At 43.1% G+C, this 57671-nt stretch carries 51 protein-coding genes, 1 tRNA gene and 1 pseudogene (1 of these 53 running past the window's edge); 34 read left to right on the forward strand and 19 right to left on the reverse strand.

What is annotated here, in order from left to right; translation table 11 throughout:
* Positions 1 to 113: 113 nt before the first annotated feature.
* The 13 genes from LJE11_RS09435 (at position 114) to LJE11_RS09490 (ending at position 12239) form a co-directional block, all read left to right on the forward strand.
* Positions 114 to 1421 carry an adenylyltransferase/cytidyltransferase family protein gene (locus LJE11_RS09435; protein WP_008705390.1) on the forward strand — a complete coding sequence of 436 codons (1308 nt, stop codon included), beginning with the start codon at positions 114 to 116 and terminating at the stop codon, positions 1419 to 1421.
* Complete coding sequence (locus tag LJE11_RS09440; RefSeq protein WP_008705388.1) at positions 1418 to 3844, forward strand: LicD family protein; 2427 nt, start codon at positions 1418 to 1420, stop codon at positions 3842 to 3844. The genes LJE11_RS09435 and LJE11_RS09440 overlap by 4 nt, the downstream gene beginning before the upstream one ends.
* 24 nt (positions 3845 to 3868) lie before the next feature.
* Positions 3869 to 5029 (forward strand): LicD family protein, encoded by a 1161-nt coding sequence (locus LJE11_RS09445; protein WP_008705386.1) that lies wholly within the window; start codon positions 3869 to 3871, stop codon positions 5027 to 5029.
* Positions 5030 to 5040: 11 nt separating this feature from the next.
* On the forward strand, positions 5041 to 6783 hold the full coding sequence (locus tag LJE11_RS09450; RefSeq protein WP_008705384.1) for a thiamine pyrophosphate-binding protein: 1743 nt from the start codon (positions 5041 to 5043) through the stop codon (positions 6781 to 6783).
* 149 nt (positions 6784 to 6932) lie between these two features.
* Positions 6933 to 7670, forward strand: a complete 738-nt coding sequence (locus LJE11_RS09455; protein ID WP_008705382.1) for an SDR family NAD(P)-dependent oxidoreductase — start codon at positions 6933 to 6935, stop codon at positions 7668 to 7670.
* A 262-nt stretch (positions 7671 to 7932) separates the two neighbouring features.
* On the forward strand, positions 7933 to 8082 hold the full coding sequence (gene rpmG / locus LJE11_RS09460) for a 50S ribosomal protein L33 (protein ID WP_025578252.1): 150 nt from the start codon (positions 7933 to 7935) through the stop codon (positions 8080 to 8082).
* A gap of 52 nt (positions 8083 to 8134) precedes the next feature.
* Positions 8135 to 8344: a preprotein translocase subunit SecE gene (gene secE / locus LJE11_RS09465; protein ID WP_008705380.1), complete on the forward strand. Its 210-nt coding sequence runs from the start codon at positions 8135 to 8137 to the stop codon at positions 8342 to 8344.
* A gap of 15 nt (positions 8345 to 8359) precedes the next feature.
* Positions 8360 to 8875, forward strand: a complete 516-nt coding sequence (gene nusG, locus LJE11_RS09470) for a transcription termination/antitermination protein NusG (RefSeq protein WP_008705379.1) — start codon at positions 8360 to 8362, stop codon at positions 8873 to 8875.
* 70 nt (positions 8876 to 8945) lie between these two features.
* Positions 8946 to 9371, forward strand: a complete 426-nt coding sequence (gene rplK / locus LJE11_RS09475; RefSeq protein ID WP_008705378.1) for a 50S ribosomal protein L11 — start codon at positions 8946 to 8948, stop codon at positions 9369 to 9371.
* Positions 9372 to 9432: 61 nt separating this feature from the next.
* Positions 9433 to 10125, forward strand: coding sequence for a 50S ribosomal protein L1 (rplA, locus tag LJE11_RS09480; protein WP_008705377.1), 693 nt, complete (start codon positions 9433 to 9435; stop codon positions 10123 to 10125).
* A gap of 470 nt (positions 10126 to 10595) precedes the next feature.
* Positions 10596 to 11591, forward strand: a complete 996-nt coding sequence (locus tag LJE11_RS09485) for a D-alanyl-D-alanine carboxypeptidase family protein (protein ID WP_020993231.1) — start codon at positions 10596 to 10598, stop codon at positions 11589 to 11591.
* Positions 11588 to 11653, forward strand: coding sequence for a DUF6783 domain-containing protein (locus LJE11_RS20790; RefSeq protein ID WP_349826297.1), 66 nt, complete (start codon positions 11588 to 11590; stop codon positions 11651 to 11653). The genes LJE11_RS09485 and LJE11_RS20790 overlap by 4 nt, the downstream gene beginning before the upstream one ends.
* A 241-nt stretch (positions 11654 to 11894) precedes the next feature.
* Positions 11895 to 12239: a hypothetical protein gene (locus LJE11_RS09490; RefSeq protein ID WP_227295887.1), complete on the forward strand. Its 345-nt coding sequence runs from the start codon at positions 11895 to 11897 to the stop codon at positions 12237 to 12239.
* 92 nt (positions 12240 to 12331) lie between these two features.
* On the opposite strand, the gene LJE11_RS09495 is transcribed toward LJE11_RS09490, so the two are convergent.
* The gene (locus LJE11_RS09495) at positions 12332 to 12877 is read right to left on the reverse strand and encodes an NADH peroxidase (protein ID WP_008705373.1); all 546 of its coding nucleotides are present in this window, start codon (positions 12875 to 12877) and stop codon (positions 12332 to 12334) included.
* Positions 12878 to 13137: 260 nt separating this feature from the next.
* Positions 13138 to 13551 (reverse strand): Fur family transcriptional regulator, encoded by a 414-nt coding sequence (locus tag LJE11_RS09500; RefSeq protein WP_008705371.1) that lies wholly within the window; start codon positions 13549 to 13551, stop codon positions 13138 to 13140.
* 903 nt (positions 13552 to 14454) lie between these two features.
* Between LJE11_RS09500 and metG the strand changes: the two genes are divergently transcribed.
* The 5 genes from metG (at position 14455) to LJE11_RS09525 (ending at position 19453) form a co-directional block, all read left to right on the forward strand.
* Positions 14455 to 16521 (forward strand): methionine--tRNA ligase, encoded by a 2067-nt coding sequence (gene metG, locus LJE11_RS09505; protein ID WP_330595391.1) that lies wholly within the window; start codon positions 14455 to 14457, stop codon positions 16519 to 16521.
* A 262-nt stretch (positions 16522 to 16783) separates the two neighbouring features.
* Positions 16784 to 17260: a cyclic pyranopterin monophosphate synthase MoaC gene (gene moaC, locus LJE11_RS09510; RefSeq protein WP_118633406.1), complete on the forward strand. Its 477-nt coding sequence runs from the start codon at positions 16784 to 16786 to the stop codon at positions 17258 to 17260.
* Positions 17261 to 17386: 126 nt separating this feature from the next.
* Complete coding sequence (locus LJE11_RS09515) at positions 17387 to 17875, forward strand: MogA/MoaB family molybdenum cofactor biosynthesis protein (protein ID WP_022379966.1); 489 nt, start codon at positions 17387 to 17389, stop codon at positions 17873 to 17875.
* Positions 17876 to 18041: 166 nt separating this feature from the next.
* Positions 18042 to 18470 (forward strand): MOSC domain-containing protein, encoded by a 429-nt coding sequence (locus tag LJE11_RS09520; RefSeq protein WP_008705366.1) that lies wholly within the window; start codon positions 18042 to 18044, stop codon positions 18468 to 18470.
* Positions 18471 to 18673: 203 nt separating this feature from the next.
* Positions 18674 to 19453, forward strand: coding sequence for a TatD family hydrolase (locus LJE11_RS09525; RefSeq protein ID WP_055054135.1), 780 nt, complete (start codon positions 18674 to 18676; stop codon positions 19451 to 19453).
* Here the strand turns inward: LJE11_RS09525 and LJE11_RS09530 are convergent.
* The gene (locus LJE11_RS09530) at positions 19447 to 20949 is read right to left on the reverse strand and encodes a CapA family protein (protein ID WP_227295889.1); all 1503 of its coding nucleotides are present in this window, start codon (positions 20947 to 20949) and stop codon (positions 19447 to 19449) included. The genes LJE11_RS09525 and LJE11_RS09530 overlap by 7 nt on opposite strands.
* A gap of 343 nt (positions 20950 to 21292) precedes the next feature.
* Between LJE11_RS09530 and LJE11_RS09535 the strand changes: the two genes are divergently transcribed.
* The 3 genes from LJE11_RS09535 to LJE11_RS09545 are packed head-to-tail and all read left to right on the forward strand — an operon-like array spanning position 21293 to position 23902.
* Positions 21293 to 21730, forward strand: a complete 438-nt coding sequence (locus tag LJE11_RS09535) for a MarR family winged helix-turn-helix transcriptional regulator (RefSeq protein ID WP_022380519.1) — start codon at positions 21293 to 21295, stop codon at positions 21728 to 21730.
* Between the two features lie 11 nt (positions 21731 to 21741).
* A complete protein-coding gene (locus LJE11_RS09540; RefSeq protein ID WP_055057767.1) occupies positions 21742 to 22848 on the forward strand; it encodes a phosphoribosyltransferase domain-containing protein in 1107 nt (368 codons plus the stop codon).
* Position 22849: 1 nt separating this feature from the next.
* Positions 22850 to 23902: a cysteine protease StiP family protein gene (locus LJE11_RS09545; RefSeq protein WP_008705360.1), complete on the forward strand. Its 1053-nt coding sequence runs from the start codon at positions 22850 to 22852 to the stop codon at positions 23900 to 23902.
* 12 nt (positions 23903 to 23914) lie between these two features.
* Here LJE11_RS09545 and LJE11_RS09550 read toward each other — a convergent pair whose 3' ends face one another.
* Positions 23915 to 24877: an HpcH/HpaI aldolase/citrate lyase family protein gene (locus LJE11_RS09550; RefSeq protein WP_022380521.1), complete on the reverse strand. Its 963-nt coding sequence runs from the start codon at positions 24875 to 24877 to the stop codon at positions 23915 to 23917.
* Positions 24878 to 25198: 321 nt separating this feature from the next.
* Here LJE11_RS09550 and LJE11_RS09555 point away from each other — a divergent pair, with 321 nt between their 5' ends.
* From LJE11_RS09555 to LJE11_RS09585, 7 genes are all read left to right on the forward strand, one after another.
* Positions 25199 to 27472, forward strand: a complete 2274-nt coding sequence (locus LJE11_RS09555; RefSeq protein ID WP_227295891.1) for a YceG family protein — start codon at positions 25199 to 25201, stop codon at positions 27470 to 27472.
* A 6-nt stretch (positions 27473 to 27478) separates the two neighbouring features.
* Positions 27479 to 28633, forward strand: coding sequence for a toxic anion resistance protein (locus LJE11_RS09560; protein WP_020993224.1), 1155 nt, complete (start codon positions 27479 to 27481; stop codon positions 28631 to 28633).
* Between the two features lie 29 nt (positions 28634 to 28662).
* Entirely contained in the window at positions 28663 to 29244 is a 582-nt protein-coding gene (locus LJE11_RS09565) for a TerD family protein (RefSeq protein WP_055057770.1), read from the forward strand.
* Positions 29245 to 29341: 97 nt separating this feature from the next.
* The gene (locus LJE11_RS09570) at positions 29342 to 29923 is read left to right on the forward strand and encodes a TerD family protein (protein ID WP_025578294.1); all 582 of its coding nucleotides are present in this window, start codon (positions 29342 to 29344) and stop codon (positions 29921 to 29923) included.
* Between the two features lie 27 nt (positions 29924 to 29950).
* Positions 29951 to 30559 carry a TerD family protein gene (locus tag LJE11_RS09575; protein ID WP_008705352.1) on the forward strand — a complete coding sequence of 203 codons (609 nt, stop codon included), beginning with the start codon at positions 29951 to 29953 and terminating at the stop codon, positions 30557 to 30559.
* Between the two features lie 104 nt (positions 30560 to 30663).
* Complete coding sequence (locus LJE11_RS09580) at positions 30664 to 33300, forward strand: cation-translocating P-type ATPase (RefSeq protein ID WP_118610403.1); 2637 nt, start codon at positions 30664 to 30666, stop codon at positions 33298 to 33300.
* A gap of 77 nt (positions 33301 to 33377) precedes the next feature.
* Entirely contained in the window at positions 33378 to 34163 is a 786-nt protein-coding gene (locus LJE11_RS09585; protein ID WP_227295893.1) for an HAD hydrolase family protein, read from the forward strand.
* A 53-nt stretch (positions 34164 to 34216) separates the two neighbouring features.
* Here the strand turns inward: LJE11_RS09585 and LJE11_RS20350 are convergent.
* Positions 34217 to 34342 (reverse strand): annotated as a pseudogene (locus LJE11_RS20350) (AIM24 family protein); the annotation flags it as partial.
* A 9-nt stretch (positions 34343 to 34351) separates the two neighbouring features.
* On the reverse strand, positions 34352 to 36112 hold the full coding sequence (locus LJE11_RS09595) for a DUF885 domain-containing protein (RefSeq protein WP_227295895.1): 1761 nt from the start codon (positions 36110 to 36112) through the stop codon (positions 34352 to 34354).
* Between the two features lie 280 nt (positions 36113 to 36392).
* On the opposite strand from LJE11_RS09595, the gene LJE11_RS09600 reads away from it, so the two are divergent.
* Positions 36393 to 37106 (forward strand): C40 family peptidase, encoded by a 714-nt coding sequence (locus LJE11_RS09600; RefSeq protein WP_062808247.1) that lies wholly within the window; start codon positions 36393 to 36395, stop codon positions 37104 to 37106.
* Between the two features lie 688 nt (positions 37107 to 37794).
* Here the strand turns inward: LJE11_RS09600 and LJE11_RS09605 are convergent.
* The 9 genes from LJE11_RS09605 to LJE11_RS09645 form a co-directional block, all read right to left on the reverse strand.
* On the reverse strand, positions 37795 to 38412 hold the full coding sequence (locus LJE11_RS09605; protein WP_008705345.1) for a V-type ATP synthase subunit D: 618 nt from the start codon (positions 38410 to 38412) through the stop codon (positions 37795 to 37797).
* A gap of 18 nt (positions 38413 to 38430) precedes the next feature.
* Complete coding sequence (locus LJE11_RS09610; RefSeq protein ID WP_008705343.1) at positions 38431 to 39813, reverse strand: V-type ATP synthase subunit B; 1383 nt, start codon at positions 39811 to 39813, stop codon at positions 38431 to 38433.
* Positions 39814 to 39875: 62 nt separating this feature from the next.
* On the reverse strand, positions 39876 to 41648 hold the full coding sequence (locus LJE11_RS09615; protein WP_008705342.1) for a V-type ATP synthase subunit A: 1773 nt from the start codon (positions 41646 to 41648) through the stop codon (positions 39876 to 39878).
* Positions 41641 to 42228 (reverse strand): V-type ATP synthase subunit E, encoded by a 588-nt coding sequence (locus tag LJE11_RS09620; protein WP_227295897.1) that lies wholly within the window; start codon positions 42226 to 42228, stop codon positions 41641 to 41643. Before LJE11_RS09620 ends, LJE11_RS09615 begins: the two co-directional genes overlap by 8 nt.
* 162 nt (positions 42229 to 42390) lie before the next feature.
* The gene (locus tag LJE11_RS09625) at positions 42391 to 42699 is read right to left on the reverse strand and encodes a V-type ATP synthase subunit F (RefSeq protein ID WP_008705340.1); all 309 of its coding nucleotides are present in this window, start codon (positions 42697 to 42699) and stop codon (positions 42391 to 42393) included.
* A gap of 1 nt (position 42700) precedes the next feature.
* Positions 42701 to 43132, reverse strand: coding sequence for an ATP synthase subunit C (locus LJE11_RS09630; protein ID WP_008705339.1), 432 nt, complete (start codon positions 43130 to 43132; stop codon positions 42701 to 42703).
* 144 nt (positions 43133 to 43276) lie between these two features.
* Entirely contained in the window at positions 43277 to 45217 is a 1941-nt protein-coding gene (locus LJE11_RS09635; RefSeq protein ID WP_173697789.1) for a V-type ATP synthase subunit I, read from the reverse strand.
* A gap of 67 nt (positions 45218 to 45284) precedes the next feature.
* Positions 45285 to 46328: a V0D/AC39 family V-type ATPase subunit gene (locus LJE11_RS09640; RefSeq protein ID WP_022380359.1), complete on the reverse strand. Its 1044-nt coding sequence runs from the start codon at positions 46326 to 46328 to the stop codon at positions 45285 to 45287.
* Positions 46329 to 46376: 48 nt separating this feature from the next.
* Complete coding sequence (locus LJE11_RS09645) at positions 46377 to 46688, reverse strand: hypothetical protein (protein WP_227295899.1); 312 nt, start codon at positions 46686 to 46688, stop codon at positions 46377 to 46379.
* Between the two features lie 306 nt (positions 46689 to 46994).
* Between LJE11_RS09645 and trmB the strand changes: the two genes are divergently transcribed.
* The 5 genes from trmB to guaA all read left to right on the forward strand — a co-directional run bounded on the left by trmB (position 46995) and on the right by guaA (position 54970).
* Positions 46995 to 47660, forward strand: coding sequence for a tRNA (guanosine(46)-N7)-methyltransferase TrmB (trmB, locus tag LJE11_RS09650; protein ID WP_055054321.1), 666 nt, complete (start codon positions 46995 to 46997; stop codon positions 47658 to 47660).
* 426 nt (positions 47661 to 48086) lie between these two features.
* Positions 48087 to 48159: transfer RNA gene (locus LJE11_RS09655), tRNA-Lys, on the forward strand.
* A gap of 455 nt (positions 48160 to 48614) precedes the next feature.
* On the forward strand, positions 48615 to 50015 hold the full coding sequence (locus tag LJE11_RS09660) for a phospholipase D-like domain-containing protein (RefSeq protein WP_227295901.1): 1401 nt from the start codon (positions 48615 to 48617) through the stop codon (positions 50013 to 50015).
* A gap of 220 nt (positions 50016 to 50235) precedes the next feature.
* Positions 50236 to 52629 (forward strand): glycoside hydrolase family 31 protein, encoded by a 2394-nt coding sequence (locus LJE11_RS09665; protein ID WP_177968092.1) that lies wholly within the window; start codon positions 50236 to 50238, stop codon positions 52627 to 52629.
* Between the two features lie 763 nt (positions 52630 to 53392).
* Positions 53393 to 54970, forward strand: a complete 1578-nt coding sequence (gene guaA, locus LJE11_RS09670; protein WP_055060345.1) for a glutamine-hydrolyzing GMP synthase — start codon at positions 53393 to 53395, stop codon at positions 54968 to 54970.
* Positions 54971 to 55050: 80 nt separating this feature from the next.
* Here guaA and LJE11_RS09675 read toward each other — a convergent pair whose 3' ends face one another.
* The 4 genes from LJE11_RS09675 to LJE11_RS09690 form a co-directional block, all read right to left on the reverse strand.
* The gene (locus LJE11_RS09675; protein WP_227295903.1) at positions 55051 to 56235 is read right to left on the reverse strand and encodes a site-specific integrase; all 1185 of its coding nucleotides are present in this window, start codon (positions 56233 to 56235) and stop codon (positions 55051 to 55053) included.
* Positions 56236 to 56271: 36 nt separating this feature from the next.
* On the reverse strand, positions 56272 to 56466 hold the full coding sequence (locus LJE11_RS09680; protein ID WP_011861908.1) for a DUF3173 domain-containing protein: 195 nt from the start codon (positions 56464 to 56466) through the stop codon (positions 56272 to 56274).
* A gap of 574 nt (positions 56467 to 57040) precedes the next feature.
* Positions 57041 to 57280 carry a helix-turn-helix domain-containing protein gene (locus LJE11_RS09685; RefSeq protein ID WP_117761128.1) on the reverse strand — a complete coding sequence of 80 codons (240 nt, stop codon included), beginning with the start codon at positions 57278 to 57280 and terminating at the stop codon, positions 57041 to 57043.
* Positions 57277 to 57671, reverse strand: partial view of an RNA polymerase sigma factor gene (locus LJE11_RS09690; protein ID WP_119245854.1) — the 3' portion only. It continues 28 nt past the right edge of the window; 395 of the gene's 423 nt are visible here — the last part of the coding sequence; its start codon lies off the right edge, out of view; it ends in the stop codon at positions 57277 to 57279. The genes LJE11_RS09685 and LJE11_RS09690 overlap by 4 nt, the downstream gene beginning before the upstream one ends.

Genomic DNA, 57671 nt, shown 5'->3' on the forward strand with positions numbered 1-57671 from the left:
TCTGGAATGAATTTTGGCTACGTTACTGTGAACGGAGTGAACAGTAACGTATGGAGCAGGAAAACTGTTCGGCAAAATAAGAATATTTTTTTCAGGGGAGTTATGACGAAAGAATGAAGAGAGTAATCACATATGGCACTTTTGATCTTTTTCATAAAGGCCACTACAATATTATCAAAAGAGCAAAAGCACTTGGTGATTATCTGATCGTAGGTGTCACAAGTGAGAGCTTTGACATTGAGCGGGGCAAACTCAATGTGCGGGACAGCCTCATTAAGAGAATCGAGAATGTGCGAAGGACGGGGCTGGCAGATGAGATCATCATTGAAGAATATCAGGGACAGAAGGTCAATGACATCATTAAGTATGATATTGATGTCCTGGTGGTAGGATCTGACTGGAGAGGGAAATTCGATTACCTTAAGAACTACTGTGATGTAGTTTATCTGGAAAGGACCAAGAATATTTCCAGTACAAAGCTTCGCAGTGAAGGTGTTATCTTTAATATGGGAATCGTGACGGATGACATCCGGGATAATGATTTTGTGGAGGAATCCAAATATGTCAGCGGAGTTCATGTGGAACGTGTATTCAGCGAGGATCACGAGACTGCACAGAGATTCTGTGATAAATATGAGTTAGGTTCCTGCTGGAGCAGCTATGATGAATTTCTGGCAGATGTAGATATTGTTTATATCAAGACATCGCTGAACCGGAGAGCAGAATATATTGAGCGAGCGCTGAAAAAAGGAAAATATGTGATCAGTGATTCGCCCATGACACTTTCCTCAGAGAAACTGCGCTACCTGTTTCAGGTGGCAAGGGAGAACAATGTGGTTCTCATTGAACGGACCACACTGGTCTACCTACGGGCGTTTAATCAGCTGGTATGGCTGGTACACAGTAACCTGGTGGGAGATCTGGTAAGTGTCAAATGTGCAATCTCCCAGGATGATTTCGAGGGCGGCAGGACTTTTAATGAGACGGTCTGCACAGCTATCTGCGCAGTACTGAAACTGCTGGGAAAAAAATGCCAGGATATCAACACCAATGCGGTCCGCAATCAGGAAGGCCGTTTTGTATATGATATGATTTCCATGAAATACGCCGGTGCACTGGCGACTATTGAGATCGGAACAACGGTTGACATTGAGAATGAACTTGTGATCATCGGAAGCAACGGCAGGGTAACTATCCCTAATGACTGGTGGAACACCGGATACTTTGAAGCCAATATTTCAGGAAAAGAATTTCTGAAAAGGTACAGCTTTAACTTCGAGGGAAATGGTTTCCGCTATCTGCTGCAGGAGCTGATGATTATGATCAGAGACAAACGGACAGAATGTACCCGGCTTTTCTATGATGAGTCGGTAAGAATAATAGAAATTTTGGAAACAATCAACAGAAAGGACAATTCATGACGGAGAAACAGAAATACCTCCTGAAGCTTTTCAGGGAGGTTGATGAAATCTGCAGAGAACATAACCTCAGATACGTGCTGGCAGGAGGCTCCCTGATCGGAGCTCTCAGACATGAGGGATTTGTTCCCTGGGATGATGATGTAGACCTTTATATGCCACGTCCGGACTGGGAGAAATTCATAGAGATATGCAAAACAGAACTCCCGCCTGACAGAGAGATACAGTGTTCGGAGGTGGACAGAAACTATACAAATTCATTTCCGCGCTACGCATCCACCAATACCTGTGCCATCCATAAGAGCCAGATTATCGGGAAGGACTGTGGCGGAGAAATCATAGACATTCTTACACTGGATCCTGTTCCGGCTGACGACAAAGAATACGAGAAATATAGAACACACATGATGATCTACTCAGATCTTATCAATATTTCCGTAGGTTACAGTGACCGCTGGGAGATACCTGCATCCATGTATCTGAAGTATCTTCTTTCTTATATTTTTCTTGGTAAAAAAAGAACACTGGCAAAGCTTGAGAAGATCATGTTCTCTTATAAAGAAGAGGAATGTGACCGTTATGCCATGCGTTGGGGCGGCTGCCCATTTCTTTTTGATAAGGATATGATGTTCCCTGTAAAGGATGGCATCTTTGAGGGAAAAAAGGCAATGATCCCAAATAAGTGCAGTGACTATCTGATCTGGCATTATGGAGACGAGTGGTCATATATGCCTCCTCATGATAAGAGGGAGGGTCATGTAGCAGTGTGTGTAGATGATCTTCCTTATCAGGAGCTACGTGAAGAATACATGCCGAAGATCAATAAGGAAAGATTGCGCTGGGACAGTGTGTTCCGAAAGTTCTATAATATGTGCATTGCGAAAAAAAGCCATAAGGTCCGCCAGGATGGGCTTGCAATGAAAGCCCGCGCTGTTGCACTGGACCTGCAGAGAGCAATCGATGAATCAGGACTTAAGATCAGTGAGCTGGTGGAAAGCAGATCTTTCCGTAAGCTGAGTGCACTTTTTGGCTCTTATTATAAGAATCAGCTTAGTGCTGACTTTATCGGAAGAGAAGACTATACCAACATTTATGCTTTTTATCATCCAACACTTGTGGAGATACCTGACGATGTATTCTATGCGGCAATGCTTACTCTGTTTTATACAGAACGTGTGTCAAAGGCATATCGGATGATGCAGGTCCGTCAGCAGCTTGACCATCTGAGTCCTGAGATGGAGGGACTGAAAGAAGATATTGAGTTTTTCAGGAAAGCTGCGGATCATTATGAATTCCATCGGATAAAGGAGGCAGAACAGATCGTCAATGAGCTTCTGAAGAAATATCCGGGACATCCGGGATTTATGAAATTTAAGTGCAGGTTCCTGATGGAGGATGCGGGAGAGAACCGGATCGAAGCAGAACGTTTTCTTGATAAGGCTCTTAAGATGTTTCCTGAGGATGGTTATTTCCTGAAATATAAGGCAGATATCCTCTGGATGGATGGCGAGATGCAGAAAGCGGCAGAGCTTTATCTTCAGGTAAAGAATAAGACAACTAACGGAATTGTATGGATGGAGATGGACAGATTCTTCAGAGGATACAAATCTGAAATCCTGAAAAGCTGTGAAGAGCTTATTGCAAACCACAACAAGAAGGAGGCTCTCGCATTGATGGAGCTGTGGAGTCGTCTGATACCTGAGGATGATGATATCCAGGGAGCATTATATCTGGCAAAAACAGTGTGTGCACGTACGCAGAGCGAGATAGAGAAAGAAATCGGTGAAATCCGGGCTGTGATCGGCACACAGATGATCACGCCAGTCAGTGTGGAGAAAAATCCGGGAAAAAGCAGAAAACAGATAAAATCAGATAGAACATCAGATGAAACATCGGCTGATGATGTGAATAAAAAAGTATCAGATCCGTCAGCAGAAACTGAAGAAGTTAAAGCGTCGGCGGATATACAGGTTAAAGTTTCAGAAGAACATAAGATGTACAGGAAAGCTCTTACAAGAGCATGGAAGCGGCTGGGGTATTCCGATGAGCTTGCAGAACTGCGCACCCAGATCATCTGTACAGGTGAGGAGAGCGAACTGGAGTGGCTTGCAGAACAGGTACGAAACCGTCAGTTCCGCAGAGAAGAGAAAGCCTGCGCTTATAAGCTGGTGGGTGATGTCAGGATGAAACAGGGACAGACCAGGGAGGCTTTTGCAAATTATAGGAAAGCACTGGAATATGAGATGCCTTCTTATGTAAGAACAGAGCTGTACCGTATTTTTATCAATGATCTGAACGATGGCAGCAGACAGGCGAAAAGCTTTGGAAAGAAGACGGATATTACAGTTGTGCTTGATAAATGGCTTGATAAATATGAAAGTATTGAAGATATTAAGAAGATCGTGCAGACTGTAACTGTTAAGTGACATCAATAGAAATGGAGTAAAGAGTTGAACAAAAAACAAAAGGTGATTTTATCATTATTACAGGAAATCGATGAAATATGCCGCCGGAATAAAATAGAATATTACCTCTCTCCACGACTGACACTCTGCGCAGTGGAAGGGCATCCTTTCCCACAGAATCCCATGTTTGGAGTTGTGCTGATGAAAACAGCGGATATGGAACGGTTCCGTCTGGCTGTGGATGAAGATCCAAGGGAAAAGAGAGCGCTGGAATCCATGAAGAGCCACAAATGGTTCTCAGGATTTTATCTGAGATACACCAATACAGATACTCTGTGCCTGAATCTGGACAACACCAGAGACTACGCATTCCCGGGAATAGGAGTCAATATTTTTCCGCTCAGAACGCCGGCAGCTTCTGTAAAAGCAGAACGCAGATTATCCAGAGATGAGAATGCATGGACAGAGCTCTGTCATATCAACTATGCAGATAGAAATTTCAGGAGCAGGGTGAACCGTACAATTATGCGGCTGCAGTGCATGATAACCGGGCGCCAGGGACAGGCTGCACATTTGTATGACAGACTTGTCAGATCCTGCCAGCAGCCCGGAGCAAATAAATATATCCTCAAAAGAAGAAAACAGACTACCGTTTTCCCTGCAGAAATTTTTGCGCAGAGTAAACGTGTCACTCTAGAAGGTGCAGAACTCCAGGTTCCGGCAAAAACCGCAGAGTATCTTACCATAAGCTATGGAAAGAATTATAAAGATGCAAAGGAACCCCGCTATGTGACACCCATTGCGTTGGTGGTCAGTGCGAGAGTAAGCTATACACAGTTCTGGAAAGAATCCGGAAACTTTGAGAAATACTGTAAAGAGCGAATGAAAAATGCCCGCAAACTTGCCAGAAGCAGGCGGCACAAAGACTACTTCAATGAATGCTGGGATTATGTAGAGTTCTGTGGGGAGCGCATGAATCTGAGTGTTTCCTATGAGAAGCAGAAAGACTACATTAAGAACTTGTATAAGAATGAAGATTATATGACACTTGAGAGGGTATTTCGTCCCTATTTCAAGATGATGCAGAAGAGTCTGCAGAAGAATGAACTCTTTGCAGAGGACGAAGAGATTTTTGACATTTATGTAGACGTACTGGAGAAAACAGGAAAGACAGTACAGAGAAGTAAGATCGGCACGCTGATCTGACGGGAGGGAACATGAAACTTTCAGATTATATTGTTACGTTTTTGCAGAAAAAAGGAATCCGCCATTTCTTCGGCTATCAGGGAACCATGATCGCACATCTGGTAGACTCCATTGAGAGAAATCCGGAGACAGAGAATCATTCCGGTTACAATGAACAGGGGGCAGCTTTCGCAGCCTGCGGATACGCACAGGCGAAGGAAGAATGTGCCTGCGCCTATGCTACCAGCGGACCGGGAGCCATCAACCTTCTGAGTGGTGTGGCAGATGCCTATTATGATTCCCTGCCTGTGATCTTTCTCACAGGACAGCTGAACACTTATGAGTATTCAGGGATTAAGGGGCTGCGTCAGCAGGGATTCCAGGAGACAGATATTGTGGCAATGGCGAAACCGATTACCAAATATGCTGTTCAGATACGAAACCCTGAGGACATTGTGGAGGAATTAAATAAAGCATACCATATTGCAACCACAGGACGCAGAGGACCGGTGCTCATCGATCTTCCCATGAATATCCAGAGAAGTGAAGTGGAGAATCCGGTCTATGACATGACTTTTGAGGACAAACATACAGATGCAGCTGCAGCACAGCAGGCGGCAGATACGATTCTGGAAGCACTGGAACAGGCAAAACGTCCGGTGATCATGCTGGGCCATGGCGTGGACAGCAGCTTCAGCCAGCAGAAACTGATCCGCTTTGCACAGAAGAGACAGATTCCGATCATCACCAGCGTTCTGGCGAAATCAGTTCTGGGATACGACCATCCGCTGAATTTCGGGTGCATCGGCGGTGCCTATGGACACCGTTATGCAAATATGATCGCCAATGCAAAAAGCGATCTGCTTCTCTGCTTTGGCATTTCTCTGTGTACCAGGCAGATCGGAACCAAAGTACATGAATTTGCCAGAGGTGCAAAGATCATACGTATAGATATTGATCCATACAATCTTCAGAGAGATATCCATGAGAATGGTATCAATGAAGTGAAGCTGCAGGCAGAGACAGGTGCAGTAATCGATTGTCTTGCAAAAGCAGCAGCTCCGGATACAGAGGGGATCAGTGACTGGCTGAATGTCTGCACAGAGATTAAGGAAAATCTTCAGGCAGTTGATGATGCCACGCCGGAAAGATATCCGAACCGTATGATCGCAGACCTCAGTGATATGCTGGAGGATACCTCCGCGATCGCAGTGGATGTAGGACAGCATATGGTGTGGAGTTACCAGTCATTCAAGAATCATGAAGGACAGAAACTTCTCTTCTCCGGCGGACATGGAGCTATGGGCTACGGGCTTCCGGCAGCTATCGGAGCGTATTATGCAACCGGAAAACCGACCGCCTGCATCTGCGGAGACGGTGCACTCCAAATGAATATCCAGGAACTGGAGTGGGTGAAGAGAGAGAATCTTCCTGTTAAGATCATGGTTATGAATAATGAAGCACTTGGCATGATCCGTCACCTGCAGAGAGATTATTTTGACTGTCTGTTCGCAGGAACCACAGACGGCTGCGGTTTTGCTTCCTGTAATTTCGCAGAGGTGGCAAAGGCTTACGGCATTCCCGCACTGAGAATGCTCTGCGATGCAGTCAGAGAAGAAGCACCGGAATTTCTGGAAGGGGAAGGTCCGAAACTTCTGGAAGTTATGCTGGAGCATGGAACTTTTGCATATCCCAAGACCTGTCTGGGTGAACCGATCCATAATCAGCAGCCATATGCACCGAAGGAAGTTTATGACAGACTGATGGAATTGTAGGAGTGAAGAATATATTTCGGTAATGTGGAATATATAATTATAGAAGGAATTTTTTTGCAGGCAGTCCGTTTTATGGAAGTGGGGAGACTCCCGCATGACAGAGAACAGATCTGTCTGTATTATAGATGAATAAAAAGAGGGAATATAAAATGAGCAAGGTAACAGTGATCACAGGCGGCACCTCCGGAATCGGACGCGGTATTGTGGAGAAGATACTAGCAAACTCAGCAGAAGATGATCTGATCTTTGCCACTTACGCTCACAATGCATATAAAGCCAATGAATTCTGGGACAGCCTGAAACCGGAAGACCAGGAGAAGCTTATTATTCTGAAAGCGGACATGTCTTCCTATGACGATATGATGAATTTCGTCGGAGAAGTAAAAGAGAAAGCAGGACACGTAGACTGGCTGATCAGCAATGCGGGAATCAGCACTTACGATAAATTTCAGGATTACACTTTCGAGGAATGGAATAAGATCGTAAATACCAACCTGTCTGTACCTGTATTTATGGTCAAAGAATTTATGCCTGTTATGACAGAGGGCGGAAGAGTACTCTTCATGGGTTCCTATGCAGGGCAGCAGGCATACTCCTCCTCTTTGGTATACGGCGTGACCAAGGCTGCCATCCACTTCCTTACCAAATCGCTGGTAAAGGAATTTGAGCCAAAAGGCATCACAGTCAATGCCATTGCCCCCGGTTTCATCCAGACGCCCTGGCATGAGAACCGCACACCGGAAAGCTACGAACGCATCAACCGCAAGATCGCACTGCACAGATTCGGTGAGATCAAAGACGTGGCAGATATGGCGTACAGTATACTTACCAATAACTACATGAATGGAAGTATTGTAGATATCCATGGAGGATATGATTACTTCTGATAAAGTTCAACAGAAGAAAAGGATATGGGTATTTTCAGAAGAAATACCATACGGCGTCGGATAGCTGCGTTTCCTGTAAAAAATATGCGATGAAATATAGGCATAAATAATAAGAAAAGACTTGACTTAGGCATGCCATGTGTGATAAACTTGACAAGCGACATGGAAGTTAGGTCTTTTTTTTATGCCCGAAAAGATGACGGATACATCGTCCGGCATGAGGAAAATGACCATGCAAATGAAAACACTGGAGGTGGAAGTTGTGCGCGTTAAGATTACATTAGCATGTACCGAGTGCAAGCAGCGTAACTACAATATGACTAAGGAGAAAAAGAACCATCCTGAGAGAATGGAAACTCAGAAATATTGTAAGTTCTGCCGCAAACACACTCTGCATAAGGAAACAAAGTAATCCAAGGTAACTGGACGAAACAGTTACTCACAGAGAATTGTGAGGTCAGGCTATGCAAGGAAATGAAAAATCTGCTGGCAAGAGCCAGAAGAAGAGTTGGTTTCAGGGACTTCAGTCAGAATTCAGGAAGATTGTCTGGACAGACCGCAATGAACTGATTAAGCAGACTATCGTGGTAGTTTGCGTGTCGATCGTGCTTTGCGTACTGATCAGCGTCATGGATTCATTTATTCTCGAAGGCATTAATCTTTTAATGAAATAAGGATAAGGTGATTGTATGTCAGAAGCGAAATGGTATGTTGTTCATACTTATTCCGGGTATGAGAACAAAGTAAAAGTCGATATTGAAAAAACCATCGAAAACAGACACCTGGAAGACCAGATCCTTGAAGTTCGTGTTCCGCTGCAGGAAGTGGCTGAGCTGAAAAACGGGGCTCTGAAACAGGTTCAGAAGAAAATGTTTCCTGGCTATGTACTTCTCAACATGGTTATGAATGACGATACATGGTATGTTGTCCGTAACACCAGAGGTGTGACAGGCTTCGTTGGACCAGGGTCCAAGCCGGTACCGTTGACCGAGGAAGAGATGCTTCCTCTTGGTATCAAGAAAGAGGAAATTCAGGTCGATTTCGCAGAGGGTGATACAGTTGTTGTCACAGGCGGTGCCTGGAAAGATACCGTTGGTGTTATCACTGCCCTTAATGTGCAGAAACAGACAGCAACGATCAATGTTGAACTTTTCGGCCGCGAAACGCCGGTAGAAATTAGTTTCGCAGAAATCAAACAGATGTAACAAGCAAAGGTAACAATATCGTGGGAGGGACCATAAACCCCCGCCAATACCACATAGGAGGTGCCGAAAAATGGCAAAGAAAGTAACAGGATATATCAAATTACAGATTCCGGCTGGTAAAGCAACTCCAGCACCACCTGTAGGTCCAGCTCTTGGACAGCACGGTGTAAATATCGTTCAGTTCACAAAAGAGTTCAATGCAAGAACAGCAGATCAGGGAGACTTAATCATTCCTGTAGTTATCACTGTTTATGCAGACAGAAGTTTCAGCTTCATAACCAAAACTCCGCCGGCTGCAGTTCTTCTTAAGAAAGCTGCTAAGATCAAATCCGGTTCCGGCGTACCGAACAAGACAAAAGTTGCTAAGGTTACTAAAGCTCAGGTTCAGGAAATCGCTGAACTTAAGATGAAAGACTTAAATGCAGCATCCCTTGAAGCAGCTATGAGCATGATCGCTGGTACTGCAAGAAGTATGGGAATCGAAGTAGTTGATTAATTTTAATATTAAATAGTAAGTGGGAGGGCGTTCCCCGCAAATACCACAGGAGGTTATAGAAATGAAACGAGGAAAGAAATACGTGGAAGCTGCTAAAGCAGTAGACCGCGCTACATTATATGATACCGCAGAAGCTATCAGCTTAGTTAAAAAAGCTGCAGTTGCTAAATTTGACGAAACTATCGAAGTTCATATCCGTACAGGCTGCGATGGACGTCATGCAGACCAGCAGATCCGTGGTGCAGTAGTTCTGCCACATGGTACTGGTAAAAAAGTTCGTGTTTTAGTATTCGCTAAAGATGCTAAAGCTGAAGAAGCAAAAGCAGCAGGTGCTGAATTCGTAGGAGCTGAGGATCTTATTCCGAAGATCCAGAACGAAGGATGGTTAGACTTTGACGTTGTTGTTGCAACTCCAGATATGATGGGTGTTGTAGGTCGTCTTGGTCGTGTACTTGGACCGAAAGGTTTAATGCCAAACCCGAAAGCTGGTACAGTAACAATGGACGTTACTAAAGCAGTTCACGATATCAAAGCAGGTAAGATTGAGTACCGTCTTGATAAAACCAACATCATTCATGTTCCGGTTGGTAAAGCATCCTTTACAGAGGAACAGTTAAGCGACAACTTCCAGACGCTGATCGATGCTATCGTTAAGGCTAGACCAAGCACACTGAAAGGTCAGTATTTAAAGAGCGTTGTTATTGCTCCGACAATGGGACCTGGTGTGAAGATCAACCCGATGAAATTAGCATAATAGATTTTAGCAATTTAAGACTCCCGGGGATTCTCTGGGGGTCTTTTTGCGTTTCTTTTTTGGGGGTGGCGGGTATGGGGACGCACAGGAAAATATTTGTTTTCTGATACGGCTGCGGAGGCAGGAATACTAAGCTTCCGGAAATTTGCTAAAACCATGCCGGAAAAATTCAAACTCGCTTCGCTCAGACAGTGAATTTTTCCGGCATAACGCAAATTCCCGGAAGCTAAGTATTGCTACACCTCCTGTAGATGTATCAGAAAACAAATATTTTCCTGCGCTGAATGGTTTCGCGGGCGGGGGAAAACGGAAAGGTATTGGATATAGGGAGAAAGATACAATGTATGGGTGTGCAGGAATGGAAGATTACAGGATTTGGTAAGGGTGTGTTATAGTAGGGGGATGAATTAGAGATTTGTTAGATATATTTTTTCTGAGCAATGTTATAGAGGCAGACAGGAGGCGTTATTGTGGCTGGCAGGAGACGGAAAAAGAGCGGTGGAAGAAGTTATGCGTGGAGATACCGGGGCAGGATTGTGGCTTGTGTGTTTGTTGAGGTGATCATTATCTGTGCGCTGGTTATCATGATCGGATGGAATAAGGGCGTGAAGGAGTGGTTTGAGCAGTTTGAGCAGCCGGTTCTGAAGGAAGTGGATATCAGTGGTATCAACAGTCCGAATGCGATCCTGATGCAGGCCAGGGGAGGTAAGATTCTGGGTGAGATTAACGGGGAGGCTCAGATTTATCCGGCTTCTATGACGAAGATTATGACTGTGATACTGGGGATTGAGAATTTTGATGATCTGGATGAGAAGATTACTCTGACGAATGAGATGTTCTCCGGATTGTATGAGCAGGATGCTACACAGGCAGGTTTTCAGCCGGGGGAAGAGGTCCGGGTGATTGATCTTCTCTATGGTGCGATGTTGCCTTCGGGGGCAGAGTGCTGTATTGCGCTGGCAGATACGATCAGTGGTTCAGAGGCGGATTTTGCGGAGCTGATGAATAAGAAAGCAAGGAAGCTTGGAATGGAGAATACCCATTTCTGTGACTCTACAGGACTGCATAACCCGGATCATTACAGTACGGTTAAGGATATTGCTGTTTTGATGAAGTATTGCATTAAGAATGATACGTTTCGTGAGATTGTGGAGACCTCCAGACATTCTACCGGAGTTACAAATATCCACCCGGATGGAATTACTTACTACAGTACAATGTTTAAAAATCTGTCTGATCCGACAGTCACAGGTGGAAAAATCCTCGGTGGCAAGACCGGCTATACCAGTGAGGCAGGGCACTGTCTGGTGAGTTTTGCGGAGATTGAGGGCAGGGAATATATCTTTGTTTCCGCAGGTGCTTCAGGAGCAGATGGAAATACGATTCCGCATATTCAGGATGCTGTGACTGTTTATAACAGGGTTGGTGCGGCGGTTGAGGCGAAGATGAATGATAATAATAAATAAAATCTCCCACAAATTGTGACGCACATCTTGTGGGGAGCATTTTCGTTACTGTTCACTGGTAATATCCCGCGAGGTGTTTTTTGTGAGCAAAGATCACAGAAAACCCGAGACATACCGCGCGAATTTATGCGATCAGCATAAATTCTGTGCATCGCGAAGCGTGTTACTGCGAACGGAGTGAACAGTAACGCATTTTCCAAATACACTCTAATGTTTATAGATTTTTATAGACATATTTTTATGTATGTGATATAATCAATCACATACAAAAGAACGATACGGGCTACAGAGGAGGTGAAAGTGGTGACAGACAGACAAATACTGGAGGCTGTTTTGACAGAGGTCAGAGGATTTGGAACGCGAATGGATAAATTCGAAAGTCGAATGGATGGATTCGAAAGCCGAATGGACCGAATGGAAGAGCGTCAGAAGCGTTTTGAAGAAGAGACCAGAAATAACTTTGCAGATATCAAACTGCATTTGGAGAACATAACGGATAGGAATATTTCTATCCTTGCAGAGAATCATCTGAATCTTATCAATAAGATGGATGTGTCGGCTACCTGGATGAACAGGATTATGATTAATGAGGTTAAGATGAATGCTTTGACAGATCAGGTTGCCAGACTTCAGGCGAAATCCAGTTAAGCTTCCAATGATGAAAATACGAACGGATAAAAAGGGAGAACCATTGAGGTTCTCCCTTTAAAAGGTTTATTTTATGCGATTTTCCGATAGAATTATTCTCCGAAATATCTCTTAAGAAGACCTGCGAATGCTTTTCCGTGTCTTGCTTCATCTCTTGCCATTTCATGAACTGTATCATGGATAGCGTCAAGGTTAGCAGCTTTTGCACGTTTAGCAAGGTCTGTTTTACCAGCTGTAGCACCGTTCTCGGCTTCTACACGCATCTGAAGGTTTTTCTTTGTGCTGTCTGTTACAACTTCACCTAATAATTCAGCGAATTTAGCAGCATGTTCTGCTTCTTCATAAGCTGCTTTTTCATAGTATAAACCGATTTCCGGATATCCTTCTCTGTGAGCAACTCTTGCCATTGCAAGATACATACCAACTTCAGAGCATTCACCCTGGAAGTTTGCTCTTAAATCAGCCATGATGTCTTCGCTGGATCCCTGAGCAACACCTACAACGTGTTCAGCAGCCCATGACATTTCGCCATCCTGCTTTACGAATTTATCAGCCGGTGCCTTACATACAGGACAGGCTTCCGGAGCTTTCTCACCTTCATAAACATAACCACATACACTACATACCCATTTTGTCATAATTAAAATCTCCTTTTCTTTTTAATGAATTTATTAGGGATGCCAGAAAATAAATTGATTATCTCAGCATCGTTTAGTTCTTACTGCTTTCCGTCTGTGCGGTAGAAAAAGTAATTTTTTAATAATAGTAATTATTACTGTTTTCTGTGATTTAAGATTACCATACTTGATTGAAAAAGTCAAGTTTAATTTTAGCTTTTTTGCAACTTTTTATCATTAGTTGTTATTCCCAATTTGGCCACTAATGATGTAAGCAAAAACTACTTTGAACTATCAGAGTTGCCTTCTGTCTCTTTCAGGCAGTCCTCACACAGGCCGAAGAATCTGGCACTGTAATCAGTAATCTTTCCTTTGAAGTTCTCACCTGCAAGATCCATAATGTGGTGAATTCCCTCGCTTTCAAGGTCGATGATCCGCTCACATCTGATACACATGAAGTGGCAGTGCCTCTCGGTCCGCCCGTCAAAGTGATCCGCTCCGGCGAAAGAGGAAAGCTTCTTAATCTCTCCCAGATCAGCCAGCAGAGATAAGTTGCGATATACCGTACCGAGGCTGATATTCGGATAGATGAGCTTCATATTCTCATATACCACATCGGCAGTAGGATGATCTGTTCTGGTTCTTAGAAACTCTTTAATCGATTCCCTCTGACGGCTGTATTTCAGTGTCGCCATGGTATTCCTCCCTTCCCTGTTTACTCGCAAATGATTTATCATAACTGTTCAGGATAGTTGCAGTTATAATCTGTTCAATAACGATAATCATTACTGATATTGATACTATACAATATTGGATTGAAATTGTCAAGATATAAAATTATTATTTTATAGAATTGTTATAGTTTGGTTACTGAGAACGGAGTGAACAATAACGATGTGGGTTTACAAATCCACCAAAATGTGCTATATTTTCCCTATAACAGGAAATAACTATTTCCTATAGCTAACAGCGTTCCACGATCACAGAGCGGAGTGCTGTCACGAAATAACACAAACTCATTGAAGAAGAGAGTAGATCCGCAGACCGTATTACAGAGAAATCCCCATGGATCATATATCACAGATTCAAAGGCTGAGAGGGATATGCAAGGAGCAGGTTGAAGATGGCTTCCGAGAGGCACTGCTGAGAGCCAACAGCTTTAGGCAGCGACAGGCACGCCTGTTACAGCGTAGAGGTATCACAATGTACCTCCCAAGGTTTCCCCGCGCGAGCCTGGAAACGAACAGAAGTGGTAACACGGGTAATACTCGTCTTCTCAGATAATCTGAGGAGACGTTTTTTATGTTATAGGAAATTACTTTGTAATGTTCCTATAACATAAAAAAGCCCTCCGGGCAGGATCACACTGCGACGGAGAGGAATTATTTCCCCCAACACCAGTTCCTTTCTACCATGAAGAATTTATGTTTTTCTTCCATAAATAAGGAGCAGTTGTTACCATTTTTAAACACCAGCTTCGGAAAATATAATTGTTTTCTGTGCATTTGCAGGGAGTGTAGCAACTCTTAGTGTCTGGAAATCTGCGTTATTCGAAAAAATCTCACTGTCTGAGCGAAGCGAGTTTGAGATTTTTTCGAATGGTTTTAGCTGATTTTCAGACACTTAGAGTTCCTAGCTCCCGAAACCGCACAGAAAACAATTATATTTTCCGGAGCGTCCACATTCAAAAAAGGAGACAACAAACCATGGAAAAACAGAAATACTACATCACCACCGCCATCGCCTACACATCCGGCAAACCCCATATCGGCAACACCTACGAAGTCGTCCTTGCCGATGCCATCGCCCGCTACAAACGTCAGCAGGGCTATGACGTATTCTTCCAGACAGGAACCGACGAACATGGTCAGAAAATTGAATTAAAAGCCGAAGAAGCCGGAATCACCCCAAAAGAATTCGTAGACAACGTATCCGGTGAGATCAAAAGAATCTGGGATCTGATGAACACATCCTACGACAAATTCATCCGTACCACAGATGAAGACCACGAAAAACAGGTCAAAAAAATCTTCAAAAAAATGTACGCAAAAGGCGACATCTACAAAGGACACTACGAAGGAATGTATTGTACACCATGTGAATCTTTCTTTACAGAATCTCAGCTTGTAGACGGCAAATGTCCGGACTGCGGCCGCCCATGTGTACCTGCAAAAGAAGAAGCATACTTCTTCAAAATGAGCAAATATGCCGACAAACTCATTGACTACATCAATACACACCCGGACTTCATCCAGCCGGAATCCCGTAAAAATGAGATGATGAACAACTTCCTTCTCCCGGGACTTCAGGATCTTTGCGTATCCAGAACTTCCTTCAAATGGGGAATCCCGGTAGACTTTGATCCGAAACACGTAGTATATGTATGGCTTGATGCCCTTACAAACTATATTACAGGAATCGGCTACGACTGCGATGGCGAAAGCACAGAACAGTTTAACAAACTCTGGCCTGCAGACCTGCATCTGATCGGTAAAGACATTATCCGTTTCCATACAATTTACTGGCCGATTTTCCTGATGTCACTGGATCTGCCGCTTCCGAAACAGGTATTCGGACATCCATGGCTTCTTCAGGGTGATGGTAAGATGAGTAAATCCAAAGGAAATGTAATCTATGCAGATGAACTGGTAGACTTCTTTGGTGTAGATGCAGTCCGCTACTTCGTACTTCATGAAATGCCATTCGAGAATGATGGTGTGATCACATGGGAACTGATGGTAGAGCGTCTCAATTCTGAACTCGCTAACACCCTTGGAAACCTTGTAAACCGTACCATTTCCATGTCAAACAAATATTTCGGCGGTGTGGTAGAAAACAAAGGCGTTACAGAACCTGTAGATGATGATCTGAAGAACTTCATTCTCTCCGTACCTGCCAGGGTAAACGAAAAAATGGATAAACTCCGCGTGGCAGATGCAATGACAGAAGTATTCACAATCTTCAAACGCTGCAACAAATACATCGACGAAACAATGCCATGGGCTCTTGCTAAGGATGAAGAGAAAAAAGACCGTCTTGCAACAGTTCTCTACAATCTGGTTGAGGGAATCTGCATTGGTGCGGTTCTGCTGAAATCCTTTATGCCGGAAACAACAGAGAGAATCCTTGCCCAGTTAAATGCACAGGACAGAGAACTGGAAGACCTTAAGACCTTTGGCCTCTATCCGTCAGGAAATAAAGTAACTGAAAAACCGGAAATCCTTTTCGCCCGCCTTGACCTGAAAGAGGTACTTGCAAAGGTGGCAGAGCTTCATCCGCCGAAAGCAGAAGAACCTGCAAAAGAAGAAAAAGAAGACGTAATTGATATCGAAGCAAAACCTGAGATCACATTTGAAGATTTCGGCAAGCTTCAGTTCCAGGTTGGTAAGATCATCAAATGTGAAGAAGTAAAGAAATCAAAGAAACTGCTCTGCTCACAGGTACAGATCGGAAGCCAGGTGCGCCAGATCGTATCCGGAATCAAAGCACACTACAGTGCAGAAGAAATGGTAGGTAAGAGGGTTATGGTAGTCACAAACCTGAAACCAGCCAAACTTGCCGGTGTACTCAGTGAAGGAATGATCCTCTGCGCAGAAGATGCAGACGGAAACCTTTCCCTGATGGTACCGGAAAAGGAAATGCCTGCAGGTGCAGAAATCTGCTGATCTTTGTATTACTGAGAACAAAGCGAACGGTAGCGAAAATGTGTGAAAACTTACGAATATTATCTTGACAAATACACTCTCAAAAGCTATATTAATATTTAGATAAAGGGGAGTGACTGACTCATGAGTATTCATGGTGTCGTCAATTTCGGTGGGTAAAGACTCCAACCGTATCGTGATGAACAGGCGAGGCTTTTATTGTATGTTCCCGTACAATAAGAGCCTCGCTTTTTGTAAAAACTTAAACAGGGGGATTTTGATCATGTCACAGGGGTTTAATCATTTTGATGAGAATGGAAACGCAGTTATGGTAGACGTTTCCGGGAAAAATGTCACTTACAGAACAGCAGTTGCCACAGGTGAGATTCATGTAGGAGAAGCAATCATGGAGGCTGTGAAAGAGGGGTCTGTGAAAAAGGGAGATGTGCTTGGAGTAGCACGTGTAGCGGGGATTATGGGAGTGAAAAGGACTTCTGAGTTGATTCCCATGTGCCATCCGCTTCCAATCCAGAAATGTTCCGTAGACTATGAACTGGATGAGATAAACGGAATTATCCGCGCTTTCTGTACAGTGAAAACAGAAGGCAAGACCGGTGTGGAAATGGAGGCACTGACAGGGGTTCAGGTGACGCTTCTGACGATTTATGATATGTGTAAGGCAATTGACAAGCATATGGTAATGTCCAATATTCATCTGGTTGAAAAGACGGGTGGTAAGAGTGGAGATTTTCATTTTTGATATCCACAAATTACTTTGCGATTTGCAAAATATTTGTTGGGTAAAATGAAAGAAATGTGTATAATGGAAATACAGAATGGCAGATAACGAAAAAAATTATCTGCCCGACAGGGAGGTTTTTATAAAATGAAAAGAGTAGCGATTATTACATCCAGTGATACGGGATATCGCGGAGAACGTGAGGATTTAAGCGGACCTGCGATCCGAGAGATTGTTGAGAAGAATGGATATGAGGTTGTGTCTGAAGATGTTCTGCCGGATGACAGAAAGATGTTGTCAGAGAGAATGGCGGAAATTGCAGACAGCGGCACAGCGGAACTGATCCTGACAACAGGCGGAACCGGTTTTTCACCCAGAGATATTACACCGGAGGCAACGGAGGATATTATTGACAGACGTGTACCGGGGATTCCGGAGGCAATGCGTGCGTACAGCATGACTATCACGAAACGCGCCATGCTCAGCCGTTCTACGGCAGGTATCCGCAAAAAAACACTGATCATCAATCTTCCGGGAAGTCCGAAAGCTGTAAAAGAGAGCCTGGAGTATATTATTGATGCGCTTGGACATGGCATTGAGATCATGACAGGGGAAGCAGGGAACTGCGCAAGATAACTGATGGCGATAACAGGGATAAGAAAGCAGAGTAGCGTCAGAATGTACTGACGAAAAGAGAAATCGGTGAGCCAAAGCAGAGAAGATAAGCTGACGGCAATAAACGAAAGAGCAGGTACGAAAACAGTATCTGAAACGAAAACAGGAAGGTAAAAGGGATAATCTTATGGGAAAAGTAATTGCGGTTTGTACAAGTGAAAGAAAGGGAATACAGAAGACAAGTGTTCCGGAGATTAAAGTAATTGAGGACTGGGGAATCGAGGGTGATGCCCATGCCGGCAAATGGCACCGTCAGGTAAGTCTGCTCTCTTTTGACAAGATTGAAGATTTTCGCGCCAGAGGTGCAGAGGTAGAAGACGGGGCATTCGGAGAGAACCTGGTGGTTCAGGGAATCGACTTTGCCACACTTCCGATCGGCACGAAATTCCAGTGCAATGATGTAGTCCTGGAGCTGACACAGATTGGAAAAGAATGCCACAGTGGATGTGCGATCTTTAAGAAAATGGGAGAGTGCATTATGCCGAAACAGGGAGTTTTTACGAAGGTTCTCCACGGAGGTGTGATCCACCCGGGGGATGAGCTGGTAATTTTATAACAGATTTTTAACCGGACTATAGCAATTCTCATAAATAATGTATATTGATCCGGTTTATCAGAGCGCAAAGTCCTGCGTCAGATATCTTTGCCGTGCGTCAGCACGCCTGCAGATATCTTCCTTGTCTTTCGCACTCTGCTGAACTGTCTTGATTGCATTATTTTATGGAATTGCTATAAGATTACATGAGGAGATAGGAAAAAATGATTATTGATACACATGCGCACTATGATGACGAGGCCTTTGACACAGACAGGGAAGCGCTTCTCATGTCTATGTACGATGGAGGGATTGAGAAGATTGTGAATGTCTGTGCATCTGTAGGCGGTTTTCAGGATACTGTGGATCTGATGGAGAAATATCCTTTTATATATGGAGCAGTGGGAATCCATCCGGATGATGCAGATAAGATGACACAGGAGACTCTGGATGAGATTCGCAGATTATCCCATATGGACAAGATGGTGGCAATCGGTGAGATCGGGCTGGACTATTACTGGCATAAGGAAGAAGAGGAACATCAGATCCAGCAGAAAATGTTTCGCGCTCAGCTTGACATTGCCAGAGAAGAGAAGCTTCCGTTTATGATCCACAGCAGAGAAGCTGCCGAGGATACTCTGAATATCGTCAGAGAATATATGCAGGGTGGTATGTATGGCGGTATCATTCATTGTTTTTCATACAGCAGGGAGATTGCGGCAGAATATCTGAAAATGGGACTGTATCTGGGGATCGGCGGAGTTGTCACTTTTAAGAACGCAAAGAAACTGAAAGAGACGGTTCAGTATGCACCCCTGTCTCAGCTTGTTCTGGAAACAGACTGTCCCTATATGTCTCCAGAGCCAAACAGAGGTAAGAGAAATTCGTCATTAAATCTGCCTTATGTAGCACAGGCAATCGCAGAACTGAAGGGAATTACAGCAGAGGAGGTTATTGATGTGACCAGACAGAATGCAGAGAAACTGCTGGGAATTCATCAATAACCACTGTCATATTCGTTTGAAGAATCATCTGAATTTTCATCCGAACTTTCATCTGAACTTTCGTCCGAACTTTCATCCGAACTTTCATCTGAAAAGCTGTCAGAAACGTCGGAAGAGTCTTCGGTTCCGTCTGATGTGTCTGCCTGATATTCCCAGGAGTGGATGGATTCTGTATCTTCCACTACATTTCCGGTAGTTTTGTCAATCATGTTGCCCTCCCAGTCAAACTTGACGTTCAGCAGGTTTGTATTTGTGGAAGGCTTCACATTCATGGACATGATTTCCTTAAATTTGGCTTTCAGGTTATCGAGAGTAAACTCATCACCGATCACATTTCTTACACTGTGGGAAGAAGCAAGTTCTTCTGTATAATCATCCAGCATATATGGTCCGTATTCTCCGTTATCGTAATCATAATGCATGACCATAGGTTTCACTTCCGGAGAAAGGATCTGGATGGTTGATTTGCCGTTCAGAGTTGATTTCTGTATGGTAAAACTTGCCATTCCTTCCAGAAGTTCCGGGAGTTCCTGCTGGGTGGAAACGAAGTTTCCGAGGGAGTAGAATATGGTGGTATTGTGTCCTTGGTCATCAGAAAGCTGTCCGTAAGGCTGAAGCACATGCGGATGACCGCCAATGATCACATCAACACCCTGCTGCATCAGAAAAGCGGCCCATTGTTTCTCGTATTCATTTGGCATGGTTTCATCTTCTGTTCCCCAGTGAGCCACAAAGATGATGCAGTCGCTGATTTCTTTGGCTTTCTGGATCATTGTGGTGATCTTATCCTTATCAAAGATATCGATCATGTACTCATATCCTTCGCCTGCACCGGAATTATTGGTGCCGTATGTATAGTCAAGAAAAGCAATCTTAATACCATTCACTTCTTTTACTTTGACAGTGTCTGCATCTTCCTGGGTGGCGTGGATGCCAAGTACAGGAATATCCGGATAATTGGTGCTCCAGAAATCCAGAGTACTTTTCAGATAGTCATATCCATAATCATCGGCGTGATTTGTGGCAGATTCCACTACATCAAACCCTGCTTTGATAATGGCATCTCCCACTTCCTGGGGAGTGGCAAAAGAAGGATAAGTGCTGACAGCATCGTGGCTTGGAGCAAAAACCGTTTCCTGGTCGATCATGGCTACGTCTGCAGCCTGGATCTGGTCCAGAACATGAGTGTAGATATGGTCATAATTCCATATGCCGGAGTCATTTTCGCCGGATTCATACAGCTTGCTGTGATAAAGATTATCTCCAACAGCAATTACACTTGCAGTGGAGATGACAGGTGTTTCAGCTTTGATCTTATCCTGCTGTTCCTTGAGAGCCGCTGCTTCTGCTGCTTCTTTCTGCGGTTTACGGATCAGGGTGTAATCCATCTGATGCATCACCAGAACGAGCAGAACCAGAACAATAACAGAACACAGAAGACTGATCCGGGAGTTGATTCTCTCCCGTAAATTAAGTGGCATATTATTTTTTTTCATAGAAAATTCCCTTTAACTAAAATAGTTCTTAACAGTGAGAGTGCTGAACAGTTACAGCAATCTGCAGCCTGTATTGCTGTCCTCAGTACCGTATCTCAAATTCATTGCAGACTGCATACGGAAATGAGACAGGAGCGTATGAACTGTAATCTATCTATTCATTATAACAAATTTCATGGTTCAAAGAAAGAATTAAGAGAGAAATTCTTTGAAAACCTGCCAGAAATGCTTTGTGAGACAAAGTATTTTAGTGTATAATAGGTAGCAATATAACCATGAATGTACAAACATGCTACAGCAATGCTATATGGAATTGCTTAAGCAAAAAGAGGGAGGTAACCGGATGAACCATTATGAGGCAATTAATGATGTACTGGTCAATTTATTTAATGAGATTCTGGACCTGGAAGAACGGGCATTGATTACGGGAGAATATAAGAATATTTCCGTCAATGATATGCACATTATTAATGCAGTAGGTATCCGGGAACAGAAGAATATGTCAACAGTAGCCAGAGAACTGAATGTGACTGTGGGTACATTGACGATCGCTGTGAATAATCTTGTAAAGAAGGGATATATCCAGCGTATGAGAAGTCAGGAGGACCGAAGGGTTGTGCTGATCTCCCTGACAGAACAGGGGAAGAAAGCTTATTACCATCATAAAGATTTCCATGAGAAGATGGTACTGGCTGTACTTAAAGGCCTGAATGTGGAGGAGACAGAGGCATTGACGAAAGCTCTGACCAAGTTGCAGGCATTTTTCAGATCATATCAGTAGAAGGAGTAAAGATGGAATATACTGAGAAGGATTTAGTAAAGATCGCAAAAAGGGAAAATAATACGAAGAGAAACTATCTGGTAGTGGATCCGCTTCAGGGAAAGCATATTCCGGTAGTGCCATCAAAGGCACTGGATTTATTTGCTGCTCTGGCAGATACTTTCAGGGAGAAATACAAAGATGAAAAACTTTTGCTGGTGGGCTTTGCGGAGACAGCAACTGCCATAGGTGCTCAGGCAGCGATTACTGTGGGGGCAGATTATATTCAGACCACCAGAGAAGTTATTCCCGGCGTGAATTATCTGTTTTTTTCCGAGGAACACAGCCATGCCACAGAGCAGAAGCTGGTAAAAGATGATATTGACAGAGCAGCGGCGGAGACGGATCGGATCATATTTATCGAGGATGAAGTAACTACCGGAAAAACAATTCGGAATATCATCAGTATTCTTGACAGGGAATATGACGGAAAATTTAAATATTCAGTAGCATCTCTGTTAAACGGAATGAGCGAGGAGAATCTGGAACGTTATAAGAGACAGGGGATTTCTCTGTATTATCTGGTAAAAACGGATCACAGTACTTACGGAGACAGAGCAGAAACATTTAAGGGAGACGGATTTTATTATAAATGTCCGGATAAGGCCGCAGAGTATACAACGATTTATGTTAAAAACCGGATGGATGCCCGCAGACTGATTGATTCCGGGAAATATGAAGAAGCATGTGAGAATCTGTGGAGAGAAATCCGGGAGAAAACCGGAAACATGGCTGATAATATATCTGGCAAAAGAATACTGGTGATCGGCACTGAGGAGTTTATGTTCCCTGCACTTTATATCGGAAGAAAGATGGAAAAAGAGGGAGCCGAAGTAAGGTGCCATTCGACTACAAGAAGTCCCATTGCTGTGAGTCTGGAAAAAGAGTATCCCCTTCACAGCAGATATGAACTGAAAAGTTTATATGATCCGGACAGGAGAACGTTTATTTACGATATAGGAAAATATGACAAGGTATTGATTGTCACAGATTCCCCGGAAATAAAGGAGAGTCAGGAAACGCTGATAAATGCTGTCCGGATGCAGAACAAGGATATTACAGTTGTAAGGTGGTGCTGATTTGAGAAGTTCCTATTCAGAAGAAGATGTGATTTTATTATTGAAGGATATTACCGGGCTGGTAGAACCTCAGCCTGCCAAAGTGCGGGAGAAACTGATTCAGTCCGGAAAACATTACAGCGAGATGCTGCCTGTTGAATATGTTCCTACAGATCAGTATATGCAGGTATATCATAATGCGCTGAAACATTATGCGAAGCCGGTTGCCAATGCAGTAGGAATGCTGGCAGATAAGATCATAGAGAATAAGGGAAAGAAAATTGTCCTGGTATCCCTTGCCAGAGCGGGAATCCCAATTGGTATCCTTGTGAAGCGATACATCAAATTCAAATATGGTATAAATGTGCCGCATTATTCCATTTCAATTATCAGAGGAAGAGGGATTGACGATAATGCCATGAAGTATCTGCTTGAAAAGTACAGACCGCAGCAGATTTTATTTGTGGACGGATGGATTGGCAAGGGTGCGATCCTGAATGAATTGAAGAAAGATATCTCTGCATATGAAGGGGTTTCTGCTGACATAGCGGTAGTGGCAGATCCGGCAAATGTTACGGAGCTTTGCGGAACACATGAAGATATCCTGATCCCAAGTTCCTGCCTGAACAGTACAGTATCCGGCCTTATCAGCCGTACTTTTCTGAGAGATGACATAATAGGCAGAGATGATTTCCATGGGGCAGTCTATTACGGAGAACTGACAGATTCTGATCTGTCATATGACTTTATTGAAACCATTGAAAAGGAATTTAATATGGAGAATACACCTGATCTGGAAAAAAGAGTGGAAAGTCAGGGTATTGATGAGGTAATAAATATAGGAAAGAATTTCGGTATTGACGATATTAATCTGATCAAACCGGGGATCGGAGAGACAACAAGAGTATTACTGAGGAGAATTCCCTGGAAGGTGCTGATCGATGAGCGATATAAGGGAAATCCTCAGTTGGAGCATATTGTCAGACTTGCCGAAGAGAAACATACACCTGTAGAATACTATCCACTTACACATTATAAATGCTGTGGAATCATTAAGAAGCTTGCGGATGCGTGAGAAGGGTAATACTTATTCTGTTATTCCGAAAACTTCTGAAAGATAAACTGTTTTCTTAGCCCAGTTCAGATGGGTTTTATATTCATTCATTCTTTCTCTGGTTTTGCTTCCTGCAACAAGGGAAGCAGAATCAGCATTCCAGTTTAAAATCGCCCGTGCGTCAAGGTAGTCATTTCGTGAAACCTGATAAGCTCTGTTTACTACAGGAATCTGTGAAGGGTGGATAACGGTTTTTCCGATGAAACCGCAAAGTCTGTCCTCCCGGATTTCCTGAATCATTCCTTCTTTCCAGCTGTCACCGGCATAATATTCCCATACAGGACCGGAAATCACATAATCCATACCATATACAGTGATAATATCTGAGAAAATATCTGAAACAGGTCTGATGCTGTGAATAGATTCATTGGCATGTCTGCGAAACCCAAACATATGGCACAGATCATTTCCGCCAACACGTATATTCAATATAAGATCTTCAATTCTGGCTAAAGAATCCCTTAACAAGTAGAGAATATCAATTCTGTTTCGCAAATCTATAATGGAAGGACTTTCGTAAATAGGCATCATGTAAAGCTTTTTTGCGACAAGTTCATTGACGAGGATCATCTGCTCAATATAACTTTGTGCGTTATCCGGGCTGAATTTAGGGACGATGAAACCGGTAACAATCTTAATGGATTGCCCAAGAGCTTTTGTTAATCTCTGAATCTGCTGTGGATTCCGAACCCGGATAAATATTTTGGGCAGATAGAATGGCTTTTGTTCATGCTGTATGAATATCTGGCTGAGAGAAGAAATCAGTATCTGCTCGGCTTCTTCAACATGATCGTCGTTTATGGTATCTTCAAGACAGAGAGCAAGAGAAAATCTGTTCCCGAATCTTTCATTTATCAGAGAATCAGTGATGGATATTCTGTTGGCAGGACAATAGAGTAATGGACCTACACTGTAATATAAAACATTATTTTTCATAACACTCCTTCTGACATATCTACAAAAATTCCCGTAAATAGGGTACCTTATAGAAATTCAATAAAATACTGCAGGTAATCCGGCCCATCACAGTGTGAAGGACCGAGTCAGCAGCTACATCATAGCACATTTCAGGGGAATAAGCCATAGAAAGAACAGGGGAATTTTCTTGAAATATAAATAGCAATATGATACAATTTTGAGGTAGAATTTATACGAAAATTTGGAGAAAATTATGGTTCCGCATTATTTTATGAAATTACTGTAGAACTTATCATGAACAGAAATAAGATAAGCAGATATTGAAGGTGAGATACTTATATGTTGGAACACAAAAAAATTCAAAACCTCAGTGATTATTTTGTCGAACTGAACAGCAGGCGGGAGAAAGGTGTTTATTTCTACCGTATCAACGGATATTCTGAAGAAGTCGGCGAATTTATAAAGAAATATTATGATACAGCAAGAAGAACCGGAGTGGTTATCGAAGGGAAGATACCTAATCCCGATGAGGGGAATCTTGCATATTATAATGAAATAATGGGAATGGATTTTCAGATGAGTATGGATTTTATCCATGTCAGTCTGAGAAAATGGCTGCCAAGGATGAATGAGTTTCAGAGACAGAATGTGGCAGCCTCCATTTATGACTCTCTGGATTCCCTGCGAAAAGCCGGGAAAACCGAGAATATGATCAGGAACGCATATATCAAGTTCATGTGCTGGCTGTATTATAAATTTGAACGCATTGTAAATCAGCTTGGAGAGAACCATATCCCTAAAATATTATATGAAGGGCAGATAAGCAATTATGAGTTAATGCTCATATCGATTCTTTCCAATGTAGGCTGTGATGTAGTACTGCTTCAGTATGCAGGGGATCAGGGATATCTGAAAACAGATCCGGGTTCCGTTCTTTCAGACAGTTTGCAGATGGAAGGTTTGCAGCCATTTCCGCAGGGATATTGTGTGAAAAAGGTCAGAGATGAGATTCAGAATGAACTCAACAATGAGAGACTGTATGGAATCAGACCTTCGCTTACAAATTGTACAAATGCATGGCTAAAGGGAAACGGCCTGGATGATATCCGCGAGAGCATTCTGTTAAGGGGAAATGACAGCCGTTTTTTTTATAACTGTTTCTGCAGGATTAACGGGGCAGAAGATAAGCTTACTTATGCAAATGAGTTATTCAGATTGCAGCAGGAACTGAGAAATTCAAAGAGAAATACGGTGGTCGTAAGTAAAGAGATTCCAAGACCAACGCCGCAGGAAATTTCAGAGATAAAGAGGTCAAACTATACATCCGGAGATCAGATGCTCCTGGGACTTGCGTGTAATATACAGTATGGAGCCAATCCGGAGCTTCAGCGGATCCTGCATAAAACATTTGTGGATGTTATGCTGGCTGAATCTCAGAAGGAAGGGGAAAATCTTAACAGACTGACAAACAGGGCAGTGTATCTGCTGTGCTGGATGAGAAGATATCTGCCGAAGCTGTTCATAAACTGGAAATCACCGGAGATTGGATGCTTTATTTATCTGGGGGGCTGCCGGAATGAAAACGAAGCTCTGTTTATGAGTTTCCTTGGGCGGCTGCCACTGGATGTGCTGATCTTATGTCCTGATCTGAACATTAAGTGCTGTCTGGAAGATAAACTTCTGTATGAGGTCAACTATCCGGAGAGTCTGGCAATCACAGAATATCCGGAAGAGAGTTCTCAGGTAAAGATTGGAACAGCCGCTTATCATGCGGAAAGAGAACTTGATACTCTGATGTATCAGGACAGTGGGATATACAGAAATCAGCAGTATGTGAAGGCGAATGTTATCAATCTGCAGACCATGTATGAAGAGATAAAACTACTGTGGGATCAGGAATTGAAATACAGACCTAATTTCAGCACAGTTAACGGTGTGGTAAATATTCCGGTTATTTTTTCAAAAATCTCAGGAGTGAAGGATGGAAGTGTTTCTCAGTACTGGGAATCCATAGCAGCACTGATCACAGAGGATACTGTTGTTGTGAAAAGTGCTCCGTACATTGAACCAACTGCCTCCGGTCCAATGAAAGCCTTTGCCGTAGAATTTTATAAAAACGGAAAGCTTCTGCGGAATAAAATAAAGAATCATCCCAGATATCCTTATCATCTTCTTCGGGAGGAAATGCAGGAATTTATACTTGACAAGCTGCAGCTTCTGATCGAGCGGAAACTGATAAAGGGTATTGGGGAAAATGGTACAGAATATACAGTGATCGCGCAGATTCTGGATCTGCCGAAGGAGATTCTGCGTCTGATCCAGAAATTTGATTTTACAAAAAAGAATCCAAAATTGATATATATTAATACAGGGGAGACGATGATTTCACTTCAGGATTCGATTCTTGTAACATTCCTGAACCTGGCAGGATTTGACATTCTGTTTTTTGTCCCTACAGGCTATCAGAGTGTGGAGAACTACTTTGCAGAAAAACTGATGGAAGAGCACCAGATCGGGGAATATAAATACGATATGCAGGTTTCGGATCTGAATAACATTTCGACAAACAGTACCCGCCCCTCATGGCGGAGAAAACTTTTCAGGAGAGGTTAGTAGATTATGGGACTTGATTTCGGTAAATCATCTATGGGAAATCCTGCTCAGGCCGGTAATGGTCTTCAGGAGAAAAATGAGATTGAAGTTGTGGAGAAATATGATATTGTCGCTGACAGGCAGCAGATGAATGCTGAGCTGGTCAATTCAAAAGAAGTGGACGATATTGTCAGCACGATCGAAGTTTACAATATGGATACCATTGTATCTTTTGGTGCGAAAGCAGCAGAGGAGATTTCCAAGGCATCTGATGTGGTCCTCAACAGCATGAATATGTCGCAGCTTAATGAGACAAGCGAGATGCTTAAATCGCTGGCAAAGATCATGGATCAGTTTGACATTAATGAAATTAAGGATAATCCGGGACTTTTCGGAAAGCTTTTCGGAAATTTCAGAAAACAGCTGGATAAGATACTGGCCAAGTATCACACAATGGGCGAAGAAGTTGATAAGATTTATGTTCAGCTTAAAGGATATGAGTCTGAAATCAAACAGTCCAACAAAAAGCTGGATACCATGTTTAAGACCAATGTGGATTATTATCATGAACTGGTGAAATATATCCTTGCAGGAGAACAGGCATGTAAAGAGATTGAAGCCTACATTGCCCAGAGACAGCAGGATATGGAAAATACGGGAGATCAGTCTATTCAGTTTGAACTTACCAGTCTGAATCAGGCACTGATGATGCTGGAACAGAGGACACAGGATCTGAGAACAGCAGAGAATGTGGCAATGCAGTCCATTCCCATGATAAAGACTATGGAGTTCAGCAATTACAATCTGGTGAGAAAGATCAATTCTGCGTTTATCGTTACGCTTCCTGTATTTAAGCAGGCACTTGCGCAGGCAATTCTTCTGAAAAGGCAGAAGATACAGGCAGAATCTATTGCAGAACTGGATAAGAAAACCAATGAGATGCTTCTTAAGAATGCCCAGAATACAGTAGATGTATCGAAGATGACAGCTAAAATGGCATCCGGAAGTTCCATTCAGATTGAGACTCTTGAGAAGACATGGGCAACCATTACAAATGGAATCGAAGAGACAAGAAGGATCCAGGAAGATGCCAGAAAGAAACGCCAGGAGGATCAGGTTCGTCTGGAGGCAATCAAACAGGATTTTAACAAACAATACAATGTGCCACCGGTAAGAAAATAAAAACACAGAAAAAAGGGAGGATGAATGATATGCCTATTAATTTATCAAAAGGACAGAAGGTAGATTTAACAAAGAAGAATCCGGGACTTAAGAAGATCATGGTAGGACTTGGCTGGGATGTAAACGCTTTTGATTCAGGTTCGGATTTTGACTTGGATGCAGCAGCATTTATGCTTGGTGCCAACGGAAAATGCCCTACAGAGAAAGAATTCATTTTCTATGGCAATCTGAAGCATGCCAGTGAATCAGTCATCCACATGGGAGATAACCTTACCGGTGAGGGTGAAGGTGATGATGAGCAGATCATGATCGATCTGTCAAAGGTTCCGGCGAATATTGAGAGAATTGCGTTTACAGTTACCATTTATGATGCAGAAGCAAGACGTCAGAACTTCGGACAGGTTTCAAACTCTTACATCCGTCTGGTAGATGAATCCAATGAGGTGGAACTGATCCATTATGATCTTGGGGAGGACTTCTCCATTGAAACAGCAGTAGTTGTAGGAGAACTTTACAGACATAACGGAGAGTGGAAGTTTAATGCCATCGGAAGCGGATTCCAAGGTGGACTTGCAGCGCTCTGCGGTCATTATGGTATTGAAGTAGCGTAATGTAAGAGACAGTCGGCTGTTTGGTAAAAATACTAAACAGTTATCAGGTATGGAGCTGTATAGCGAAGCGGATAAGACAATATGGGAGGAAAAATATATGCCAGTTAGTTTAAAAAAAGGACAGAAGGTCAGTCTTACAAAAGGTAACCCGGGACTTAAGAATGTAGTTGTAGGTATCGGATGGGATATCAATGCTTATGACACAGGCGGAGATTTCGATCTGGATGCAGCAGCGTTCTGTCTGACAGATTCCGGAAGGGTTTCTGATTCGAACGATTTTGTATTCTATGGAAATCTTGTACATCCGTCCGGAGCAGTCCAGCATATGGGAGACAACCTTACAGGTGCCGGAGACGGAGATGATGAGCAGATTAAGATCGATCTGTCAAAGATTCCTGCCAATATCACAAAGATTGCATTTACAGTTACCATCTATGATGCAGAGGCAAGACGCCAGAATTTCGGACAGGTTTCTAATGCCTTTGTGAGAATCTTCAATGAAGTGACAGGAGAAGAAATCCTCAGATATGATCTTGGAGAAGATTTCTCTATTGAAACAGCAGTTGTATTTGGTGAACTGTACAAGAATGGTGACGAATGGAAATTTAATGCCATTGGAAGCGGTTATCAGGGTGGTCTGGCTGCTTTGTGCAACAGTTATGGTGTAGACGTAGAATAGTGCCGGAGGGCAACAGGAGGGACGAAAATGTCAGTAAGCTTACAGAAAGGACAGAAGGTAAATCTGTCAAAGGAGCATGCAGGATTAGCAAAGGTGATCGTGGGACTTGGCTGGGATGAGGCAAAGCCATCCGGCGGTGGTGGATTGTTTGGTGCATTATTTGGTTCTTCATCACATCAGGCAATCGACTGCGACGCTTCTGCAATCATGTTGAAAAATGGTAAATTTACAGATAAAACAGACCTGGTATATTTCGGCAACCTGAAACATAAATCCGGGACAGTCAATCATATGGGAGACAATCTTACAGGAGCAGGCGAGGGAGATGATGAGCAGATCGTTATTGATCTGTCAAGAGTTCCGGCTGAATATGATAAGATTGTCATTGTTGTCAATATCTATCAGGCAGTAAAGAGAAAACAGCATTTTGGAATGATCCAGAATGCATTTATCCGTCTGGTTGATGCCAGAAACAATAAAGAAATGTGCAAATATAATTTAACTGAGAATTATTCAGGTATGACTGCGATGATTTTTGGGGAAATATACAGGTATAACGGTGAATGGAAATTCAACGCCGTAGGAAATGGCACAACAGATCCCGGACTTGGGGAACTCTGCCAGAGATTTGTGTGAAAATAAAAAGAGGAGCTGTTATGGTTCCTCTTTTTATATAAAATCCGGTAACTGTCTGTCCATGATTGAACAGTTGCAAAACCCGAAAGAGGAGGTTAATTATTATGAATGAAATAAACAAAGAGGAGCGAATGCAGGGCCTGTCCGGACAGCAGGTCAGCGAGAGCAAGGCGAAGTACGGCACCAATGAGCTGGCGAAGAAAGAGACTGAATCACTCTGGTCCATGTTCATCGGCGCATTTGATGATATCTGGATCAAGGTATTATGTGCGGCTCTGGCTCTTAAAGTTATCCTGGCTGTGTTGGGAATCTTTGTCCCTGCATTATCCGGCGGAAATGATGTTGTGGAGATCATCAGTATTGTGATCGCAATCGCACTTGCTACCGGTTTCAGTACCCTGTCAGAGTACAGAAATACTTCAAGAAGTGAGGCACTTCAGGAAGAATACAGCAAGACTTATGCCAAAGTTGTAAGAGACGGAAAGCTGGTCAATATTCTTACCAGTGAAATCGTTAAAGGTGATACGATCCTTATCCAGGCAGGAGATAAGGTTCCGGCAGATGGTCTGTTATTTGAAGGTAAGATCAAAGTATCTCAGGCGGCATTAAACGGTGAATCAAGAGATGAGAACAAAGCAGCAGTAACCAATATGGACGAGGCAGAATCTACGGATTACTCCTCACATGGAAAAGTCTTTATGGGTTCTGTTGTGACTTCAGGCGAAGGTTACATGATTGCAACTGTTATCGGAGACAGTTCTGAATTAGGAAAGATAAACAAAGCTCTGACAGATACCTCCGAGGAAGAAGAGCGAAAAGATACTTCCAGCCTGAAGCTGGAGGGTGTGGCAGCAGGTATCGGTAAACTGGGTGTGTCAGCTGCAGCGATTGCAGGTATCCTTCATGTTGTCCTGACTCTGATCAGGGCAGATCAGGCAATCACTGTTGTTTCCGTTCTCCTTGTAATAGCGGAAGCAGTTATGCTTATGGCTTCTATCGTGATCATGGCAGTTCCGGAGGGACTCCCGATGATGAACAGTCTGGTTCAGTCAATGAATACAGAGTCCATGTATAAAAAGAATATCCTTGTCAGCCACAAGGCGGCATTTTCAGATTCTGCTTACATGAACGTGCTGTTCAGTGATAAAACCGGAACGATCACACAGGGTAACCTGTCACTGGTAGAATTTATCACAGGTAACGGTGAGATTGTTGATTCCATCCAGAGCAGGGAGTTTATAGAAGCTATCACCCTGAATAACCTTGCAAAGATTTCCTCAGAGGGAAAGGCAATCGGAAGTAACAACATGGACAGAGCACTGCTCTCTTATGCCATCAATCATGGTTATAATGATTCTGACAATGATCCGGAGAAGGTAGAAGAGATCAGCGGATTTGATTCCGAGAAGAAATGTGCCACTGTAAAACTGAAAAACGGACTTGTTTACTGGAAGGGTGCTACAGAGAATATCATTGATAAAGTAACACATTACATGCTTCCGGACGGGGAAGAAAGAGAGTTTACAAAGGCAGATAAAGATAAAGTAGAAGAACAGATGCATGCACAGGCAAAAAGAACCATGAAGCTTCTCTCTGTAGCAAAAATCAGCGATGGAAAGACTGTTCTTATGGCAGTTCTGTGTCTGCGTGATAATGTCAGAACAGATGCGGTTGAGACTGTTCAGATTCTCAATGATGCAGGAATCCAGGTAGTTATGGTTACCGGTGATGCAGAGGAAACTGCAGTAGCCATTGCAAAAGAGGCAGGTATTCTTGCAGATGAGAAGAAGGATGTGGTTCTTACCCATGAAGAAATGGAGAAATTATCAGATGAAGAGCTGAAGAAAGTTCTCCCGAACCTGAGAGTGGTAAGCCGCGCGAAACCGCTTGATAAGAAAAGACTGGTATCTCTTTCACAGCAGATTGATAATGTCTGTGGTATGACCGGTGACGGTGTGAACGATGCTCCCGCATTAAAACAGGCAGACATTGGTTTTGCAATGGGAGATGGTACAGCAGTTGCACAGGAGGCAGGAGATGTTGTTATCCTTAATAACAGTCTGACTTCCATTAAAGACTGTGTGCTTAACAGCAGGACTATGGCGAAATCTGTTGGAAAATTCCTCATTTTCCAGCTTACTGTAAATATCAGTACTCTGTTAATGAATATCATTGCACCGATCCTGGGATGGACAGAGCCGTTTTCCATTGTCCAGATCCTTTGGATCAACCTGATCATGGATACACTGGCTGCCATGGCGTTTGGTGGAGAACCTATTCTTGACAGATATATGAAAGATCAGCCGGCAAAGAGAACAGATAATATTCTGACTCCGTACATCAAGTCAGCGATCGGAGTAAGTGCAATATTTATTACCCTTGGTTCTATCCTGATACTTGAGAATATCGGCGGCATTACCAGTTGGGTAATCCCTGCGGGCTGTGCAGATCCGGAGCTTTATGAGAAAACATTTATGTTTGCGTTCTTCATTTATGCGATCATCTTTAACAGTCTGAATACCAGATCTGAGAAGTTTAATCTGTTTGAGCATATCGGGGAGAATAAGAACTTCGTACTGGTAATGGGAGCAATCTTTGTTCTTCAGACCATTATCATTGAAATTGGCGGAAAAGTATTTAACACAACTCTGCTTGAGCCAAAGGCATTACTGGTATCCATGGTACTTGCAGTACTTATTATACCGGTGGATCTTATCAGAAAAGCAATCATGAGCAGGTAAACAATACGTATGAAATAATAATTATGGGGCTGTCGCAGGTAATAACAGTGCGGCAGTCCCATTTTTGGAGGAAGCGAATGAATGGCATTTTATGCGCGGACATGGACAATACCATAATATATTCGTATAAGCGCAATATCGGTGAAAATAAATTAAATATTGAGTTATATAATGGAAGAGAAATCTCGTTTATTTCTGAAAAAACGCATGATCTGTTGAAAAAAGTAAGTGAGAAGATGACTATCATACCAACATCCACAAGGACGGAAGAACAGTATAAACGTATTGATCTGGATATAGGAATCGTACCCTATGCCCTTGTCTGTAATGGAGGAGTACTGCTGGTAAATGGTAAGCGTGACAGAGAGTGGTATCTGGAGTCGCTGCAAATGATCCGGAATAGCAGACCGGAAATGGAAAAAGCGCAGCAGATTCTTGCCGGGGATTCCAGACGAAAGTTTGAGCTGAGATTTCTAGATGAGCTTTTTATTTTTACAAAATGTGAAAAGCCAGAGGAAGTGGTTGAAGATCTGCAGGCAAAACTGACTACGAAGCTGGTGGACGTATTTCATAATGGAGAGAAGGTATATGTTGTTCCTGTAAATCTGAGTAAGGGAATGGCTGTGAGAAGACTTCGAAAGAGGTTGCAGCCTGCATATATCATAGCAGCCGGAGACAGCGAATTCGATGTTTCCATGGTGGAAGAAAGCGACCTGGGATTAGTTCCGGCCGGATTTAAAAAGATTTACGGTAATGGTAGCGACAGATTCAAAGAGACAGTGATGGAAATGGAGGCAGGAAGACTGTTTTCGGAAACATTACTTGAGAAATGTTTGGTTTTATATTTTAAAGAGCCGGACTGACTGCAATTCTATAAAATATTGCAGTCAGTCCGGCTCTTTGTTATATCAGGCTGTTAATCCATACTGACGCGGATTCCGCTCTGACGTTCAGATGGCTGAATGATAACCGTAACATTATCTCCTCCATGCCACTCAAACTGATAAGACTCTCCGGAAGTCTGGCCGATGAAAGTTTTCCAGTAATTCGTTTATTTCATGTATTTTTCCAGAACCGGAAACTGTACAGGTCCGATGTCCAGAATCCGGCGGTGAAATTCTTTCAGGTCGAAATCATCTCCAAGTCTTTTCTGACAGACTGTTTTCAAGTCAAGGAAATTCAGATATCCCCAATAGTATTTCAGATAGTTACCGGGAGTTTCCACAATATACTGATAGATTTCGGCAGCAGTAGAAGCATTGTTGATGCCAAATGCTTTCAGAAAGACAGCAGTGCGGGATGCATCCCAGCCCCTGTAATGAATGCCGATATCGATCAGGGAGTAAATGCACAGATTCATACTTCTGTTTAACCAGGCAAACCGGACGGCATTTTTGGCAGAATCCGGATCATTCATAAGAGAGGCGGCATATTCATAGCCGTATGATTCTACGTAGGTTGCCCAGCCTTCCACGTAGCCGGAGGAGGTGACCAGATATCTGATGTCAGAGGGATTGTTTTCGGCAAAAGAAACTGTCTGATAAAGGTGACCGGGAAATCCTTCATGTGCCAGTGTGCCGAAAAGCTCCAGAGAAGAGGTACGTCCGGAATCGTTGATATAGATTACGTTGGGGGTTCGGGTATCCACAGGTGGCGTGAGGTAAAAAGCAGGACTTAAAAATTTTTTCATGGAAGGATGAACGGTGCGGAGTTCGTAAGTGGCATCTTTCAGTTCCGGGAAATCTTTTTTCATCAATTCCGGAAGCTTCTCCAGCATCTGAGTCGGTGTCAGCGTAAGTTCACCGGAACATTGATTCAGCCTGTTGATCAGGGAGGAATTCTGTTTCAGCAGGGAAGATATCTCCCGATAGTCGGACAAAAGCTGAGCTGACAGCCTTTTTTCAATTTGTCCGACAGGTACATAGGTTCCTGTCTGGCTTTGCAGCAGGTAGAGGTAATATTCACGCCCACCCTCAAAAAATGCCAGGCCCCGGCTGCTTTTGCCTGTACCGCGAAGACTTTCCAGACTGTCTGCCAGTTCCTGATAAGCAGGGATCACTTCGGTTAAGATCAGTTTATGATGATATGTACAGAGTTTTTTCTGATCTTCGCTGCTAAATGCAGGGTTGGAGAAAGCTTTCAGTTTCTGCGCGAAAATATCATCCATGTAGTTGGAATCAGGATTCGCGACAAAAGAATGACATTGTTTCAGGATACGGTCCAGAGTTGTGTCGCTCATGAAAAGCCCTGACTGGGATTTCTGCTTTTCCAGTTTTATAATACTTTGAAAATATGGTCTGACGGTACTCAGAAGTTTCAGATAATCAGAGATATCTTCTTTTGTCCGGAAAGTATATTCCGCCAGAAGAATGGGAAGTTGTGCCTGCACACCCAGGCCTGGTCCTAGCGGCTCATCCAGGGCGCTGTTTTTTCCAAGGGAGGCTCTGGTGTGAAAATAGAGAAGAAGCATATCACAGGTAAGCTGGTTTTCTTCGGAGAGCCTGGAATAGGCAAAGGATTTCAGCTCTTTCTCATATTCCTGACAGAGACTGGTGGTCTTAGCCGGGTCAGAAAGTGCAGTTCCAAGAGTTGCCTCGGGCTTTCTGATACCTTTTTTTTCAGGGTGTGCAAGAGTGTAGTGAAGGGTGAGGTTATTGCTGCATACTTCGGACCGGAATAATTTTTCCGTAAAGGTCTGAAAACGGGAGTTTTCAGAAACAAAGTGGTCGGAGAGAACACCCATGCTGATGCCAATGGCAAAGACCAGACACAGGCTGAGGATTCTTTTAGGGATATTTTTATAAATACGCATATCCACCTCGGAATCTGCTTTTTACTATCTTATTGAAGGAAGGCATGAAGTATGCTTTCGGTAACATCATTACTGTTCACACACCATTATCCCGCGAGGTGTTTTGGCATAAATATGCCAAAATCCCGAGACATACAAGCCAAAATTTATTCCAAATGCTCGTCACACTTTTTTCATTTGACAAAATTGGGATGTTATGTTAACATACACAAATGCGTAACAAAACGTAATAAAAATGTAATAATTTTACAGCGATGTATAACAGGAGTTGATTAGTAAAATGAATAATAAAATAAAGACAATTTTGATGGCAGCAATTATGAGCTCTGTGGTTCTGACACAGGGGGTATGTGTAAGCGCAGCACAGTTTGATGATGGCGCATCAGCGTTTTCTGATGGAACAGGAAGTGTAAGTGCTCTGGCAAGTACACTGGCGAAGCAGACAGAGGAACAGACACAGGAGTTTGTTGCGAAAGAAGAGGAAGCAGTTCAGATTCGTGAAGAACGAAGAGTAGAGAAAGCGGAAAAGGCTTCTGAGAAGGCAGAGCAGGAAAAAACAGCCGCACTGGAGAGTATTCAGCAGACAGTTGAGGATACAAAGAAAAAAATTGCCGAAGAAGCAGAAGCGAAACGTCTGGCAAAGAGACAGGAAGTGGTAAACTTTGCGCTGCAGTTTGAAGGAAATCCTTATGTTTATGGCGGAACAAGCCTTACAAACGGTGCAGACTGCTCAGGATTTGTAATGTCTGTATTTGCCAATTTCGGTTACAGTCTTCCACGTGTGGCTGCAGCGCAGTGTGAGGCCTCCACAAAGAAAAATATCAGCCAGCTTGAGCCGGGAGATCTGGTATTCTACGGAAGCGGATATATTGATCATGTGGCACTTTATATCGGAGATGGAAAGATTATCCATGCCAGCAATGCTGCTACAGGAATCAAGATTTCCGATTATGATTATGAGAAGCCGGCAGCTGTAGGTACGTTCATGGAATAGCTGTAACGCCTAAAATTATATGATTCGACAAATTGCACAAAGAATGTCGAGAGGTGGGAAAAGTGGATAAAGTCATACACACTCTATCCACATACCCGGTTATTGAAAAATCCCGTAAATTAAAGTTATACACAAAGTTATCCACATTATCCACATTTTATGTGTGTGGAATACTTGATTTACATAAGGAAAAAAGAAACAGATGTTTTGTGTAAAATGATAAATCGACATTTTTGGACGAAAAAATCCACAAATCTATTGACTTTTTTATATTCTAAAAAACATATAATATTGTACAAAAAAGACAAAATATAACAATATATATAAAAATAATCAGAATATTCAAAAAGATATTCTGCTAAAAAATACAACAACAATGAAAAAAAGAATACATTTGACAGAAACAGGAAATTTCCACATAGGAGAGACAGATGTGGATGAGAAATGCACAAAATGAATTCGGGTGGGGATAACTTTTCACAGATATTATCCACATAGCATGAAGTCCTGTGTCAGATATCTTTGCCGTGCGTCAGCACGCCTGCAGATATCTTCCTTGTCTTTCGCACTCTGCTGAACTGTCTTAAATGCATTATTTACGAGGATTGCTATAGATATCTTTATCATACGTCAGATAAAATCAGCCGGATGAATAGTAAATATTCATCCGGCTGATTTCTGATATATACTATTTTTGTTTCATCCGTTTAATGACTTTCAGACGGGTAAATTCCTCACGTTCTTTCTCCTCCAGTGCATTCTGGATATCTTTGGTCAGTGCCTCGTACTTCGGAATAGTGATATTCTTCAGAGCATTGGCACGTTTCTGAGTTTTCTTGATATTGGCTGCAAGGCGGATGGCTGCATTTTCCACCATGGACAGGCGGATGGACAGCTCTTTTACCTTTTCAAAGGCAGCCTTGGCTTCGTCCAGAGACATCTTTGTGCTGTAGTAGGCATAGGTGGGAGTGTTAGTGGTTTTGTCATATTCCACCAGAGGAATTTCCGTACCCATAACACTTCGGGTTTTAATGCGTATAGAGTTCTCGACAGGAACCGTACACGCAATCTGCTGGACAAAGGCGATACCAATCTCCATATTGGCTTTCTGCAGTGCTGTATAGGCAGTGCGGAAAGTCACATCAATCTGTGTCTGGATATCCTTTGCCTGATCGATCAGCTCCATCATTTCACGAATCAGGATGTTACGCTTTTTGTCCATCAGTTCATAGCCCTGACGGGAAAGCTTCAGTGAGTTCTTTGCAAGTATCAGGTTTCCCTTGGTGGGAAAGGTATTCGGATCCATGTAATCACCTCGCTTCTTTTAGCGTACTGTTTCGTGATAGTACTTGTCGAGGATCTTCGTATCAATTCGGTCGAGCTCTTCTTTCGGAAGAAGTCCCAGAAGCTCCCAGCCCTTATCCAGGGTTTCGGTGATGCTTCGGTTCTCGGTTTCGGACTGGCCGACAAATTCACTCTCAAAGGCTTTACCAAATACCAGATAGCGTTTATCCAGCGGGGAAAGCTCATCCTCACCGATAACGGAAGCAAGGGCTCTGGCATCTCCAACCTTTGCATAGCAGGAGAAAAGCTGATTTGCCACGTCCTGATGGTCTGCTCTTGTATAGCCTTCACCGATACCGTCCTTCATCAGACGGGAAAGAGATGGCAGTACGTTAATAGGCGGATAGATTGCCTGTCCATGAAGCTGTCTGTCCAGAACAATCTGACCTTCGGTGATATAACCGGTAAGGTCAGGGATTGGGTGAGTGATATCATCGTTTGGCATGGTCAGGATCGGGATCTGGGTTACGGAACCCGGTTTGCCTTTTACGATACCTGCACGTTCGTACAGGGTTGCAAGCTCACTGTACAGATAACCCGGATAACCTTTACGGGACGGAATCTCACCTTTGGAGGAGGAAACCTCTCGCATGGCCTCGCAGAAGGATGTGATGTCTGTCAGGATGACCAGGATGTGCATTCCTTTTTCAAAAGCAAGATACTCTGCGGCAGTGAGGGCGATCTTCGGTGTAAGAAGACGTTCAACAACCGGATCATTTGCAAGATTCAGGAACATAACTACATGGTCTGCAGCACCGCTTTCCTCGAAGGTACGGCGGAAAAATTCCGCTACGTCATATTTGACACCCATTGCTGCGAAAACAATGGCAAAATCTTCATCAGAGTCCTCTCCCAGAGAAGCCTGCTGTACGATCTGTGCAGCCAGCTTGTCGTGTGGAAGACCATTTCCGGAAAAGATCGGAAGCTTCTGTCCTCGGATCAGGGTGGTCAGTCCGTCGATTGCGGAAATACCGGTGTTGATATAGTTTCGGGGATATTCACGTGCTACCGGGTTCAGTGGCAGACCATTGATGTTTAATTTTACATCCGGGGTGATGTCCCCCAGACCGTCGATGGGCTGTCCGATACCGTTAAAGGTTCGTCCGAGGATTTCCGGGGAAAGCCCGATCTCCATGGGACGTCCGGTCAGCCGGGTATGGGTGTTGCCTAAGGACATACCGTCTGTTCCTTCAAAAACCTGGATAACAGCCTTGTCCTCATAAATCTCAATAATACGGCCGATCTTGCGAGTCCCGTCATCCATGTGAAATTCAACGATTTCCTCATAGGAGGCATTCTTGACGCCTTCCAGGACCACCAGAGGTCCGTTTATTTCGCTTAAGCCTAAATATTCAATTGCCATAAACTTCTCCTCTCTGTTACGACTCATAGCCGGTTATGGCTATGAATGTAACTGTTCCGGCATCAGCCGTTTTTTTCCATTATGTTATCATAGAAAGTATCAATGTCCTGCTTGTATTGGTCGAATTTATCAAGCTGATTATTTGCCACATCATATTTAATGGAAATAATTTTTTCAAAAATGTTGTTCCCCTCTTTCAGTACGGAAACCGGCATTCCACGGTTGATGAGTGCACGGCATTTTTCATAAAGATAGAGGATCGTTTCCATCATTTTAAACTGTTTTTCCATTGGTACGCAGGTGTCTTCTGCGTGAAAAGCGTTCTGCTGGAGGAAGCCCAGACGGATGACTCTGGCAATTTCCAGCGTCAGTTTCTGGTCATCCGGAAGAACGTCGCTTCCGATCAGCTTGACGATCTCCATCAGGGAGCTCTCCTGATTCAGGATTGCCATGAGCTGATTCCTGTCTGCTACAAATTTCGGGGAAACATGTTCTCTGTACCATGGAGTCAGGTCTTCCAGATATTCACTGTAGCTGGTGAGCCAGTGGATTGCCGGGAAGTGACGGGCATAGGCAAGGGATTTGTCCAGTCCCCAGAAGCAGCGGACGAAACGTTTGGTGTTTTGTGTGACAGGTTCTGAGAAGTCACCACCCTGTGGAGAAACTGCTCCGATAATGGAGACAGAGCCTTCGGTTCCGTTTAAGTTCTGCATCATTCCTGCACGTTCATAGAATGCGGACAGCTTGGATGCCAGATATGCAGGGAAACCTTCCTCTGCAGGCATTTCCTCCAGACGGCCGGACAGTTCTCGAAGAGCTTCTGCCCAACGGGAAGTGGAGTCTGCCATGATAGCTACGTCGTAACCCATATCCCGGTAATATTCCGCAAGAGTTACACCTGTATAAATAGAAGCTTCACGCGCCGCAACCGGCATGTTGGAAGTATTGGCGATCAATGTGGTTCTGTCCATCATCAGGTTTCCGGATTTCGGGTCGATCAGTTTACTGAAATCTTCCAGAACCTGAGTCATCTCGTTTCCACGTTCTCCGCATCCAATGTAGATGATAATGTCTGCGTCAGACCATTTTGCAATCTGATGCTGAGTCATGGTCTTACCTGTACCGAAACCTCCCGGAACAGCGGCTGTACCGCCCTTTGCGATAGGGAAAAGAGTGTCCAGGATACGCTGGCCTGTGACAAGCGGGACGCTTGCGGGGAAACGTTTGTGGGTTGGTCTCGGGATACGGATCGGCCATTTCTGTGCAAGTGCCAGATCTTTGGTGGTTCCGTCTGCGAACTGAATGGTTACGATCGGTTCCAGAATGGTGTATGCTCCGTCAGATGCCGCGTGGATAACTGTGGCTTCTGTAAGATTCGGAGGAACCATGGATTTATGGAGAATGGAGTCTGTTTCCTGAGTTTCTGCGATAACAGAGCCGGGACCTACAACATCTCCTTCTTTTACTATGATGTGAGTGTTCCATTTCTTTTCTGTGTCAAGAGAATCAACGCTGACACCTCGTGAAATATATTTGCCTGAGGCTTTGGCAATCTCTTCCAGAGGGCGCTGGATACCATCAAAAATATTGTGGATGATTCCAGGTCCCAGAAGTACAGAAATGGCATCTCCGGTTCCTGTAACTGTATCGCCCGGTTTCAGTCCTGTAGTCTCCTCGAAAACCTGTACGGTGGTCATGCCTTTCTTCAGGCCGATGATCTCACCTACCAGATGTTCCGGACCTACATAGACCATCTCGGAAATCTTAAATCCGCTGTCGCCCTTCAGATAAATGACGGGGCCGTTGACACCGTAGATAATACCTGTATTACTCATGTTCTGGTCCTCCGTCAAACTTGAATTCTTTGTATGCTGCCTCAAAATTTCCTGCAAAAGAGTGATCGATCAGGATGTTTTTCTGAGGAATCGTAGCGCGGATACCGCCAAGAAAAGAGTCCTTTGCAAGCTGGATAGCAGTACCTGTTGTATGCTGAAGTTTCTCTGCAAGAGATCTGTCCTCCGGAGAGAGATAGATGGTAATCTCATCATTTCCCGCGAAATCCAGAGCTTCTTTGATCTTAGCAGTTAAATAGTTCTCATACTCCGGAGTTTTGGTAAAGGATTCCAGAAGTCCTTTTACTTCGGAGAAAATTTTCTCTTTTAATTCGTTTTGTTTTCTGGTCCAGTCACGCTTGATCGTGAGCTGTTCTGCGGAGAGAGCCTTGTTTATTTCACGTCGGGCGCTGGCAGTTTCCGCTTTGATCTGTGTCTGGGCGTTTTCTTCACTGAGAGTTTTGTGTTCTTCTGTCATTTTCTCCAGAGCCGATTTATGCTCATCGAGAATGGCGGCAGCTTTTTCGTGGGCTTCCTCTACAGTGATATCATAAAAATGGCTGAGTTTTTCATCAATTGTCATGTTAACACCTGCCTGTAATATTTAGATTGTAACTGTTCACTCCGTTCACAGTAACGTAGCCAAAATTCATTCCAGATTGCCTGTGGCAATGGGATTTTGGCTTGTATGTCTCGAGATAGTGGTGTGTGAACAGTAACATTAGATTTACTATTGGTAACTGTTTTACAGTTTTAAACCAATAGCTTCATTCACATATGAAGTGATAAAATCCGGTTTGCGGCCAGTACCGTGCCTGTCGGGAATTTCGATAATCAGAGGGGTCTTGTGATGAAGCTTTACATCATCTATAATTTCGGGAAACTCCCGGCCGAATTTCTCGGTCAGGAGTATGATTCCGATTTCTTTATTGGAGATAGCTTTCTGCAAAGCATCTTTTAATTCATCATGTGTGTGTACGACCACGCCCTCTACACCTGCCAGTCTCATCCCTGTGTAGGTATCGATATTGTCGCTGATCAAAAACATCTGCATCTTATAACTGTCCCAGGATCATGAAGGAGATGATCAGTCCATAAAGGGCAACACCTTCTGCAAGACCTACGAAAATAAGGGATTTACCAAGGATACTCTGATCCTCGCTGATAGCGCCTAAGGCTGCGCTTGCCGCACTGGCAACGGCAATACCACCACCGATACAGGAAAGACCTGTTACAAGAGCTGCTGCGATATAACCCATACCTGTTGCAAGTGTGCCTTCAGAGCCTGCAGCAGCCTGTACGGAAGAAGCACCTGTGAACATAACTGCAATGGCGATAAGCATGGTTCCAAAGAAGAAGAATGCGTTTACACCGAGAGCTGTTTTGTAACGTCCGCGGTTTTTTTCACCGATGAGATAGTAGCCAAATGGAAGAATGATGCTGAGTACCAGTGCGATTGCTAAAATGATCTGTGCGATTGTTGTCATAATTAAATCTCCTCTTAGTTCTTGATTTTGCTGTTCATATATATCATATTTATTCGGCTTTGAATATCTGGCTGACCGACAGATATGGGTTTCCCGAGGATGATATATAAATGAAAATAGTATAATTTCTGATGATCTTTCTGTCTATTTTACAGAGCGGAACGGCTCAAATTTACGTCCTGTACCTTTGTAGAAGCGGCTGAACATTTCATAATATTCCAGACGAAGCACCTGGATACCGACGATCAGGCCCTCCATACCACATACAAAAAGGTTTCCCAGAACTACTACTATCCAGTTCAGGTTTCCGCTTTCTGCGCCTGCAAGCATGAGAACGACTTCCATCATCGCTGCATGGCTGACTGCGAAAGCTCCGATACGGACGAAAGAAAGGGTATTGGAGAAGTAGCTTAACAGGACTTCAAACATTTCAAAAAGTCCCTGTACAACGAACATTCCCTTCTCTTTTGGCATAAATTCTGATTTCTTCTCAATGAGGGCTGTAAGTGGCTCTTTCAAAAAGATCAGGATCAATGGTACGCCGAACATGATAAACAGTACGATTCCGCCGGGAAGTGTTTTGCCATTCAGTATAAGTGCAATGGAGACAACTGCAGAGCCGTAGAATACCAGACCGGCTACTGAGTTTGTATCAAACCAGATGTGTTCTACATCTCCGGCTTTCCAGGCATTCAGGATGTTAAATACCATACATAAAAGGATCAGGCACATACCAAAACCAATGGCAACAATAAATACTGTATTCAGCTTTCCGATAAACGGAACTGACATCATATTGTTCATCGGGCGAAGCCACAGGGCTGGTATCACATCTTCGAATCCGAAGATACTTCCGAACATAAATCCGAAGATTGTGGAGAACACACCTGCACAACTGATAATGCCTGCCAGTGTGATATGTTTGAATTTATAAAGCAGGAAACCACCGATAAAGAGCAGCAATCCCTGCCCCACATCACCGAACATTGCACCGAAAATAAAGGAATAAGTCAGTGCCACAAACCATGTTGGATCCATCTCGTTATAGGCCGGAAGACCATACATTTTGATGTACATTTCAAATGGTTTAAACAGTTTCGGGTTCTTCAGTTTCGTTGGCGGCTGCTGGTGTATACCTGGCTTCAGATGTTCGTCCTCTTCACCGTCAATAATACAGAAAATGCGGCTGTCGTCTTTGATATCATTCTGGAAAGAATGGGCATCTTTCTCTGTCATCCATCCACATAAGATATAGAAAACGTCTTTATCCCCATGTGTACATGCTGCAAGTCTGCGCACATCAAAGTTACCGGAAAGCTGTGCGATAGCATTGCGGGAGGCAACAATATCTTTCTGGTTTCTAAGAAGAAAATCTGCTTTTTTCTGATCGGCAGATGCCAGATCAGCAGCAGCTCTGTTGCGTGTTTCAGTCAGTTGTTCGAAAGCTTCTTTTGCTGTTCCCTCATAAGTATCCGGCATATAAATACGCTCGAAGTGCATGGAAGAATAGACGGCTTTTACTTTCTGGGCTTCGTGCTCCGGGACAAAATACAGACCCCAGACATACTGGTCATCTTCATCACATTTAATGAAAATTGTGTCCAGATTTTCGTAAATATACTTTTCAAATTTCTGGTAATATTCCTTCTCAATCCTTCCGAAACGGAAGTGGATGAACTGGAATTTCAGGATTGAGGAAATATTGTAATTAATATTTCTGAACGGGCGGATCACTCGCAGAGATTCATCCAGAGCTGCAAGCTGACTTTCCAGATCAGCACGTTTATTGCTTAGTTCCTGATAATCAGACTGAATCCGGCGGATTGTATTTAAAGCCTGTTCAGTATCCATGGGTTTGGCAGAAATCTTCTCCGGATCTGCCAGTTCATCATAGAAACTGTTGGCAGTAGAGAGTGCTTCCTTATATGGATTGATTTCCATAAACGGAGAAAGACTCTCTACTGCGGTCAGCTCGGAAAGGGCATTTTCCAGATGAATTTCGTACTTGGAAAGATAGGTGTTTACCACTCTGTCAATATCGGTCTTAGGACCGGTAATGCTCAGGAACTTCATTTTCTCAATCATAAATTCACCTCCTGGTTAATGTTCTTTAAACTGCGAAGCAGTTATTCAGTTATGCGCCATATAGAAATCAACTGTTGCAAATATAACGCATGGCTTCATCATGCTGCACACCGTAACGTACGCATTCAATGGCGATAGTCAGGCGGTTTACTTCGTGTTCCTTGTTATACAGATAAGAATAGATCACTGCTACAGAATATGGATTTCTGTGGGATTCCTTCTCAAGGATTGAGCGGTGGATGTGGTTGTAGAATTCTTCCAGATTGGCTACGGTAAGCTGTTCATATTTGTTTCCGTACCATGTTTTCTGGAAAATTCTTCGACCTTCTTCGTATGAAGGTGCTTCCACCAAAGCTGTGATCTCTTCTTTCTTTAACTTATAATTTACAGGGATCAGCAGGGCATAAATACTTGCCGGATCCATGTTGTAATACCTTTTGGAACGCTGGATAAACTGCAGGTTCAGCATATCAAATTTCTCGCCGTAAGTGCAGGTAATCTCTTCCAGATCTTTACCTTTAAACAGCTTCTTACGGATGTTCCAGATCTGGGTAAAATAGTACAGATCCAGTGCCATACCATAGTCGAAGAGAAGTGCTGTTTCATGCTCCTGGATCTTCGAAAGCGGGATGTAAAATTCGTTTCCTTTGAGGCAGGAAATCAGTTCCTCCATGGTGGAACAGGTAGTGATCCGGTCTACATCAATATTGGAATGCAGACGGAAAAATTCACGGTACGGAGAAACATCTACAGGATCCGTGTCGCGGTGATCGAAGATATTTGTCATGACTTCCTTCAGTACACGGATTTCATATCGCTTGGAATACAGATCCAGAAATTTACGCTGTTCCGGGTTGGCAAAGTGATAAATTCTGGAGAAATTCTGGAATATGGATTTCTTCAGAAGCTTCTCAATCTGGCCACGGTGCAGGGTATTTTCATCCAGTGCATCCCACCTGGAAGAGTATTCCGGCATTCGCTTCAGATAGGCGGCTACCTGCGTGACATCGGAGAGTTGGAGGATTTCCTCGAACTGATCCATGGTAGTAAGCCTGCTCTGCATTGCGCGGATTTTCGTGGAAAGTCCGCTGTAGGAGAGTACGCCTCCCATTGTTTTTCACTTCCTTTCCTGATGTTGTTTAGCGTTTGAGACAGCTCTTTACATAGCCAGTATTTTCTCAAACAATTCTCTGGAAAGTTGTGAGTGCTGCTGTTCGTAATGAGTATCCAGTGAAGAAAAGGTAGCGTCTGTATCTGCACGTAACTGTGCCAGGCGGGAATCTTTTTCTTCTTCCAGTTGCTGACGGATCCGTCGAATCTGCTCTGCTGTCCGGGTCTCCAGCTGCTCGTCATAATTTTTACATTTCTGTTCTGCCTCTTCAGAAAGCTGTTGCTTTTGCCGGTCGCAGTCTTCCATGATGCGTTGGGCTGTAAGCTCGATTTCAGATAATTTGTTAAGTATCTGCTCCATCTTCAACCTCCCTAGTTGTCAAAATTTTACAAAAAAACCAGATTTACTATGTGAAAAATAGTAATATCTGTTAGATATCATACACCCTTTTGTTTAAAAAAACCATCTAAATTTTTTTCAGAAAGAAAAAAATTGTTATTTTTTAGACAAGTTAAAGAAATCTCCTGCGAATATCTGTCCGGGATGTAATTGACGTTAGGAGTATGGTATGGTAGTTTATTGGTGGCAGGAAATTGCACGCACATCTTGCGTAAAGCATTTTTCAAACACGCTCTGGAGATATAAGAAAAGGAACAGGAGATTTTTATGAGATTAAGAAATATTCCGGGAGCTCAGGATGCAATTCTGGAGAGCCCTTATGTGGTGCAGGAACCACAGACAAAGAAAGGACACTGGGGGGAGGTTTTTGTGAAAAAGCAGCCTCTTCATATTGAAGTAGGGATGGGAAAAGGAAGATTTCTTATGGATCTGGCCCGGCTGCATCCGGATATCAATTATATAGGAATCGAGATGTATGACAGCGTTCTTCTTCGCGCATTGCAGAAGAGAGAAGAACTGGAGGAGAATGGAGAGGTTTATTCTAATTTATTTTTTATGAGAGTGGATGCCAGACTTCTGCCGGAAATCTTTGAGAAAGGTGAAGTAGATAAGATTTATCTGAACTTTTCCGATCCATGGCCAAAAGCCCGCCATGCAAAACGTCGCCTGACATCCAGAGAATTCCTGGCACGTTACGACCAGATTCTGGTTCAGGATGGAAAAGTGGAATTCAAGACAGATAATAAGGAACTGTTTGAATTTTCCCTGGAAGAAGTGGAGGAAGCCGGATGGAATCTGGAAGCTTCTACCTTTGATCTGCATCATAATGAAGAGATGGTACAGGGAAATGTTATGACAGAATATGAAGAGAAATTTTCTTCTATGGGAAATCCAATCTGTAAGATGGTGATTTCCAGAGGGTGTCACAGATAAAAAAGCAGAGCAATCATCTGGTTTATGGCAATTCCGTAGTGAAGTGGATTGCGATTATTCATTTGATTATCTATTGTGGCTGGCAGTGCATATTATAGTATAAGAAAATTTCGGGGCGCTTCGCGCCCCGAAGGAGTCAGCCGGTGAAACGAAAAAGTTCTTTCCATAATAAAATGCTACAATTCCGCTATGAACACAAAAACTTTGATAATACCTTCAGCCGCCTGCGGAAATCCGCAGAAGAGGTCAATAAAACACTTAACAAAATGTCCCAAAACGACGAAAAAAAGGAAAAATAAATGAAATAGAAAAAAATCTGATTTTTTTTGAAAAAACCTATTGACATTTAAACGACTATTATATATAATATCACTTGCGTTGAGGGTGATGCAAAACTTCACCACAGAGAAAAGAACAAAAGAATATGCGCCTTTAGCTCAGTTGGTAGAGCACCTGACTCTTAATCAGGGTGTCCAGGGTTCGAACCCCTGAAGGCGCACTAAGAACACTGTTTTTGCGGACAATGCGATTGCCGCGGGGACGGTGTTTTTTATGTTTTACGGAAAGCAAAAAATATTTTATGCTACTGATAGCGCTTGAAGAACACAGGGTCAAGCTGGTAAGTATCTTCATGCAGGAGAGAAGACTGCTGTGCAAGATGCAGATAAACTCTCTTTATAACCAGTCATCACACGTTATACAAACCATCCTGATAACATTGAAATCCCTCCCTGTTGGAAAGAGTTGATGACATTGAATTTTTATAAGTCGGAAACATATAAGACATTGCAAGAAAAAGAAAAGGGTTTGTGAAAAGATTTTAACGCTTTTCGTATCAAAAGATGCACTATGGCTTCTGATTATGTTATACTCTATACTCAGTGTATTGTCGAAAGAAGAGGAATAAGTCAAATATCTGGGTTCCGGTCTGGTCAAAGGAGGTTACGGTATCGAATGAAAAAAATACTAAAAAGAACAGGAAAAATATTTTGCCTTTTCCTGCTGATCGTGGTGCTGGTAAATGTACTTTCACCTCTTTTTTGCAGGAAACCGGACGAAAAATATGTGGAAAGTCTGAGAGAAACAGAATTTATATCAGAGACAGAAGGAACGGAAAGGATTTGCTGCATTGACGATAATGAAGAGGCACTTTTGTGGAGGCTTCGTATGATTGGCACTGCGAAGGAGAGCATTGTACTGTCTACCTTTGACTTACGCGCGGATGATAATGGCACTAAAATTCTTGCCGCATTGAATTGCGCTGCGGCAAGAGGTGTGAAGATTCAGTTATTGATCGATGGAATTTATCAGCAACTGTTTCTGGCTGGAAGCAGCGATTTCCAGGCTCTGGCATCATATGAGAATGTGGAAGTGGGAGTTTACAATCCGGTGACACCGGTCAATCTGTTTAAGGTGAATTATCGCATGCATGATAAATATCTGATCGTGGATGAGAAAATGTATCTGCTGGGCGGACGCAACAGCAATGATATCTTTCTGGGAAATCAGACAAAAGGCATTAATGAAGACAGAGATATCCTGGTGTATGATACATCAGAAGGACAGGGAGAGTCTCTGAACCAGCTTGAGGATTATTTCCATAAAATATGGAAGGAAAGCTGTGTGAGCATTAAAAAAGGCAAACAATCTTCCAGATATACGGATGCATACCGGCACATGGAAGAAATTTACATATCTCTGCTGAAAAGGTACAATGATATAGAAACCTACAGTGCATGGGAAAAGGATACGATAGAAGCAAACAAGATCACTCTGATCAATAATGGAATTAAGGCGGGACGAAAAACACCGCAGGTTCTCCAGACAATTCAGTATCTTACTGAAAATGCAGATCATGTAATAATACAGACTCCTTATGTGATCTGTAATGGTTACATGTATGATGTATTGCAGGGGATTTCAGATCATGCAAAGCTTCAGATCGTGCTGAATGCAGTGGAAAAAGGCTCTAATCCATGGGGCTGTACAGATTATCTTAATCAGAAAAAGAAAATTCTGGAAACAGGGGCAGATGTGTATGAACTGATGAATGATTATCCGGTTCATACAAAAGCTGTGCTGATAAATGACCGTCTGTCAGTAGTAGGTTCCTATAATCTGGATATGCGAAGTACTTATCTGGATACGGAACTGATGCTGGTAATTGACAGCGAAAAACTGAATCAGCAGATTCACGAAACAGAATCAGATTATATGGAAAAAAGCAAAGAGGTACTTGCAAACGGTCAGGAAACCGAAGGCGCAAAGTACCAGGGGAAAGTGTTGAATCGGAAAAAGAAGTTATACTACGGTGTGCTCAGGATTATCATTCGTCCTCTTCGGCAGCTGCTTTAGAGTGTGTTTGGAAAATCATTCCCAAAATCTCCTGCAAATTGTGACGCACATCTTGCGTAAAGCATCTTTCAGACACGTTCTAGAAAATAATATCACAAGTATATGTCATATAAATGTTCAGTAGCTGAAAAAAGGCGTTGTCAATCAGACTGCAGAAGATTAAAATAGACATAAAAGCAGCTGTTACAACTGTTGTTGATGTAAAGGAGGAAAAGCTTTTATGAACTTAAAGAAATTTGTGCTGGAAGGTAATCCTGTATGCAGAAAGGAAGCTGTGATCGTGGGCGATCATTTCAGGATTACAATGTTGACAACTGCCCTGATCCGTTTTGAGTACAGCGAAGACGGAGGATTTGAGGACAGAGCAACACAGATGGTATGCAATCGTGATTTCCCGGTGCCGGAATTCAGGGTGAGCGATGGCGGTGAGGAATTACATATTTACACCAAAGACCTGGAAATCCACTATGACAGACAGAAATTTTCTCCAAGCGGTCTGATGATACGTGTAGCGGGTGGAAAAGCCAGCGAGCGCGTGTGGCATTATGGTGATGAACCAAAAGATCTGCTGGGAACAGCCAGAACCCTGGATGAAGCAGACGGTGAGATTCCGCTGAGTCATGGAATTATGTCCAGAAACGGTTTTTCAGTGCTGGATGATTCCCACACAATGGCTATGGGCGAAGATGGAATGGTAGAGCCACGTCAGGGAAACAGAGCAGACTTTTATTTCTTTGGATATGGTCACAGATATGTGGAATGTCTGCAGGATTTTTACAGATTATGTGGAAAAACACCTCTGCTTCCAAGATATACGTTCGGAAACTGGTGGAGCAGATATCATAAATATACAGAGACAGAGTACAAAGAACTGGTAGAGCGTTTTGAGAAAGAAGAAGTGCCATTTTCTGTTGCAGTTGTAGATATGGACTGGCATCTGGTAGAGGATGTACCTCCTGTATATGGAAGCGGATGGACAGGATATACCTGGAATAAGAAGTTTTTCCCCAATCCGCCTGAATTTATGGACTGGCTACACAAACATGGATATAAGATCACACTGAACGTACATCCGGCAGATGGAGTGCGTGCTTATGAAGAAGCCTATCCGAGAGTTGCAGAGAAGATGGGAATTGATCCTGCAAGTAAGGAACCGGTACTTTTTGATATGACAGATCCGAAATTCATTGAGACATATTTTGAGGAACTGCATCATCCGATGGAAGAAGAGGGAGTAGACTTCTGGTGGCTTGACTGGCAGCAGGGAACTGTAACCAAGGTTCCGGGACTGGATCCGCTCTGGATGCTGAACCACTATCACTATCTGGACAGCAAGTGGAAAGGAAAACGTGCGCTGACTTTCTCAAGATATGCAGGTCCAGGAAGCCACAGATACCCGGTTGGTTTTTCCGGTGATACGTTCATTACCTGGGAGAGTCTGAAATTCCAGCCATATTTCACAGCAAATGCCAGCAACATCGGTTTTGGATGGTGGAGTCATGATATCGGTGGACATATGTTTGGATACAGAGACGACGAGCTCACTGCAAGGTGGGTACAGCTTGGAGTCTTTTCACCAATGAATCGTCTGCACAGCACAGATAACCCGTTTAATGGAAAAGAACCGTGGAAATACAACCAGATTGTAGAAACAGTAATGAAGAATTTCCTGAAACTGCGTCATAAGCTGGTTCCGTATCTTTACACCATGAACCGTCGTGCAAGCAGAGCGGGACTGCCGCTGGTACAGCCGATGTATTATCTGGAGCCGGAGCGTGAGGAAACCTATGAAGTACCGAACAACTATTATTTCGGCACAGAGATGATGGTATCTCCAATCACAGATAAGCTGGATCCGGTAACAGGACTTGCAGGCGCAAAGACATGGATTCCGCAGGGAATCTGGTATGATTTCTTTAACGGAAGAGCATATAAGGGCGGCAGAAAAGTGGATCTCTGGAGAGATATTTATGAGATGCCGGTACTTGTGCGTGAAGGCAGCATCATTCCACTGAAGGACATGGAAGGATATGATAATTCCATTGAGAATCCTGAGAAACTGGAAGTACTTGTATATCCTGGAGAATCAGGAGAATTTGTACTCTGGGAAGACGGTGGGGACACACCGGAAGACCTGGATGAGAATTGGGTATCCACCAGAATGACGAAGACTGCAGATGAGAATGGAACAGTATTTATTGTAGAAGCTGCACAGGGAAATACAGCAGTGATCCCGCAGAAACGTTCCTGGAAGATCCGCTTCTGCAACATTCAGGACAAACCGCAGGAGGTTACTGTAAACGGACAGGTATATAAGGATGCAGAGTTCGCAGAGGATAAGAAGCTTCATGGAACAATAGTGATCCTCAAGGATGTGCCGGCAGATGCACAGGTGAAGGTTACTTTTGCGGCAGATGCAGCTGTTTATCAGAGAGACTATGCAGAAGAGGTCTATGAGATTCTGGAAAAAGCACAGATTACCTATGCACAGAAGACAGACGTTTATAAAGTAGTGAAAGAGCTGGGTACAGAGGCAGTGCCAGTTCTGGTATCCATGAATTTGAATCCGTCATTGCTTGGGGTACTGATGGAGATTCTTACAATGGGAATTTAACCGAATCAAGCTAGTGTGCCAACAAGTTGATTTCTCGAACAATCTTGCGTCTAAATTTCTTATTTCCGCGTTGTCGTCGGTCGCCGTAGCCACCGCTACGCCTCCTTCCTCCGCCTTGAAATAAGAAAATTTATCCTGCAAGATTGTTTCAAGAATCAACTTGTCGGCACACTAGTTCTCTGCGGTAACACAAAAATCCCGCTCACAGTTGTGTCTTACTGTGAGCGGGATTTCACATTTTAAAAGAAGGAGTGCCGGATCTTGCGATCCGGCAAGTATGAAAAAGAAAAAGTTTTATTATAAATAAAGCGTTTGCTTTATTTGCTTATTAATATACAGGGAAAATGTGTGCAAAATGTGATGGACTGTTGAAGAAATTGTGATTAAATTCTAAAAAACTTATAAAAAAAGAAAAAGACCTGAAAAGGTCTGTAAAAAGAAGGAGGGCCGGACCTTGCGGCCCGGCATAAGTATGAAAAAGAAAAAAGTTAAAAATCTATGTGAAAAAGCATTTGCAACCTGTTTGTAAAGCATTTGCTTTATTTGCTTATTAATATACAGGGAATTTGTGAGCAAAATGTGATGGACTGTTGAAAAAAACGTGATTAAATTCTAAAAAACTTATAAACTGGCAGGAAGAAAACACAAGGTGGAAAACTGAAAATAAGCATTGTAAAAATCCGAACTGTAATTTATAATAAAATTCAATGGTAACGGTTCAATATCTTTACAGTTACAAATAATGAGAAACAAGGAGGAAAACATGAAAAGAGAAACAGTCGTCGTACTGGATTTCGGCGGTCAGTACAATCAGCTGGTTGCCAGACGTGTGAGAGAATGTAACGTATACTGCGAAATCTATTCATACAAGACCGATCTTGAGAAAATCAAGGCAATGAATCCTAAGGGAATCATCCTTACCGGTGGTCCGAACAGCTGCTATGAGGCAGATTCACCTACATGCAATAAAGAATTATTTGAGCTTGGTATTCCTGTTCTGGGACTTTGCTATGGCGCACAGCTTATGATGCATGTTCTGGGCGGAAAAGTTGAGAAAGCAGATGTGAGCGAATATGGAAAGACAGAGGTTCTGGTAGATAAGACAGATTCCAAAATCTTCAAAGACGTATCTGACAAAACAATCTGCTGGATGAGCCACACAGATTACATTTCCCAGGTTGCACCAGGATTTGAGATTGCTGCTCACACAGCAGACTGTCCGGTAGCAACTGCACAGAATGAGGAGAAGAAGCTGTATGCGATCCAGTTCCATCCGGAAGTGCTTCATACAGTAGAAGGAAAGAAGATGCTTTCAAACTTCGTACTTGGTGTATGCGGATGTGCCGGAGACTGGAAAATGGATGCCTTTGTTGAGCATACTATCAGAGAAATCCGCGAGAAGGTCGGAGATGGAAAAGTTCTCCTTGCCCTGTCAGGTGGTGTTGACTCTTCCGTTGCAGCAGGACTTCTTTCCAGAGCAATCGGCAAGCAGCTTACCTGTGTATTTGTAGATCATGGTCTTCTTCGTAAAGATGAGGGAGATGAGGTTGAGGGTGTATTCGGACCAAACGGTCAGTTTGACCTGAACTTTATCCGCGTCAATGCACAGCAGAGATACTATGACAAGCTGGCAGGTGTTACAGAGCCTGAAGCAAAACGTAAGATTATCGGTGAAGAATTTATCCGTATTTTTGAAGAAGAGGCCAAGAAGATTGGTGCGGTAGATTTCCTGGCACAGGGAACTATTTATCCAGACGTTGTAGAGAGTGGTCTGGGCGGAGAGTCCGCAGTGATCAAATCTCACCACAATGTAGGCGGACTTCCGGATTTCGTTGATTTCAAGGAAATCATCGAACCGCTCCGCGACCTTTTCAAGGATGAGGTTCGTAAAGCAGGTCTGGAGCTTGGAATTCCGGAGAGACTGGTATTCCGTCAGCCATTCCCGGGACCGGGACTTGGAATCCGTATTATCGGTGAAGTTACTGCAGAGAAGGTTCGTATTGTACAGGATGCAGATTTCATTTATCGTGAAGAGTTAGACAATGCTGCAGCTGAGTATAAGAAAGAACATGGTGAAGATCCTTCATGGATGCCGAACCAGTATTTTGCAGCACTGACAAATATGCGAAGTGTAGGCGTTATGGGTGACTTCAGAACTTATGATTACGCTGTAGCGCTCCGCGCAGTGAAGACTATCGACTTCATGACAGCCGAATCTGCTGAGATTCCGTATGCAGTACTGAATAAAGTTATGAACCGCATTATTAACGAAGTTAAGGGCGTTAACCGCGTATTCTATGACCTGACCAGCAAGCCGCCGGGTACGATTGAGTTTGAATAGTTGGAGCAGAGCTTCAAAGCCTTTATTTTCAAGGGTTTTGAGGCTCTTTCCTTTTAGAATTGCATTTTGATTGCATTTTTTTATTCAATGGCTCTGTGATAGATTGCTGTATGCTGATTGCTGGTGTAATCGGCAACACTGGTTGTTGCCGGAGTATAAGTGAGAACGCCAGTTAATTTTTTGGCAACTTCCACGTTGGTGTTGGGATATAAATGTCCATAGGTTCCTAACGTGGTCTGTATCTTTTCATGCCCCAGACGTTCTTTAATCAATAAAGGATTTTCTCCCATACTGATGAGCAGGGAAGCATGGGAATGTCTGAGTGCATGAATCTTGATACGGTGTACGCCTGCCAATCCAGCAAGTTTTTCTAAAGCCCGTGGGAGGGTGTGCTTACTGGTGGGAATCCCATTATAGCTTAGTACAAGGTCACAGTCATTTAAAACCTTTTGCTGTACTTCCTGCCATGCTTTTAATTCTTTGATGGTATCTGTGTCAATATAGATAGTGCGAATACTGGCTTGTGTCTTTGGTTCCACAAATTTGTATTCGTCCATTGTTTTATAGTACAGCGTTTTCGTTATACTTAAAAGTCCGGTTTCAAAGTTGATGTCCGACCATTGCAGGGCTGCGGCTTCTCCGATTCTCATTCCAGTCATAAACAGGAGCCAGTATGAAATGAAAAGGTAATGTTCGTAATAATCGCCCTTGTAGAGCAGGGAAATTACCTTTTGAAATTCATCCAGTGTCCAGAAATCCACTTTTGTTTTCTTGCTCTTGATGTTTCCTATCATTCGTGACGGATTTTTCTTTGCAAGACCGAGAACAACTGCTCTGTCAAAGGCAATAGAGAGCATACCTTGTACAATACGGATATAGTTTGGACTAAATTCTTTTGCGAGTTCAAGCTGCCAGTTCTGGACGTTAATGGGTTCTATCTCATCCACCGTCATTTTGTAAAAGTATGAAAAATGCTTCTGAATGGTAGAACGGCGGTTCAGATAGGTACTTTCCTTTACCTGTGTTTTATACCAAGGCAGGTAAGTTTCTTCAATGAACTGTTGAAAGGATAGCTGCTGTTTCTTTTCCGTTAATTCCTCTGTGGATGTCAGCATAAGCTTTGAATATGCTTCTCTAGCTTCCTTTTTTGTCTTGAATCCGCTTTTGTATTTCTGAATCTGTTTTCCGGTAATCGGATGAAAACCTAAGTTTGCTCTAAAATAATAAGTTCCGTTTTCTGCTTTCTTAATAGGGTCTTTTGCCATGATTTCACTCCTTACATAAATGTGCAAGAAGTACAATCAGTTTGATTTATCAGTAAAAGTAATCCCTAGCAATTCTTCCACAGCTTCTCTGGGAACCCTGTCCAGTTTGCGTGACTGATAGTAGGTATGCCCTTTTGAAATCATAAGTTTTTTTGCTTCTCTTATGATGTCTGCTGCGAATGAAGTCCCATAACCCAGTTCTATTAAATCTTTTTTTGTTACTGTAATCATGTTCCTCCTTTCCATAGACCAGATATGGAACCCTCAATATCTGTCTATATTATATCAGATTTTATGGCAAAAGTAATATTAAGATTGTATTTCCTGCAAATAGTTATTTGATTTTGAATGAAAAATTATAATTCAAAATAGTATATAAGCAAGCCGAACAGCTTTCGCTAAAGCTCATGGGAATCTCACCCCTGCATGGTTCTCATCCAGCCGTACCCTTTGTCAGCGGTGCTACATCATCACACAGACTAAGGCTGTACGGAAGTATCATTATCACGATAGAAAGGTCATGGCGGCAGCTTTTGCGGTAAGCTGCTTATGGAACGCTGGCAGGAATCGCTATCCGGTTTCATCCCTCCTTTGGTGGGTCACGGCGTGCCAGCCCAACGGCTCTCTTTCTATCGAAACGTATTCGGCTGCTTTATGCTGCGTTGATTAGACGCTTTCTTTTTCAAGGAACAATCCGGCTTTGTCAGCCTGTTAAAGTGCACTGGTGATAATGCACTTTAATAGACTGGCAAGCTCTGTCTGGGAAGCATGAGCTTGTCCATGCTTCCACAGGAGAGCGTTATTTCTAGTTGGGTTCCCTGATTTCAAAAGATAAAATCTTTGCAATCAGACGTGTTTCCATCCGGCGGCGTAGGGTTTCATCTACAACCATGTGGGTATTCCCGTATTCGTCTTTCATGGGACGCATGGAACGGCTGGCAATAAAACCGCTGTAATGGCGTACAATCTGGTTGACTGCTTCAATGTCACCATCCGCAGCCCTTACAATCACAGGAAACGGAATCATAGGGTGCTTTGCTGTCATGCTTCTTCCTCCATAAATTTTTTGATAAATTCCAGTCCGGCGTGTCTTCTTCTCTGTATGGTAGAACGGTTGACTTCCAGAATTTTTGAAATCTCCGTATCGTCAAATCCAAGAAAATAATATCTCAGGATAACGTCACGTTTCTTTCCATCCAGATTTTCTAATGCTTCTGCTAACAGGTTGTTTTCAATGCGGACAGTAAATCCATCCATTTCAAAAGTATGGAAGTGGGATGGATAGGTGTCTTCGGAAGAAAACAGATTGACGGTGTAATCGTCCATATCACAGAACAGGGTTTCCCGTTTACACTGTCTGGACAACGCTTTGAGATAGTCTTTGCGTTCATCCTCCATAGCGACTTTACAGATGTAATCAAACTGGTTCTCTATGG

Origin of the sequence: Blautia sp. DFI.1.216, from assembly GCF_020594215.1 — a bacterium.
In the GTDB taxonomy this organism is placed as follows: domain Bacteria; phylum Bacillota; class Clostridia; order Lachnospirales; family Lachnospiraceae; genus Blautia_A; species Blautia_A wexlerae.

Excerpts from the sequence above, each read along its gene's own strand:
- LJE11_RS09435 (WP_008705390.1), top strand. The coding sequence starts at position 114 with ATGAAGAGAGTAATCACATATGGCACTTTTGATCTTTTTCATAAAGGC.
- LJE11_RS09440 (WP_008705388.1), top strand. The coding sequence starts at position 1,418 with ATGACGGAGAAACAGAAATACCTCCTGAAGCTTTTCAGGGAGGTTGAT.
- LJE11_RS09450 (WP_008705384.1), top strand. The coding sequence starts at position 5,041 with ATGAAACTTTCAGATTATATTGTTACGTTTTTGCAGAAAAAAGGAATC.
- LJE11_RS09455 (WP_008705382.1), top strand. The coding sequence starts at position 6,933 with ATGAGCAAGGTAACAGTGATCACAGGCGGCACCTCCGGAATCGGACGC.
- secE (WP_008705380.1), top strand. The coding sequence starts at position 8,135 with ATGCAAGGAAATGAAAAATCTGCTGGCAAGAGCCAGAAGAAGAGTTGG.
- nusG (WP_008705379.1), top strand. The coding sequence starts at position 8,360 with ATGTCAGAAGCGAAATGGTATGTTGTTCATACTTATTCCGGGTATGAG.
- rplK (WP_008705378.1), top strand. The coding sequence starts at position 8,946 with ATGGCAAAGAAAGTAACAGGATATATCAAATTACAGATTCCGGCTGGT.
- rplA (WP_008705377.1), top strand. The coding sequence starts at position 9,433 with ATGAAACGAGGAAAGAAATACGTGGAAGCTGCTAAAGCAGTAGACCGC.
- LJE11_RS09495 (WP_008705373.1), bottom strand. The coding sequence starts at position 12,877 with ATGACAAAATGGGTATGTAGTGTATGTGGTTATGTTTATGAAGGTGAG.
- LJE11_RS09500 (WP_008705371.1), bottom strand. The coding sequence starts at position 13,551 with ATGGCGACACTGAAATACAGCCGTCAGAGGGAATCGATTAAAGAGTTT.
- metG (WP_330595391.1), top strand. The coding sequence starts at position 14,455 with ATGGTTTTAGCTGATTTTCAGACACTTAGAGTTCCTAGCTCCCGAAAC.
- moaC (WP_118633406.1), top strand. The coding sequence starts at position 16,784 with ATGTCACAGGGGTTTAATCATTTTGATGAGAATGGAAACGCAGTTATG.
- LJE11_RS09515 (WP_022379966.1), top strand. The coding sequence starts at position 17,387 with ATGAAAAGAGTAGCGATTATTACATCCAGTGATACGGGATATCGCGGA.
- LJE11_RS09520 (WP_008705366.1), top strand. The coding sequence starts at position 18,042 with ATGGGAAAAGTAATTGCGGTTTGTACAAGTGAAAGAAAGGGAATACAG.
- LJE11_RS09525 (WP_055054135.1), top strand. The coding sequence starts at position 18,674 with ATGATTATTGATACACATGCGCACTATGATGACGAGGCCTTTGACACA.
- LJE11_RS09530 (WP_227295889.1), bottom strand. The coding sequence starts at position 20,949 with ATGAAAAAAAATAATATGCCACTTAATTTACGGGAGAGAATCAACTCC.
- LJE11_RS09535 (WP_022380519.1), top strand. The coding sequence starts at position 21,293 with ATGAACCATTATGAGGCAATTAATGATGTACTGGTCAATTTATTTAAT.
- LJE11_RS09540 (WP_055057767.1), top strand. The coding sequence starts at position 21,742 with ATGGAATATACTGAGAAGGATTTAGTAAAGATCGCAAAAAGGGAAAAT.
- LJE11_RS09550 (WP_022380521.1), bottom strand. The coding sequence starts at position 24,877 with ATGAAAAATAATGTTTTATATTACAGTGTAGGTCCATTACTCTATTGT.
- LJE11_RS09555 (WP_227295891.1), top strand. The coding sequence starts at position 25,199 with ATGTTGGAACACAAAAAAATTCAAAACCTCAGTGATTATTTTGTCGAA.
- LJE11_RS09560 (WP_020993224.1), top strand. The coding sequence starts at position 27,479 with ATGGGACTTGATTTCGGTAAATCATCTATGGGAAATCCTGCTCAGGCC.
- LJE11_RS09565 (WP_055057770.1), top strand. The coding sequence starts at position 28,663 with ATGCCTATTAATTTATCAAAAGGACAGAAGGTAGATTTAACAAAGAAG.
- LJE11_RS09570 (WP_025578294.1), top strand. The coding sequence starts at position 29,342 with ATGCCAGTTAGTTTAAAAAAAGGACAGAAGGTCAGTCTTACAAAAGGT.
- LJE11_RS09575 (WP_008705352.1), top strand. The coding sequence starts at position 29,951 with ATGTCAGTAAGCTTACAGAAAGGACAGAAGGTAAATCTGTCAAAGGAG.
- LJE11_RS09580 (WP_118610403.1), top strand. The coding sequence starts at position 30,664 with ATGAATGAAATAAACAAAGAGGAGCGAATGCAGGGCCTGTCCGGACAG.
- LJE11_RS09585 (WP_227295893.1), top strand. The coding sequence starts at position 33,378 with ATGAATGGCATTTTATGCGCGGACATGGACAATACCATAATATATTCG.
- LJE11_RS09595 (WP_227295895.1), bottom strand. The coding sequence starts at position 36,112 with ATGCGTATTTATAAAAATATCCCTAAAAGAATCCTCAGCCTGTGTCTG.
- LJE11_RS09600 (WP_062808247.1), top strand. The coding sequence starts at position 36,393 with ATGAATAATAAAATAAAGACAATTTTGATGGCAGCAATTATGAGCTCT.
- LJE11_RS09605 (WP_008705345.1), bottom strand. The coding sequence starts at position 38,412 with ATGGATCCGAATACCTTTCCCACCAAGGGAAACCTGATACTTGCAAAG.
- LJE11_RS09610 (WP_008705343.1), bottom strand. The coding sequence starts at position 39,813 with ATGGCAATTGAATATTTAGGCTTAAGCGAAATAAACGGACCTCTGGTG.
- LJE11_RS09615 (WP_008705342.1), bottom strand. The coding sequence starts at position 41,648 with ATGAGTAATACAGGTATTATCTACGGTGTCAACGGCCCCGTCATTTAT.
- LJE11_RS09620 (WP_227295897.1), bottom strand. The coding sequence starts at position 42,228 with ATGACAATTGATGAAAAACTCAGCCATTTTTATGATATCACTGTAGAG.
- LJE11_RS09625 (WP_008705340.1), bottom strand. The coding sequence starts at position 42,699 with ATGCAGATGTTTTTGATCAGCGACAATATCGATACCTACACAGGGATG.
- LJE11_RS09630 (WP_008705339.1), bottom strand. The coding sequence starts at position 43,132 with ATGACAACAATCGCACAGATCATTTTAGCAATCGCACTGGTACTCAGC.
- LJE11_RS09635 (WP_173697789.1), bottom strand. The coding sequence starts at position 45,217 with ATGATTGAGAAAATGAAGTTCCTGAGCATTACCGGTCCTAAGACCGAT.
- LJE11_RS09640 (WP_022380359.1), bottom strand. The coding sequence starts at position 46,328 with ATGGGAGGCGTACTCTCCTACAGCGGACTTTCCACGAAAATCCGCGCA.
- LJE11_RS09645 (WP_227295899.1), bottom strand. The coding sequence starts at position 46,688 with ATGGAGCAGATACTTAACAAATTATCTGAAATCGAGCTTACAGCCCAA.
- trmB (WP_055054321.1), top strand. The coding sequence starts at position 46,995 with ATGAGATTAAGAAATATTCCGGGAGCTCAGGATGCAATTCTGGAGAGC.
- LJE11_RS09660 (WP_227295901.1), top strand. The coding sequence starts at position 48,615 with ATGAAAAAAATACTAAAAAGAACAGGAAAAATATTTTGCCTTTTCCTG.
- LJE11_RS09665 (WP_177968092.1), top strand. The coding sequence starts at position 50,236 with ATGAACTTAAAGAAATTTGTGCTGGAAGGTAATCCTGTATGCAGAAAG.
- guaA (WP_055060345.1), top strand. The coding sequence starts at position 53,393 with ATGAAAAGAGAAACAGTCGTCGTACTGGATTTCGGCGGTCAGTACAAT.
- LJE11_RS09675 (WP_227295903.1), bottom strand. The coding sequence starts at position 56,235 with ATGGCAAAAGACCCTATTAAGAAAGCAGAAAACGGAACTTATTATTTT.
- LJE11_RS09680 (WP_011861908.1), bottom strand. The coding sequence starts at position 56,466 with ATGATTACAGTAACAAAAAAAGATTTAATAGAACTGGGTTATGGGACT.
- LJE11_RS09685 (WP_117761128.1), bottom strand. The coding sequence starts at position 57,280 with ATGACAGCAAAGCACCCTATGATTCCGTTTCCTGTGATTGTAAGGGCT.